We start from the raw sequence: 57307 nt of genomic DNA, 5'->3' as shown, positions 1-57307 counted from the left end.
ATACTTTACGAACTTCACTGGAGATTTCCCATTTAGTGGCATTTGGGCAGTTTATAAACAAACGCGCGGTAGTATAAAGGCAAGCCAGACGCATTGATATACCCGTTAAAGCGACGGGTGATAAGGAGATCATCAGCAATGGCTTTCAATATCTGGAAAATTGGTCTGCATATTCAGCAACATGAAGCGCTGGCTGTCGCTATCGTTCGCGAAGCATCAGGTTGGTATCTGCAACGCTGGTGGCGTATACCGCTGACGCCTCAGGCTATCGTCGATGGCCACATTCGCGAGCCTGAACAGCTGGTCTCCGCGCTGCTGCCGTGGAGCCGGGAGCTTCCTCGCCGACACCATATTCATCTCTCTTTTCCCGCCAACAGGACGTTACAAAAAAAGTTTCCTCGTCCGACAATGACGTTACGCGAGCCAGAGCAAACCGCATGGTTGTCTGGTTCGATGGCGCGTGAACTGGATATGGCGCCGGATGCGCTGCATTTTGATTATAGCGAAGACACGTTGAGCCCGGCGTTTAACGTCACTGCTGCGCAAAGCAAAGAGATTTCAGCGCTTCTGACGCTTATCCAAACCCTGAAGGTGCAGGTTACGGCGATTACACCGGATGCCAGCGCGTTACAGCGATTTATTCCCTTCTTGCCAGAACATCAGCAGTGTCTGGTATGGCGTGATGACGCCCAGTGGTTATGGGCGACCCGTTCGGTATGGGGACGTAAATCAACGGGCGATATTGGCAGTATCGATGAGCTTGCCACGACATTATCTCTTCCCCCGACAGCCATTGCGCAATGCTCCCCTGGCGGCTTCGATCCTTTGAGCGCCGTGTCTGTACGCCAGCCGCCCATTCCAACGCAAAGCCATCACTTCGCCATTGCGCTGGGACTCGCTATGGGAGGCTCGTACCGATGATAGCGACCATTAATCTTCTGCCCTGGCGTCAGACTCGGCGTTACGCTTGCCTGCGCTTCTGGGGCATCTTATTTAGCGCTTCGCTACTGCTTAGTATTGGCGTGTTGTTGCGCAATTACAGCGTGTTGAGTGTAGAAAATCGGGCTGAATTGTTGCTGGCAGATGCCGAAAAGACGCGTGTCGAGGCCTTAATGGCGCTAAAGCCGCGTATGCAGCAGCGCCAGCAACGATGGCAACAGGTGCAGGCACGGAACAAACAGCGTGAGCAGACCCGAAGCTGGCAGTCGGTTTTGCAAGAGCTGGCGGAATTACTGCCTGAGCAGGCGTGGTTAACAAAAATGACCTGGCAACAGGACACGCTGGAACTGACGGGAAACACGCTGAACTTTGCCGCGCTGAAGACTCTGGAAACGCAATTACGCCAGCGGCCATTATTTCAGTTGAGCAGCTCCGGTGAAACGCAGCAGGATGCGCAGGGACGCTGGCAATTCCACTATCGACTGACACGGAGCGGTGCGCATGATAACGCTCTGTGATGTCTGGTTAGCGCAGTCGCCGCGCTTTCGACTCATCTGCTGGTGCGGCTGGATGTTGGGGCTACTCATACTGGTGACATTATGTCTTTATCCCGTAGCGCGGGAGCGGACGATGCAACGCGAGACGCTGGTCCAGCAACGGGCAGCTATTCAGATGCAATGGCGAGATGTCTATCTGTTAGCGGCATCACCAGCAGAGCCGGAAGAGAAACTGACCCTGTTCTCTCCACTACTGTTTCAGACTTCACTTACTCGTCTTATCCACTGGCAACCCTCTGCGCAAGGCGGAGAGATGGCGCTGATATCGGCCTGGGATGCTATCCCGCAGACGTTTGTCCAGTTGGCGGATCAGGGGATGAACGTCAGCCGATTTTCGCTTAGCGCAGAAGACACGGAGCTGCTGCTAACGCTACAGCTGGAGCGCCTGAATGACGGTTGAACGCTGGCTGTTGGCATGTATGAGCGTACTGATGCTCACCGGTATGCGTAATCCCTTCCTGCCGCCGGAGGACCGTTGCCAAATTGCTGAGCTGTCGACATGGCGTTTTCAGGGCATGGTGAGCCAGGGCACGAGACCCATCGGCATCGTTCAGGATAGCCAGAAAAAATGGCGGCGGGTTAAGCCAAATGACGTCCTGAAAAACGGTTGGACGATTACGCAGATAACGGCCCAGAACATAACCCTCGACACAGAAAAAAACTGCGAACCGCCGCGGTGGCAGTGGCAACGACAAGGAGCGGTAAATGAAGCGATGGATAGCGTGGATAGTAATAGCGCTGGCGGTCGGGATAACGAGCGCGCTGGCGACGAAACCGCAAAACGTGACGCTGGTGGTCGATGATGTGCCGGTTACTCAGGTATTGCAGGCGCTGGCTGAACAGGAACAGAAAAACCTGGTGGTTTCGCCAGATGTCAGCGGTGTGCTGTCGCTGCATTTGACGGATGTCCCCTGGAAGCAGGCATTGCAGACGGTGGTAAAAAGTGCCGGACTGGTATTACGCCAGGAGGGAAACATCCTGCATGTACATTCTGTTCAATGGCAGAGTGAGAATGCGGCCCGCCAGGACAATGAACAGGCGCGGATTCAGGCCAGTATGCCGCTGGAGCAGCGCAGCATTATTTTGCACTATGCCGATGCTGCCGAGCTGGCAAAAGCAGGAGAAAAGCTGCTCAGTGCCAAGGGAAGCATGACGGTGGATAAACGGACCAACCGCTTACTGCTGCGTGATAATAGCGTTGCGCTTAACACCCTGGAAAAGTGGGTATCGCAAATGGATTTGCCGGTGGCCCAGGTCGAACTGGCGGCGCATATCGTCACCATAAATGAAAAAAGTTTGCGCGAGCTGGGGGTGAAGTGGTCGCTGGCTGACGCACAACAATCGGGGGCGGTTGGGAATGTCACGATGCTCGCCAGCGACCTTTCTGTAGCCACCGCCACATCCCGTGTGGGATTTAATATTGGCCGCATTAACGGTCGTTTACTGGAACTGGAGTTGTCTGCGCTGGAGCAAAAACAGCAGTTGGATATCATCGCCAGCCCACGATTACTGGCATCTCACCTGCAACCTGCCAGTATTAAGCAGGGCAGTGAGATCCCTTATCAGGTCTCCAGCGGTGAAAGCGGTGCGACATCCGTCGAGTTCAAGGAAGCGGTACTGGGGATGGAGGTAACACCAACGGTGTTGCAGAAAGGGAGAATCAGGCTGAAACTGCATATCAGCCAGAATGTTCCCGGACAGGTTCTACAGCAGGCAGATGGCGAAGTGCTGGCTATCGACAAGCAGGAGATTGAAACTCAGGTCGAGGTAAAAAGCGGCGAGACGATTGCGCTTGGCGGGATTTTTTCACATAAGAATAAATCCGCAGCCGACAGCGTGCCGCTATTAGGCGACATTCCCTGGCTTGGCTCTCTTTTTCGCCATGATGGTAAAGAAGACGAACGGCGCGAATTAGTGGTCTTTATTACGCCCAGACTGGTTTCAACGGAATAACTTATGCATGAAAAGCCGTTGTTTTTGCACTGAACACGTTTCAGGGATTTGACGTGAGGGTGTATTTAGCATACAAGGAGTACCGATTTGAGCGTCGGTACTTTTCTTTACTTATGCGGCAGTGAATACGCTTTGCCTTTCCGGTGGTGTGCCATAGGCTTATTGGGTGTCATTTGACTGCGCGATACGTCGCCAGGTCTGATGTTTGCAGGGTAGCATGCCTGCCACGACCAGAAATGCGTTAGGTTTGGTGATTTATTCAGTTGCCAAACCCGCTTGAGTATTGAGATAATTTTCAGTCTGACTCTCGCAATATCTTATGAGGTTTCAGTTCATGTCCTGCTGCGCTGGGTGTCTGCGAAGCGGGTTTACCATTAACGAATAGTCTTAGTAGTACCGAAAAAATGGCAGAGAAACGCAATATCTTTCTGGTTGGGCCTATGGGTGCCGGAAAAAGCACTATTGGGCGCCAGTTAGCTCAACAACTCAATATGGAATTTTACGATTCTGATCAAGAGATTGAGAAACGAACCGGAGCTGATGTGGGCTGGGTCTTCGATGTAGAAGGTGAAGACGGCTTCCGTGATCGCGAAGAAAAAGTCATCAACGAGTTGACGGAAAAACAGGGTATTGTGCTGGCAACTGGCGGTGGCTCTGTAAAATCACGTGAAACACGTAACCGTCTTTCCGCGCGTGGCGTCGTGGTCTATCTTGAAACGACAATTGAAAAACAACTTGCACGTACTCAACGTGACAAGAAACGCCCGCTGCTGCAGGTAGAATCACCGCCTCGTGAAGTTCTGGAAGCGTTGGCTGACGAACGCAATCCTCTGTACGAAGAGATTGCTGACGTGACCATTCGCACCGACGATCAGAGCGCAAAAGTCGTAGCAAACCAGATTATTCATATGTTGGAAAGCAACTAATTCTGGCTGAATACACACTCGTCTGCGGGTACAAGTAACTAAGGTGGATGTCGCGTAATGGAGAGGATCACAGTCACTCTCGGGGAACGTAGTTACCCTATCACCATCGCGGCTGGTTTGTTCAATGAGCCAGCTTCATTCTTACCGCTGAAATCGGGCGATCAGGTTATGTTGGTGACCAACGAAACCCTGGCTCCCCTTTATCTCGATAAGGTTCGCGGCGTACTTGAACAGGCGGGTGTTAACGTTGATAGCGTTATCCTTCCCGATGGCGAGCAGTATAAAAGCCTGACGGTTCTGGATACGGTTTTCACCGCGTTACTGCAAAAACCGCACGGTCGTGATACCACGTTAGTTGCCCTTGGCGGCGGCGTGATTGGCGATCTGACCGGTTTTGCGGCAGCCAGCTATCAACGTGGTGTTCGTTTTATTCAAGTCCCGACAACTCTGTTGTCGCAGGTCGACTCCTCCGTTGGCGGCAAAACCGCCGTAAACCATCCCCTCGGTAAAAACATGATTGGCGCGTTTTACCAACCGGCCTCCGTGGTGGTGGATCTCGATTGTCTGAAAACGCTTCCTGCGCGTGAGCTGGCATCGGGGCTGGCGGAAGTGATCAAATACGGCATCATTCTTGACGGCGAATTTTTCAGCTGGCTGGAAGACAATCTGGATGCGTTACTGCGTCTGGATGGTCCGGCAATGGCGTACTGTATCCGTCGTTGTTGTGAGCTGAAAGCAGAAGTTGTCGCAGCAGACGAGCGTGAAATGGGCTTACGTGCTTTACTGAATCTGGGACACACGTTTGGCCATGCGATCGAAGCTGAAATGGGTTATGGCAATTGGTTACATGGTGAAGCAGTCGCAGCAGGTATGGTAATGGCTGCCCGTACGTCAGAACGTTTGGGTCAGTTCACCTCCGCTGATACGCAGCGAATCATTACGCTGTTACAGCGAGCTGGCTTACCGGTGAATGGGCCGCGTGAAATGTCCACCGAGGCTTATCTGCCGCACATGCTGCGAGATAAAAAAGTGTTAGCGGGAGAGATTCGTTTGGTGCTTCCGCGAGCGATAGGGAAGAGTGAAGTGCGCGGCGGAGTGTCGCACGAGGTGGTTCTTAACGCTATTGCTGATTGCCAGCAGGCGTAACAACAAGAAAGGTCAGGCTTACGTTGCGAAACGTAGGTCTTTTAGCTTCAGGTTATGTGCAAAGTCGTAAGCATTAACCTTTGAGTGGGGTGTTAAATGGATGAATTCAAACCAGAAGACGAGCTGAAACCCGATCCCAGCGATCGTCGTACTGGTCGTTCTCGTCAATCGTCTGAACGCGATAATGAGCCGCAAATCAATTTTGATGATGTTGATCTGGATGCTGACGATCGCCGTCCTGCACGTGCACGCAAAGAGCGTGAAGAAGAGCAGGACATTGAAGAAGAGTATGAATCTGATGACGATGCCGTGGATGAAGAGCGTGTAGAACGTCGTCCGCGCAAGCGTAAGAAAGCCGCCAGCAAACCTGCCTCCCGCCAATATATGATGATGGGTGTGGGTGTTCTGGTACTGCTGCTGCTGATTATCGGCATTGGTTCTGCGCTGAAAGCCCCCTCATCTTCTTCCAATGAGCAGGCAGCATCTGGTGAGAAGAGCATCGATCTTTCTGGCAGCAATGCAACGGATCAGGCGAGCGCAACGGCTCCTGCAACGGGCACTGAGCAGACCGCTGGCAATACTCAGCAGGATGTTTCCCTGCCACCGATTTCCTCTACCCCGACTCAAGGTCAGGCACCTGCGGCAACCGAAGGCCAGCAGCGTGTTGAAGTGCAAGGCGATTTGAACAATGCTCTGACACAACCGCAGGGTCAGGAGCAGGTTAACAACGCCGTGGTTAACTCTACGCTGCCGACCGAACCTGCGACCGTTGCGCCGATGCGTAATGGTAATGCTGCGCGCCAGACGGCGAAAACGGAAACGACTGAGCGTCCTGCTGCTACGCGCCAGGAACGTAAACAGGCCGTTATTGAGCCGAAGAGCAAACCGCAAACTACGGTGAAAGCGACGCCGACAGAGCCGAAACCTGTTGCTCAGGCAAAACCAACCGTAACTGCTACCGCGCCGACCACCACAACTAAAGCACCTGTGGTAACCGCTACGCCGAAAGCGACCGCTGAGCCGAAAGCAACTGCGACGCCAACGCAGACCGCAACGCCTGCGCCAACGGCGACAGCAACAACGACAACGCCTGTTGCTGGCGGAGCGAAAAGTGCAGGTAATGTTGGAGCGTTAAAATCTGCGCCGTCCAGCCATTACACGCTGCAGCTCAGCAGTTCTTCTAACTACGACAACCTGAACGGTTGGGCGAAGAAAGAAAACCTGAAGAACTACGTGGTGTACCAGACGACGCGTAACGGTCAACCGTGGTATGTTCTGGTGACAGGCGTGTATGCGTCTAAAGAAGATGCGAAGCGTGCAGTGTCTACGTTACCCGCTGATATTCAGGCGAAAAACCCGTGGGCAAAACCGCTGCATCAGGTTCAGGCCGATTTGAAGTAAGATAGGATATGTTCTGCAATGGTTTGATGTTTCGCCCAATTGCGGGACAAAGACTAAAGCGCAGGATGCTGTCGGAGCTTTCTCCACAGCCGGAGAAGGTGTAATTAGTTAGTCAGCATGAAAAAAAATCGCGCTTTTTTGAAATGGGCAGGGGGGAAATACCCCCTGCTTGATGATATCAAACGGCATTTACCTCAGGGTGAGTGCCTGATTGAACCTTTCGTGGGTGCCGGGTCGGTGTTTCTCAACACCGACTTTTCTCGTTATATTCTTGCCGATATCAACAGCGACCTTATCAGTCTCTATAACATCGTGAAGACGCGTACCGATGAGTATGTGCAGGCTTCGCGTGAGCTGTTTATGCCTGAAACCAATCAGGCTGAGGTGTACTATCGGTTCAGAGAAGAATTTAATGCCAGCGAGGATCCGTTCCGCAGAGCAGTGCTGTTCTTGTATCTGAACCGCTTTGGTTACAACGGATTGTGCCGTTATAACCTGCGCGGCGAGTTTAACGTCCCGTTTGGGCGTTATAAAAAACCTTACTTCCCGGAAGCTGAGTTGTACCATTTTGCTGAGAAAGCGCAGAATGCGGAGTTCCATTGCCTCTCCTATGAAGAGTGCATGAACCGTGCGGATAGCAACTCTGTGGTCTATTGTGACCCGCCTTATGCACCGCTTTCGGCGACGGCAAATTTCACTGCGTATCACACCAACAGCTTTAGCCCGAAAGAGCAGGCGCATTTGGCCGAGATGGCAGAAAAGCTGGTCAGTAAGCAGATCCCGGTGTTAATTTCGAACCACGATACGCCCGATACCCGTGAATGGTACCGAGCGGCGAAACATTTTCAGGTCAAAGTGCGGCGCAGCATAAGCAGCAATGGCGGCACGCGTAAAAAGGTGAACGAACTGCTGGCACTGTATAAACCAGGAGTCGTAACGCCTGCGAAGAAATAAATCTCAAGGAGAAGCGGATGAAACAGTATTTGATCGCCCCCTCAATTCTGTCGGCTGATTTTGCCCGCCTGGGTGAGGACACCGCGAGAGCGCTGACTGCCGGTGCCGATGTCGTGCACTTCGACGTCATGGACAATCACTACGTACCGAACCTGACCATCGGACCGATGGTACTGAAATCGCTGCGTAAATATGGCATCACCGCCCCGATTGATGTTCACCTGATGGTGAAACCGGTCGATCGTATTGTCCCGGACTTCGCCGCCGCTGGCGCCAGCATCATTACTTTTCATCCGGAAGCCTCCGAGCATGTCGATCGCACTTTACAGCTGATCAAAGAGCATGGCTGTAAAGCGGGCCTGGTGTTCAACCCGGCAACACCGCTGAGCTATCTGGACTACGTCATGGATAAGCTCGATGTGATCCTGCTGATGTCCGTTAACCCAGGCTTTGGCGGACAGTCCTTCATCCCACAAACGCTGGATAAGCTGCGCGAAGTGCGTCGTCGTATTGATGAATCTGGCTACGATATCCGCCTCGAAGTGGACGGTGGCGTCAAAGTGAATAACATTGGTGAAATTGCCGCGGCAGGCGCAGATATGTTTGTTGCAGGCTCCGCCATTTTCGACCAACCAGACTACAAAAAAGTCATTGATGAAATGCGCAATGAACTGGCGAAGGTAAGTCATGGATAAGTTTCAGGATATTCGGGGCGCTGCATTTGACCTCGACGGCACGCTGGTCGACAGCGCGCCGGGATTAGCCGCAGCGGTGGACATGGCGCTGTATGCGCTGGAACTGCCGGTTGCCGGAGAAGAACGCGTTATCACCTGGATTGGTAACGGTGCAGATGTACTGATGGAGCGCGCGCTGGCGTGGTCCCGTCAGGAGCGCGCAACATTACGTAAAACGATGGGTAAACCGCCCGTTGATGATGATATTCCCGCCGAGGAGCAGGTACGCATTTTGCGTAAGCTGTTCGACAGATACTACGGCGATGTCGCAGAAGAGGGGACATTCCTGTTCCCTGATGTTGCCGACACGCTGGGCGCGCTGCATGCGAAAGGATTGCCGCTGGGTCTGGTGACCAACAAACCGACCCCGTTTGTCGCGCCATTGCTCGAAGCATTAGATATCGCCAAGTACTTTAGCGTGGTCATCGGTGGTGACGACGTGCAGAATAAAAAACCGCATCCGGATCCGCTGCTGCTTGTGGCAAGTAAGCTTGGCATCAAGCCTGAGCAAATGCTCTTCGTAGGGGATTCACGCAATGATATTCAGGCGGCAAAAGCTGCTGGCTGTCCGTCCGTTGGCCTGACCTATGGCTACAACTACGGCGAGTCGATCGCGCTGAGCCAGCCCGACGTTATTTACGACCGTATTAATGAACTACTGCCCGCTCTCGGGCTTCCGCATAGCGAAAATCAGGAATCAAAAAATGACTAAGCCCATCGTTTTTAGTGGCGCACAGCCCTCAGGTGAATTGACCATTGGCAACTATATGGGTGCGCTGCGTCAGTGGGTGAGCATGCAGGATGACTACCATTGCATCTACTGCATCGTTGACCAACATGCCATCACCGTTCGTCAGGATGCTCAGCAGCTGCGTAAAGCAACGCTCGATACGCTGGCGCTGTATCTGGCATGCGGTATCGATCCTGAAAAAAGCACCATTTTCGTGCAGTCTCACGTACCGGAGCATGCACAGTTAGGTTGGGCGCTGAACTGCTACACCTACTTCGGCGAACTGAGCCGTATGACCCAGTTCAAAGACAAATCCGCGCGCTATGCGGAGAACATCAACGCCGGTCTGTTTGATTATCCGGTACTGATGGCGGCAGACATCCTGCTGTATCAGACCAACCAGGTACCGGTTGGCGAAGATCAGAAACAGCATCTGGAACTGAGCCGCGATATCGCCCAACGCTTTAACGCTCTGTATGGCGACATCTTCAAAGTGCCTGAGCCGTTCATTCCTAAATCCGGCGCGCGCGTGATGTCGCTGCTGGAGCCGACGAAGAAAATGTCCAAGTCGGATGACAACCGCAACAACGTGATCGGCCTGCTGGAAGATCCGAAATCTGTGGTTAAAAAAATCAAACGTGCGATGACCGACTCCGAAGAGCCGCCGGTTGTACGCTACGACGTGCAGAACAAAGCGGGTGTTTCCAACCTGCTGGATATTCTCTCCGCCGTCACCGGTAAGAGCATTCCGGAGCTGGAACAGCACTTCGAAGGCAAAATGTATGGTCATTTGAAAGGTGAAGTCGCAGAGGCCGTTTCCGGTATGCTGACCGAGCTTCAGGAACGCTATCACCGTTTCCGTAACGATGAAACTTTCCTGCAGAAAGTGATGAAAGAAGGTGCGGAAAAAGCCAGCGCCCGCGCATCTGTTACGCTGAAAGCCGTTTACGAAGCGATTGGTTTTGTCGCCAAGCCGTAATGCTCCCTGCGATACTGAAGAAACCGGGTTACGCCCGGTTTTTTTTCGCCTGCTCGTTTGTGAACCTCAAAAAATGTGAAGCGCCTCGCCGTTTGCATATTTCCTCATTGCGTTATATCTTCACTTTAATGAAGATATAAATATTCAATTTACTGAAAATATAAAATGCGTCGGACATTTATCAAGAAAGAGGGGGTTGTGCTGACAACCCTGGCCCGTTACCTGCTCGGTGAGAAGTGCGGTAACAGACTAAAAACTATCGATGAACTGGCAACCGAGTGTCACTCATCGGTAGGGTTAACCCAGGCCGCGTTGAAAACGCTGGAATCTTCCGGGGCAATCCGTATTGAGCGTCGCGGGCGTAACGGTAGCTATCTGGTGGAGATGGATAACCGTACGCTGCTAAAGCATGTAGATATTAATAACGTAGTTTGTGCGATGCCGCTGCCCTACACCCGTTTATATGAAGGGCTGGCGAGTGGGCTGAAGGCGCAGTTCGACGGGATCCCATTTTATTACGCACACATGCGTGGGGCTGATATTCGCGTGGAATGCCTGCTAAACGGCGTCTACGACATGGCGGTGGTTTCTCGTCTGGCGGCGGAAAGTTACCTTGCCCAGGACAGATTGCGTATCACGTTGGCGCTGGGGCCGCATACCTACGTTGGCGAGCACCAGCTGATTTGTCGCAAGGGCGAATCTGCAACAGTAAAACGTGTCGGTCTGGATAACCGTTCGGCGGATCAGAAAATCATGACCGAGGCCTGTTTTGGCGACCGTGACGTTGAATTGATCGATATGCCTTATCACGAGAGTTTGCAGCGCATCGCGAAAGGGGACGTGGACGCGGTTATCTGGAACGTGGTTGCGGAGGCCGAGCTGGCAGTTTTGGGATTAGAAGCCACGCCGCTTACCAACGATCCGCGGTTTCTTCAGGCCACGGAGGCCGTGGTACTGACCCGGGCAGAGGATTATCCGATGCAACAGCTACTGCGAGCCGTTGTTAATAAAGAGGCGCTGCTTGCCCACCAGCAACGTGTGGCGAACGGTGAACAGGAACCCAGTTATTAAGTGAAGGCGAACGACATGGAAAACAGGCTTAACCTGCTGTGCGAAGCAGGCGTTATCGACAAGGATATTTGCAGCGGCATGCTGCAAGTAGTCAGGCGGTTGGATGAAGAGTGGTGTTTGCCGATTCACAATGAGCAAGGAACCATGGCGATGACCCATATGGCGAGCGCGTTAATGCGTAGCCGCAAGGGCGAAGTGATTGAAGCACTGGATGGTGAGCTGTTAGAGGAGCTGACGCAATCTCATCTCTGGCCAACTATTTTGCTGGTACATCAGGCGTTGCTGAAAGAGTTCACGGTGACGCTGCACGCGAATGAAGAAGGCTACATGTTGGCGAACTTGTATGGATTGTGGATGGCTGCGAACGAAGGCGTCTAAAACCCATGGAGAATTAGCCTATTGCACCCTAAATATTCAAAAAAATGAATATTTAGCTGAAGGATTAGAAACGAGGCAGAGAAATGTTTATAGAGGCATTGAAACGCCAGAACCCCGCGCTTATCTCAGCTGCTATCGCGTTGTGGCAGCAGGGAAAGATCGCACCTGACAGTTGGGTTATTGATGTTGACCAGGTTATTGAGAATGGTAAACGCCTGCTGGATGTCGCGAGGCAACATGGCATCTCGCTATATCTGATGACCAAACAGGTAGGACGTAACCCGTGGCTGGCGGACAAGCTGTTGCAGCTTGGCTATGAAGGCATCGTGGTTGTCGATTACAAGGAGAGTCGCGTCATGCGCCGTGCCGGGTTACCGGTTGCGCACCAGGGACATCTGGTGCAGATCCCGTCGCGACTGGTCAATGACGCAGTGGCGCAGGGCACTGAGGTCATCACGTTGTTCTCGCTGGAGAAAGCGCGTGAAGTTTCAGCTGCAGCGGTGAAGGCCAGCTGTGAACAGAACGTGATGCTGAAAGTGTACGACAAGGATGATTTTCTCTATCCGGGGCAGGAAAGCGGATTTCCGCTGATGTATCTGACGGATGTGGTCAATGAAATTCGCAGGCTGCCGGGCTTACGCCTGAGCGGGTTGACCCATTTCCCCTGCCTGTTATGGGATGAAAACTCAGCGCAGACGATGCCGACGCCTAATCTGCACACGCTGGTGAATGCACGACGTCAGTTGGCGGAAGCCGGGATTGCCATTGAGCAACTTAACGCGCCGTCAGCCAGTAGCTGTTCGTCACTCCCTCTGCTGGCGGAATATGGCGTCACCCACGCCGAGCCGGGTCATGCACTGACAGGCACTATTCCTTCCAATCAAAAAGGCGACCAGCCGGAACGAATCGCGATGCTCTGGCTGAGCGAGGTATCGCACAATTTTCGCGGGGACAGTTATTGCTACGGTGGGGGTTATTACCGTCGCGGCCATGCGCAAAATGCGCTGGTCTTTACGCCAGAAAGTGACTCGCCGATCGCAGCGAAGCTAAAACCCGTAGATGACAGCAGTATTGACTACTACCTGCCTGTTGCCGGGGAGTTTCCGGTGAGCAGCGCGGTGATCTTCTGTTTTCGCACCCAGATCTTCGTGACGCGTAGCGACGTGGTGCTGGTGTCGGGTATTCAGCACGGTGCAGCTGAAATCGTCGCGCGTTACGACAGTCTCGGCAATATTCTGGAGGACTAATGGCCCGATTCGTGGTGTTAGTAATCGACAGTTTTGGCGTTGGTGCAATGAAAGACGTCACGCGGGTCAGGCCGCAGGATGCCGGAGCGAATACCTGTGGTCATATCCTGGGCGAACTCCCGCAGTTACGGCTGCCAACGCTTGAGAAGTTGGGGCTGATTAACGCTCTGGGCTTTGCGCCGGGCGTGATGAAACCTTCAGCATCTGCAGTCTGGGGCGTTGCAGAGCTACAGCATGAAGGGGGAGATACCTTTATGGGCCATCAGGAGATTTTAGGCACGCGGCCTCAGGCTCCGCTGCGGATGCCATTTAGCGACGTCATCGATGGAGTTGAACAGGCGCTGAAAGCCGCGGGCTGGCATGTGGAACGCCGCGGCGACGACCTGGCGTTTCTTTGGGTCAACGATGCGGTTGCGGTGGGCGATAACCTCGAAGCGGATTTAGGTCAGGTCTACAACATTACCGCCAATCTTGCCGTTATCCCGTTTGATGAGGTGCTAAAGATAGGCCAGGTGGTGCGTGAGCAGGTTCAGGTTGGGCGCGTGATCGCGTTTGGCGGTCAGCTTGCAGACAGCCAGCGCATTCTGGATGCAGCCGAGACCAAAGAGGGACGCTTTATCGGTATTAACGCCCCACGCTCCGGCGCCTATGAAAATGGCTTCCAGGTCAGGCATATGGGGTTTGGTGTAGATGAGCAGGTACAGGTACCGCAAAAACTGCATGACGCCGGAATCCCTACCGTGCTGGTCGGTAAAGTGGCGGACATCGTTGGCAATCCGCACGGGCGCAGCTGGCAAAACCTGGTGGATAGCCAGCAGATCATGGATATCACGCTTAACGAATTTAACGCTGAGTCGACGGTATTTATCTGTACCAACATTCAGGAGACCGACCTCGCCGGACACGCGGAAGACGTGGCACGTTATGCGGAGCGGTTGCAGCTTGTCGATCTTAATCTTTCGCGCCTTCTGGCCGCTATGGATCCAAATGACTGCCTGGTGGTTATGGCCGATCACGGTAACGATCCGACCATTGGTCACAGCCATCATACCCGGGAAGTTGTGCCGGTATTGGTATATCAACAGGGGCTGGCGCCTGCGCAATTAGGCATCCGGGCGACGTTATCTGACGTTGGCGCTACGGTGTGTGAATTTTTCGGCGCGGCGGCACCACAAAATGGCTGTTCTTTTCTCTCGGCATTGCGCCTTACAGGAGACACTTTATGAACTTTGATCCGACGGGCTACACCTGGGTCCACGAACATCTGCATATCGATCTCTCCGGGTTCAAGAATAACCTCGACTGCCGGTTAGATCAGTACGATCTCATTTGTCAGGAAATGAAGGATCTCCGGGCGTTAGGCGTCAGCAACATTATTGAGATGACCAACCGCTATATGGGACGTAATCCGCAATTCATGCTCGACCTGATGCGCGAGACCGGAATCAACGTCGTGGCTTGCACAGGCTATTACCAGGATGCGTTCTTCCCTGAACATGTTGCGGCCCGCAGCGTGGAACAGCTCGCGCAGGAGATGGTCGATGAGATAGTTATCGGTATTGATGGTACTGAATTGAAGGCCGGAATTATCGCGGAAATTGGCTCCAGTGAAGGGGTGATTACGCCGCTTGAGGAGAAGGTGTTTATCGCCGCGGCGCGGGCACACATCGAAACCGGACGCCCCATCTCAACCCATACCTCTTTTAGCACGATGGGGGTGGAACAGCTGGTGTTGCTACAGGCGCACGGCGTTGACCTTTCCCGCGTAACCGTTGGTCACTGTGACCTGAAAGATAACCTCGACAATATCTTACGCATGATCGATCTCGGTGCGTATGTGCAATTCGATACCATCGGTAAAAACAACTATTACCCGGACGAGAAGCGCATTGGCATGCTGCATAAGCTACGTAATCGCGGGCTGTTGAATCGCGTGATGCTCTCCATGGATATTACCCGCCGCTCGCATTTAAAAGCCAATGGCGGCAATGGCTATGACTATCTGTTAACCACTTTTATCCCACAGTTGCGCCAGTCAGGATTCAGCCAGGCCGATGTGGACACGATGTTGCGTGATAACCCCTCACAATTTTTCCAATAAGGACAGAATCATGAAAAAGATTGGCGTTGCTGGCTTACAGCGTGAGCAGATTAAAAAGACCATCGAAACCGCAGCACCGGGCTGCTTTGAAGTCTCCATTCATAACGATATGGAAGCGGCGATGAAGGTGAAAGCCGGACAACTGGATTACTACATCGGCGCTTGTAACACCGGCGCGGGTGCAGCGCTGTCGATTGCCATCGCGGTGATTGGCTACAACAAAAGCTGCACTATCGCCAAGCCGGGTATTAAGGCGAAAGATGAACATATCGCAAAAATGGTTGCGGAAGGGAAAGTGGCTTTTGGTCTCTCCGTCGAACATGTTGAACATGCGATTCCGATGCTGGTTAACCACCTGAAATAAAAGGCATGACTATGGATCTGTATATTCAGATTGTGGTGGTGGCCTGCCTGACCGGCATGACGTCACTTCTGGCACACCGCTCGGCGGCCGTCTTTCATGACGGCATCCGCCCGATTCTGCCGCAGCTGATCGAGGGGTACATGAATCGCCGTGAGGCGGGAAGTATCGCGTTTGGTCTGAGTATCGGCTTTGTGGCGTCGGTGGGGATCTCCTTTACCCTGAAAACCGGCTTGCTCAACGCCTGGCTGCTGTTCCTGCCGACGGATATTCTCGGCGTGCTGGCGATGAACAGCCTGCTGGCGTTCGGTCTGGGCGCTATCTGGGGCGTATTGATTCTGACCTGCCTGCTGCCGGTGAACCATCTGCTCACAGCGCTGCCGGTTGATGTGCTGGGTAGCCTCGGTGAACTGAGTTCTCCAGTGGTGTCCGCATTCGCACTCTTCCCGCTGGTGGCGATTTTCTACCAGTTTGGCTGGAAGCACAGCATTATCGCGGCGGTGGTCGTACTGATGACCCGCGTGGTGGTGGTGCGTTACTTCCCGCATCTGAACCCAGAATCAATTGAGATTTTTGTGGGGATGATGATGCTACTGGCGATCGCCATTACGCATGATATTCGCCACCGCGGTGATGAGGAGATGGATGCCAGCGGGCTATCGGTCTTTGAAGAACGAACTTCGCGGATTATTAAAAACCTGCCGTATATTGCCATCGTCGGCGCGCTGATTGCCGCCGTTGCCAGTATGAAAATTTTTGCAGGTAGCGAGGTCTCAATTTTTACGCTGGAAAAAGCCTATTCGGCAGGGATTACGCCGGAGCAGTCGCAGACGCTGGTTAACCAGGCGGCGTTGGCGGAGTTTATGCGCGGGCTGGGCTTTGTACCGATGATTGCGACAACCGCGCTGGCGACGGGTGTTTACGCGGTAGCGGGTTTCACCTTCGTTTATTCCGTTGGCTACCTGGCACCGAATCCGTGGATTGCGGCAATCCTTGGCGCTATCGTGATTTCAGCGGAAGTGCTGCTGCTGCGCTCTATTGGCAAATGGCTGGGGCGTTATCCATCAGTACGTAACGCATCGGACAATATTCGTAATGCGATGAATATGCTGATGGAAATGGCACTGTTGATCGGTTCGATTTTTGCCGCCATCAAGATGGCAGGCTACACCGGTTTCTCAATTGCGGTAGCGATCTACTTCCTCAATGAATCGATTGGACGTCCGGTACAGAAGATGGCCGCGCCGGTAGTGGCGGTGATGATCACCGGTATCGTACTGAATATTCTCTACTGGTTTGGTCTGTTTGTTCCGGCCTGAGGAGGCGTAAAACATGAAGACGTTTCCTCTGCAAAGCCTGACGCTCACGCAAGCACAGCAAAAGCAGTTTGCGCTGGTAGATACGATTTGCTGTCACTTTCCTGGCGCTGATTTTCTGGCCGGAGGTGATTTGGGATTGGCTCCGGGGCTAAATCAGCCTCGGGTGACGCAACGTGTGGAAAAGGTGCTGGCCGAGGCATTTCATGCTGAGGCCGCAGCGCTGGTTCAGGGGGCGGGCACCGGGGCTATTCGCGCCGGGCTGGCTGCGCTGCTCAAACCCGGCCAGCGTCTGCTGGTTCATGATGCGCCGGTGTATCCCACAACGCAGGTACTCGTTGAGCAGATGGGTATTACCCTGGTCAGGGCGGATTTTAACTGCCTCCCGGCAATCACGCAGGCAATTACGCAGCATCGTCCCGACGCCGCACTGGTGCAGCATACGCGTCAGCAACCGCAGGATCGTTACGTGTTAGCCGAGGTGTTGGCGGAAATAACAAAGTGCGGCGTGCCGACGTTAACCGACGATAACTACGCGGTGATGAAGGTTGACGGTATCGGCTGTGAATGTGGGGCGACGCTGTCTACCTTTTCCTGCTTCAAGCTCTTTGGTCCGGAGGGAGTAGGGGCGGTGGTCGGCAAGGCGGAGGCTATCGCTAAAATCCGTGCGACGCTTTATTCCGGTGGTAGCCAGATTCAGGGAGCGCAGGCGCTGGAGGTGCTCCGCGGCCTGGTTTTCGCTCCGGTGATGCATGCGGTACAGGCTGGCGTTTCCGAACGATTGCTGACGATGCTCAATAGCGGAGTGCTGCCCGAGGTGAAAAAAGCCGTCATCGCCAATGCTCAGTCGAAGGTGCTGATCGTGGAGTTTCACCAGCCGATTGCCGCTCGTGTGCTGAAAGCGGCACAAGAGAGAGGCGCGCTGCCATACCCGGTGGGAGCTGAGTCGAAGTATGAGATCCCTCCGCTGTTCTATCGCCTTTCGGGGACGTTTCGCGAAGCGAGTCCGTCGTTGGGCGATTATGCGATTCGAATCAATCCAAACCGAAGTGGCGAAGAAACGGTGCTGCGTATTTTGCGCGAGAGCGTGAGTGCGATAACATGTGAATGAGCACCTAATCTATAAATGCAAAAACCGGGAAGTTCCCGGTTTTTTTGTATCTGCGCAATCGCTTCTATTACTGATTCGCAGCCGGGCCACAGCCACCAATAATTTTAGAAATCGAAATTGCTGGATGCAGGAAATAATCGTAGCTGCAGTTATTTTTTGTGTTTTCGATATGACCAGTGCACGCGGTCAGCGTAGCCAGAACACCAGCAACGATGGTGATTTTTGCAAATTTAAACATGTCAAAATCCTTGTTAGATATCTATTTCTAAATGGATGAAGTCCATTTTTCGCCGGATAAGATATCAACTAACATAAACTTTAAGTAGTCCAGAAAAGGACATGTCGCTTTATATATAAAACATACGATTAGTGAATTGAATTTAAATAAAAAGCCTGGTATTAATAAATAATACCAGGCTGCGGGTTTAATTAATTAGCGAAATGTTTTTCTGAAATTCAACATAAAGCCTTTATCGCTGATGTTGTCCTCTTTCCACTGGTAAGCGTCCAGATTCAGGCTGGCGTCTTTGGCGCTGTATTTCACACCGACCGTCGCCAGGCCGTTGATGCCTCCGCCTTTTTGGTCGTCGTCTACGCTAAAGGACTGGCCTGCGGCACCTTGCAGTGACGCAGTACGCTGGCTTTTGCTGTAGCTCAGGTTCGGACCGCCTTCCAGCGTGGCGCTGGCGCTCCAGCCATTTTCACCGGTATAGTCGAACTTCATTCCGACAATGGAATCCACAGCGGTTTCGCTGCCAGCGTTCATCGAAAGGTTAAAGTCCCCCGCACTACGCTCTTTATAGCTGCCTTCCAGCGTATGACGGAATTTCACCCCGGCGTACGGCGTGACTTTCAACGTATCGTTGAGCATGGTGAAGGTTTTCGCCCCTTCGCTGCGGAACTCAAGATACTGCTGACGTGCGTTGGAATCCGCCACCTTATTGGTGTCGCCATAAGAAACAGAACGGCTGCTGTCGAGGTTGTGTACGTCATAACGCAGGCTGTTCTTCCACGCCAGACCTTCATTAAACGCCATGCTGTGCTTCAGACCAAAGAACTGGCTGTAGCCGCCGGTCAGGCCGTTGTCGCCCGCGGTCTTCGAACCGTCACCGTCCAGGCGCGCGATACCGTACTCCAGCGTCAGATTCTGGCTGGCGGTGAGATCCAACGACTGACGTAATGCCAGCATGTCGTACTGGGTATCGTTGCCCAACTCAGCGCGCGGGTCGCCTTTCGCTACGACGTTGAACGCCAGGCCATCTTTAATTTGCGGCGCGGCATCGGCCAGCATGGTAAAGCGGTTGCTTAGCACGCGGGCTTCACGGAACGCGGTGATAGCCTGACTGCCGCTCACCTGCTTAAGCGCGTTGTTCAGTTCAGCGGTGGAGCCAACGTTGAGGCTGGTGTACAGCTCGTTGTTGGTGTAACCGGCGTCGAGCGCCTGCGCCACGTCACTGACAGAACCATCGGTCGCCACATCGGCATAGGCGTTTTTGGTCATGGTGACGTCAACGTTGCCGCTGGCATCGGTACTGCCCTGTGCGTTCCATACCACGGAGGTGGACTGAATGGCACCTGCGTCGGACAGGTTGCTGCCCTCGACCACGTTGTCAAAGCTGACGGTGGTGTCGGCAGTACCTGCGGTAAAACCGGTGTTAATCTCCACGCCGTTCATGCTGGCATTGCTGACCATCAACTTACCGGCGCTGCCATCAGCGCTGGTGCCGACCACGTAGCCCGACAGGTTGTTGGTGGCCGATGAATCTGCACTGTCGCTGGTGGTAACGGTTGTCGTGCCATCGGTAATAGCAGGTTCCGTGGGGGCCGTGAAGTCAACATAATGCACTTCCGTACCATCACCGTTTTCGCCGCTGCCTTCAATGGTTTTACCATCCTGCTTGATAAAGTCGGAGCCAGTCACGTTGTCATCAATGTAGACCGTGCCGTTGTTGACGATATGGCCGTTACTGCCCAACTGGCTGAAGGCGTAGGAGTTGCTGGCGTAAATATTGATGGTGCCGTTATTTTCGATCACCGCATCGGATTTGGCATCTGATTCCAGTTGCATCCCGACCATGCCGGTTTGCGTGGTGCCTACTGTACCTACATTGATAGTGCCATTATTGACCATCTTCGCGCTGCCGTGCGCGGACATCGCCACATTGTTAGTTTTATCAATGTTGATGGTGCCGTCGTTAATGGCTTTACTGCCGCCATTATTTTTCGAGGTAGTGACCTGCCCGTTAATGACGCCAGTGCTGCCGTTGTACAGCGTGTGCCCGCTCCCGCTGGTGGCGATATCGGCATCGCTGTTCACTGTCCCCCAGTTATTGAAGGCGCCGGACCACAGGGCGTTATCTGCCAGCGTCATCACGCCGCCTTCAAGATTATTGAGCGTACCGTTTTTATCGACGGTGCCGTTATTAATGACACCCGCGTTATTGACGGTTGCGGCAGCGGTAAATTTGAGTTTATCGACTTCGCCGCCAGCGTTGTTGTTCAGTACCGCACCACCCGATGCGCCGGTCCAGTCCGTCACGATGCCGGTATTGTTCATGGTGCTGGACCATTGCTCAACCGTGTTCATGGACCCGCTGTTGTTGATAATGGAACCGCCGACGGTGGTGCCGGTTTTCCCGGTCACGGTGCCTGTATTGTTGAAGACACCGCCGTCAACGGAGACCGCCGCTGTTGTACCTTCGTTGGTATAGGTGCCGCCTGTTGCAATACTGACGCTGCTGATGCTGCCGGTGTCGGCATTGGTTAAATCGCCGTAATTTTTAACGATGACCTTGCCGCCGCTGACGGTGCCCGCGTTGCTAATGTGTACGGTTTCCGTTGCGATCGGATTGGTAATGATGGTTTCGCCGGTAAGCGTTTCACCTGCGGCGGTAATGACATCGCCATCAGCAAAAGTAAGGGAAACGTTGCTGTCGGTTGGGTTGTAGTCGTCGCTGCCCTGGCAGTTGCTGTCATAACAGACTGTACCGTAGTTAACCACGGTACTTTTGCTATCAGTCAGGAAAGGCTTGCCGTAATTGGCATCAATATTGATGGTGCCTGTGGTGTCGTTAATCACGATGCCACCATTCAGCGCCGCCATGCCCACCAGTTGGTTATCATCGGTTTTGGTGACGCCTGCATCGGCGGTCAGGTTAATAGTGCCCTGGTTAATGGCTGTGCCGCCGTTAAGTGCCATCATACCGAAGCCCGCATTATTGACGGTAATGGTGCCTGTATTGGTGGCGGTTGCATCGCCATAACCACCGTCGGTGGTGCCTGCCACCATTGCCGAGCTGGTCAGATAGAGTTGTGATGGTGACCAGTAGCTTTTGCTGGCGACGGTATTATCGTCGTTCAGCGTCGGGACGAAGCCGTCCAGGTAAATATCTCCGGCATTGAGGGCCGTCCCTTTACTGGCGGATACGCCATAGACCCCCGCCCCCTGGAGATTTATTGTGGCGCCTGCCTCGTTGCTCACTTCGCCGTAGTTTTCCGCCAGCATGGCGTACAGCGTATTGCTGTACCAAATCAGCGGGAAGGTTCCTATTCCTCCATCGCTGCCTGGGGTTAGTGACGATACCAGCGTGATTGATCCTCCCGCTGCGTTGCTAACTATCGATCCTTGATCGGTAGCCGCAGTGATTGCATTACGGTTGTCATGACCGCTTGTGGCATAGGCGCTAATATCGCCACTGTTTTTTGCCTGTGCGCCGCTGCGGGCGAATAATAGGGCGACAGCGCCGTCATCAACGATGGCTCCCTGATTATCGATCGATGAACCCTGGCCTTTTGCGGTTAGTATTGCGTTGTAGGTGTAATGCTCACTGGGCAAAACTGTTTCTGTGATTTTAATTACAGAGTTTTGGTCTAACGTTAAGCTGCCGCCGTTTTGTACATTGGCCAGTGTCACTGAGCCGCCGGGGAGGGTGGTGATATTCAATGTGGACTCACCGCTTAATGTGACACTGCTAGCTCCGTCTATATTTATGCCTGTAACAGACGATACTTCGCCATCGCCATTTTCGGCGTAGTTGATATCAATACCGCCCATCAGATTGACGGTATTGCCATCACCTTTGACCGTGAGGCCGTATGTATCCAGCCACTGTCCACTTACCGTGCTCACATCGCTAACATTGATGTTAAGCGAGCCGGTTAGATCCACCTGATTGTTCGTGCCGCTGACGGTGATTCCCTGGAGGGTATCGCTGTTGCTGGCCATCTGGCTATCTGCGTCATAGTCACCGCTGATTGTGACGTTGCCGGTAATATTCAGCGTATTGTTATCACCCGCCATATCGAGGCCCTGTGCACCACGGTATAGGCCGTTGCTGTCCTCGACAGCGGTCACATTGATATCACCATCCAGCGTTGCCTGTGACGAATCGCCACTCATTTCTGCGCCAGTACCATTCAGGCTGACGTCGATATTTCCTTTATTATTAAAGACATTTCTTTCACCATCGATCACAAAACCCACGGAGTTTGCATCGCGCACGGTCGCGTTGCCGGTGTTTTTGATTTCGTTACCCGCCCCGTCAGTGACGATACCCGTCGCGCCGTTGGTGACTAGCATGTCACCTGCCTGAGTCAGGCTATTATCATTTCCATCAATGACTGCAGCGATAGAGCCCGCGCCATCCACGGTGATATCACCCGTATTCGCGATTCGGGAATTATCGCCCGCAATGACGGTACCCGTTGCGCCCTGCGCAATGGTTTGATCTCCTTCGCCAATAACCAGCGCCTTATTACCTGCAATGTACAGTCCGGTAGACCCCGCGCCGGATACCGTTGAGTCGCCGGTGTTATCAATCACCGCACCATCACCGGTCATTTTGGCTCCGGTCGCGCCGTCGGTAACGTTTAGTTCGCCATCGTTAGTAATGCGCGTTTTGTCGCCGGTGATGCTGATACCGATAGAGCCTGCGCCGCTGACATCGGTGGTGCCGATATTATCGAAGGTGGCGCTGTTGCCGTTAATCAGGATGCCCGTTGCGCCGCCGGAAATATCCTGCTTCCCTTCGCTGTTAATGGTTGCGTTGTCGCCGTCAATATATAGCCCGGTAGAACCTGCGCCGCTGGCGGTGGTATCGCCTTTATTGTCGATGAGGACATCATCACCGGTAATCTTTGCCCCGGTAGCGCCGTCGGCCACATAGAGTTCACCATCGTTGATAACGTGCGAGTTGTCGCCATTGACGATGGAGCCGGTTGAACCTTGACCGCTGATGTTAGAGGTGCCGGTATTCGCCACCGTGGTTTCGTTGCCATCGATCACCATGCCGGTGCCGCCACCTGTAACGTCAATGCCACCGGAAATGCGGGTGGTGGTGCCGTTACCTGAAATCAGCGCGCCGGTTGCGCCGTCGACGGTGCTTTGTCCTGAAATCGTATTGGTGGTGTTGTCACCGGTAATGACGATGCCGACCGCACCATCGCTGACGGAGGAATCACCGCTTAACGCGTTGTTTGTCCGATCGCCGGAGATGATGACGCCAGTTTTACCTTCACCACGGGTATCAACCCCGCGATCGGCAGTATTTGAAGCGTCATCGCCAGCGACGACGGTTGTCTGGTCATCGGCAACGATCAGGTATCCCTGGTTGTCATATTTCCAGTACAGGCCGCTTCCTTGTACCGTACCTTCAATGACGGCGGCATTATCGTCGGTCACTTTCCAGTCGGAAACCAGCAGCGTTTTACCGTCTTGTAATGCGATCTGCCACCGATCATCCTGTTCGACGTAATTCCATACGGCGCCGCCGAGGTCCGTGCCGCTATCCAGCTTGATGCCGTCAAATGTCAGTGTGTTCAGGCCTTTATCGATGGTGACGCCGTTACTGAAGGTAATAACAGAGGTATCATCAGGTGGTGTAGGTGTTACATCGCCGCCATCGTCATCGGGAGGCGTGGGGGTTACATCGCCGCCATCGTCATCGGGAGGCGTGGGGGTTACATCGCCGCCATCGTCGTCGGGAGGCGTGGGCGTTACATCGCCGCCATCGTCATCGGGAGGCGTGGGTGTTACATCGCCGCCATCGTCGTCGGGAGGTGTGGGCGTTACATCGCCGCTATCGTCGTCAGGAGGCGTGGGCGTTACATCGCCATTATCTGATGGGGTTGCCGGAGTATCATTATGGTGGGAATGGCCGCCGCCATTGTTATCGATACCTATCGCTACACCAGCTGTTAGCGCAGCGACACCACCCGCGACCCATCCCCAGTGATTGTCTTGTTCTGTATAATCTGCCAGGCAGCGTGCGGAGAGTTTGTCACGTTCGGCTTTTGATAATACGGATATATCAGTAGGGCAATCATTGTCATCGTCGCTACTATCTGCGGCTATCGCCGGGAGATAGTAAGTTTGCAACGCAAGAGCAATACCCACAGCAATGAGTTTTTTCCTTTGCATAATCGACATCCTTAAATAAATACGCACAAAATATGCCATTGAAGGCATAAATTTATTTCGAGGTAATTTATTATTTTGCCACTGAATGACCGTGCTTCGTCAAATTACTCAATGGTCATGTATTATTTAGGATATGAATTAAATTTATGGGTTGTACGGATATAAATAGGTTTTTTTACGCGTTTTTATAAATTAGAGCGCAGATTCATTTTGTTGGTGAATGAGTTTAGTCTTTCTTAATTCAGGTTTGAGAATAAATCATGAATAATAAACGAGAAAATAAATGCCCTGAGAGTCAGGGCATTTATTAGCATTCAATTAATGGTTTGAGAACCAGTTCAGCTTATCGCGAAGGCCTACCACACGACCAACAATAATTAACGCTGGGCTTTCAACCTGTTGCGCCAACTCTCCTAGCTGAGTCAGCTCGCCATTGACGACACGCTGTTTCACGGAGGTACCGTTTTCTACCAGGGCGACGGGCATATCGGGCTGCATGCCAAATTCGATCAATTTTTCCTGAATCGTGGCCGCCTGGTTCAGCCCCATGTAGAACACCAGCGTTTGTTTCTCTGCTGCCAGGTTTTCCCAGTCCAGCTCACCGCCGGTTTTCAGGTGTCCGGTAACCAGACGCACGCTCTGAGCGTAATCACGATGGGTCAGTGGAATGCCGGAATAGGCAGAACAACCGGAGGCTGCGGTAATACCCGGCACTACAGAGAATGGGATACCGGCATGGCACAGCGTTTCCAGCTCTTCGCCACCGCGGCCAAAGATGAACGGGTCGCCACCTTTCAGTCGTACCACGCGCTTGCCATGTTGTGCTTCACGCAGCAGGATCTGGTTGATCTCTTCCTGCGGTACGCAGTGATAGCCCGCACGTTTACCGACGAACACTCGGTCTGCATCGCGGCGTACAAGGTTCATGATATCGTCGGAAACCAGACGGTCATAGACCACGACATCCGCTTGCTGGATCTGCTGTAGCCCTTTCAGCGTCAGCAGGCCGGCATCGCCAGGACCGGCGCCAACCAGCACCACTTCACCACGGTGATCCAGCGGTTCGCTGAGCATTTGCTCAGTGGTTTCCTCGACGGCTTTCAGGTCATTGTTCGCCAACGACTGCGCCAGGCGGTCATTCACGAACAATTTTTCCCAGAAGCGGCGACGTTCACCCATGCTGGCAAACTGTTGCTTCACTCGGGAACGCAACTTGCCAGCATACTGCGCGACCTGGCCCAGATGCTGAGGCAGTACGGATTCAAGCCTTTCACGCAGCAGACGGGCAAGCACTGGCGATGTCCCGCCGGAGGAGACCGCCACCATCAGCGGTGAGCGGTCGATAATGGAGGGCATGATAAAACTGGCTGCTTTTGGCGCATCGACCACGTTGCAGAAGATACGACGTGATTCTGCGGCGGTGCTGACGCTTTGGTTGACGGCATCGTCATCGGTGGCGGCAATAGCCAACCAGCAGGTGTCGAGCAGGGACTCATCGAACGGCCCCTCAACCAGCGTCAGCATGTTTTCATCTGCCCATACTTTGAACTGCGGAATAAACGCCAGCGCATTAACCGTTAAACGGGCGCCCGCTTCCAGCAGTAACCGCGCTTTGCGTTCTGCGACATCACCACCGCCGACGATCAAGCAGTCGCGGTCACGTAGTTGACAAAATATAGGCAAATGATCCACGACATTACCCCTTAATTATTGGCAGCAGCCTCTGGCTGATTGATTTTTGCCGGAGCCGGACGCTCCGATTTTGGCGTAGCATACCAATAACCCAATCCCATGAATACGACACCGGACAAAGTATTACCGAGTGTCACCCACAGCAGGTTATGACCAATTCCTGACAGAGTATAGGCTTCGCTGTGGTGGCCGAACCAGGAGAGGGCAAACAGCGTCATGTTGGCAACGGAGTGCTCGTAGCCGGAAGCGATAAACGCCAGCAGACACCACCAGATAGCGAGGAATTTTGCCGCGCCTTCGGTACGGATTGCCATCCAGATTGCCAGACAAACCAACCAGTTACACAGTGCGCCTTTAAAGAACAAAACCATCGCAGGCGCGGTCGTTTTCGCCAGAGCAACCGAATGGACGATGCTGGTATCGACCGGCAGCAGGCTACCGCCACCCCAGCTGTAAAGCAGGGCGACAAACACGGAACCGACCAGGTTACCCAGCCAGGTTTTTGGCAGGATAGCCCACATCTGACCGTGGCTGATGGTGCCTGCTTTGACGCCGAGTGTCAGAAACATGGTGTGACCGGTAAACAGTTCCGAACCGGCAATAATGACCAGCGTTAAGGCGATACCAAAGGTTGCACCCATCACCAGAGGACGAACGGACGGGTCGAGTAGATTACCGAGGGTGAAAATAAGAATGATGCCGAGGCCCACATAGGCTCCCGCCATTGCCGAACTGATCCAGAATCCGAGCGGGTTATTAGCCGACAGGCGTGCGATGCGTGCAGCGTTAGCCGCACACTTATTAATAGTGTCTGTGAACATGTGTTGATTATCCTTGAAGTACAAACAATAAAAAGAAATCGTAACCGTAGGCCGGACAAGGCATTTATGCCGCCATCCGGCAATGTGCCTGTGCAATTGCCTGATGGCGCTACGCTTATCAGGCCTACCATTAAAAGACCTACAAATACGTCAAAAAAGGGGAGGCGTTGCGCCTCCCAAAATTAATTAACCGCGCAGTTGCACCGTGCCGTCTTTCACTCGCGCTTCGTAATGTTTCACGGAGAACTGTTCGTCTTCCATGCACAGACCGTCGCTTAAGCGAAAACGCTGTTTTTTCAGCGGGCTAGCAACCCACAATTCGCCCTGATGTTCAGCAATCAGCCCACGAGAAAGCACGCTGGACTCAAAGAACGGGTCGATGTTGCTGATCGCAAACACCTGGTCGCTGTGATACGGGCGGAAAATCGCAACCTGCTCGTTACCTAACAGGGCGCAGACGCCTGTTGCAGGCAGAATGTCATCGATTTTGCAGATGTTTTTCCACTGGCTCATGCGTTTTCCTCCACCAGAGTCACCGGGATACGCTCATAAGGCGTGGCCGGACGATGTTGTTCACGTTCAGGCACAACCTGGACATTCGGATCGCGTTTTTCGCTGTTGATAAAGTGTTTGAAGCGAACCTGCGCGGATGGGGTGTTAACGGTTTCTGTCCACTCACACACCACAGCTTCACGCAGACGGGCCATCTCTTCTTCAAGATGCTGGTTCAGACCCAACTTGTCGTCGATGATGACGGACTTCAGATACTCAATACCGCCTTCCAGATTGTCTAACCACGGTGCGGTACGGGTCAGTTTGTCGGCAGTACGGATGTAGAACATCATGAAACGGTCAAGGTACTTGAGCAGCGTTTCGCGATCGATATCCGCTGCCAGCAGGTCTGCATGACGAGGTTTCATCCCGCCGTTACCGCAAACGTACAGGTTCCAGCCTTTCTCAGTGGCGATGATACCCACGTCTTTACCCTGAGCTTCCGCACATTCACGGGTACAGCCGGAGACGCCGAATTTCATTTTGTGCGGGGTACGAATGCCTTTGTAGCGATTTTCCAGCTCCACGCCGAAGCCCACGCTATCGCCGACGCCGTAACGGCACCAGGTGCTGCCTACGCAGGTTTTCGCCATACGCAGCGCTTTGGCATACGCGTGACCGGTTTCAAAACCGGCTTCAATCAGCTGACGCCAGATTTCCGGCAGGTCATCTTTCTGCGCGCCGAACAAGCCGATACGCTGAGAACCGGTAATTTTGGTGTACAGGTTAAATTCACGCGCGATACGGCCCACAGCTACCAGGCCTTCAGGGGTAATTTCGCCACCCGCAGAGCGCGGGATCACGGAATAAGTACCGTCTTTCTGGATGTTCGCCAGGAAGTTGTCGTTGGTGTCCTGCAACGGCGTGTGCTGCGGTTTGAGGATGTACTCATTCCAGCAGGAAGCCAGCAGGGAACCTACGGTAGGTTTACACACTTCGCAGCCGTAACCTTTCCCGTGTTTTGCCAGCAGCTCTTCGAAGGTTTTGATGCCTTCTACGCGGATGAGATGGAACAGTTCCTGACGTGAGTACGGGAAGTGTTCACACAGGTTGTTGTTAACTTCGATACCCTGTTTCGCCAGTTCGGCGTTCAGGACCTGCGTTACCAGCGGGATACACCCGCCGCAGCCGGTCCCGGCTTTGGTTTCTGCTTTCAGCGCCGCAACGGTATGGCAGCCCTTGTTGATAGCGGCAACCAGCATGCCTTTGGTGACGTCAAAACAGGAGCAAATCTGCGCGCTGTCCGGCAGTTTATCGACACCGATAGACGGCTTACCGCTGCCCGCGTGTGCTGGCAGAATCAGTGAATCCGGGTTTTCCGGCAGTTCGATGGCGTTCAGCACCAGTTGCAGCAGATTGCCGTAATCGCTGGTGTCGCCCACCAGAACCGCGCCGAGCAGGGTTTTGTTATCTTCGCTAACGATCAGGCGTTTGTAGACTTCTTTGCTTTCGTCGAGATAGACGTAGCTACGTGCGCCCGGCGTGCGCGCATGCGCGTCGCCAATACCGCCGACGTCAACGCCGAGCAGCTTCAGCTTGGCGCTCAGGTCCGCGCCTTCAAAGGCGTTTTCAGTTTCGAGAATATGGTCAACGGCAACCTGCGCCATTTTATAGCCTGGAGCGACCAGACCATACACGCGGTTGTTCCAGCTGGCGCATTCGCCGATGGCATAGATGTCCGGATCAGATGTCTGGCAAGTGTCGTTAATGACGATCCCGCCGCGTGGCGCGACGTCCAGACCGCACTGGGTGGCCAGTTTGTCGCGTGGACGAATACCGGTAGAGAAGACGATGAAATCGACTTCCAGTTCGCTACCGTCGGCAAAACGCATGGTTTTGCGCGCTTCGGTGCCTTCCTGAACGATCTCTTTGGTGTTTTTGCTGGTGTGCACACGCACGCCCATGCTTTCAATTTTGCGACGTAACTGCTCGCCACCCATATGATCCAGCTGTTCAGCCATCAGCATTGGGGCGAATTCAATCACGTGGGTTTCAACGCCGAGGCTTTTCAGCGCACCGGCGGCTTCCAGGCCCAGTAGACCACCGCCGACAACAGCACCGCGTTTGCTGCGGCGCGCGCAAGACTCAATCGCGTTGAGGTCTTCGATGGTGCGGTAAACGAAGCAGTCCTGGGTTTCCGAACCTTTAATCGGTGGGATCCACGGGTAAGAGCCCGTCGCCATGATCAGCTTATCGTAGTAAACCGTACGACCTGCGCTGGAGTGGATTACCTTCTCCTGGCGGTTAATGGTAATTGCGCGCTCGCCCACTAACACCTTAACGCCGTGCTTCTCGTAGAATCCTTCACGCACCAGAGAAAGCTCTTCGGCGGTGTGGTGGGAGAAGTAGGAAGACAGGTGTACGCGGTCGTACGCTTTGCGGGGTTCTTCACAGAAGACGGTAATATCAAAATTGGCAGCGTCGGATTTATCAAGAAGATCCTCAATAAAGCGATGGCCGACCATACCATTACCGATAATAGCGAGTCTGACTTTGCTCATTTTTGCCTCGATTTCTTTTCTATTACTGCCTACCTTAACGATTCAGCAACCGCGCTTATTGATGCAAATCAAATTCGCCCTTATATACTCCTTAAGAGGTATATAACTGATTTGTCAGCATTTTTATAAGTGACGGAATTATTTGAGTTTTCGTGTTTGTATAAATAGCGTACAAATTAAGGGGTTTTTGTAAGAATTGGCCTACATGACCAGTGAAAGAAGAGGAGGGCGAGAATGTGCCGGATGATGTGGATACCATCCGGCAGTGAGATTAATGCGTTGCTGGGGCGTTATGCTGGCGATGGCGCGTGACAAACCCAAGAATAAAGCACATCACGAATACAACCGCATACAAGCCGTTAGCTGTTTGCAATGCCGCCTGCGGGCCGCTGTGTGCCACGATAGGGCCGGTGACGACGAAAGTGAGCATAGTGCCGATGGTGCCGCAGGTCAGAACGAAGTTAACCAGTTTGGGTGAGGCGACCTTCGTCTGCTGGGAGCCAAGGGTAATGATGGTGGTATAAATCGCACTGGAGAAGAAGCCCAGCGTCATAATAAACCACGGCATATGCTCTGGCGTACCGGTGATAAACAGATACATCAGGACGGTAGCCAGACCCGCCAGTACGGTCAGGATGCGCTGCAAATCGAAGAAACGCAGAATAAAGCTAAATGCCCACATGCCAACCATGTAAGACATCCAGAAGTCGCTGACCAGTTTACCCGCATCGTTCAGGCTCATGCCCAGGCTTTTGGCGTACTCCGGGACCCAGGAGATAAAACCCAGCTGACCAAGGATGTAGCACAGTGCAGCGATCGCCAGAAACAGCACGCCAATCCCCCATTTTTCTTTTACTACCGGCGCGTCTGACTGCTGAGCGTGTTTACCCAGTGCCGGGAATTCACAACCGAAGGTCAGCAGGAAAATGGCGACGTATACGAGGCCGATGCAGGCATAGACCCAATACCATTCGATGCTGCGCGCTAACAGGAACGCGGCAACCATCGGGAAAATCATGCCGGCCATGCTGAAGAAGGAGTCAGTAAACAGCAGGCGGGAACCGCGCTGGCGACCTTCGTACATTTGAGTTACCAGGAACGTACCAATCGACATGGTAATACCGCTCACCAGGCCCAAAACAAACATGGCGGCGGAGAACAAGGCCAGGCTATGGCTGAACATCAGTCCGGCAACGGCCAGTACCATCAGGATAAAGCCGAAGCGCAACTGGGTTTTCAGTGGCACGATTTCCATTAACCATGCATTCAGAAAGATAGAGATCAGAATGCCGGCATTCAGGAAGGTGAAGGTGTTACTCATGCTAGAAACGGGCAAATGGAAGTAATCTGCGATGTTTCCCATCACCATCCCGGTGACAATTACCAACGCACCTGTCAGGGCGTAGGAGAGAAAGCTAATCCATGTGAGCTTGATGCGATTGCTGTTAGTCATGACTGGCCTGTATAGAAGTGTAAGGCGCATTGACTGCGCCGTGAGCGGGCAGATTTTAGGCGCTTTAGTGACGCATTTAAATATTTATCGGTAATAACTTGGTGCGTTACATTTTTCAATGTGATCTTGATCACATTTATACTTGCAGCCATGAGGTTACATTTGTTTCAGGTACGTAAAATTAAGTAAAGGGATGGCCTTGTCCTTGAAGGCTCTTTAGAATCAATTCACTTGCTTCATTTCTGCTCTTGTTAAGGAATTCTCATGCTCAAATCGACTCTGGCGGCTGTTGCAGCTGTTCTCGCTCTTTCTGCTCTCTCCCCCGCAGCACTGGCAGCAAAAGGTGATCCACATGTTCTGCTGACAACCTCTGCTGGTAACATTGAGCTGGAGCTGAACAGTCAGAAAGCCCCGGTTTCAGTGCAAAACTTTGTCGATTATGTCAACAGTGGTTTCTATAACAACACCACGTTCCACCGTGTGATCCCAGGCTTCATGGTGCAGGGCGGCGGTTTTACCGAGCAGATGCAGCAGAAGAAACCTAACCCGCCAATCAAGAATGAAGCCGATAACGGACTGCGTAACACTCGCGGCACGATTGCTATGGCGCGTACAGCGGATAAAGACAGCGCGACCAGCCAGTTCTTTATCAACATTGCAGATAACGCTTTCCTCGATCACGGCCAGCGCGACTTTGGCTACGCTGTTTTCGGTAAAGTTGTGAAAGGTATGGATGTCGCGGATAAGATCTCTCAGGTACAGACCCATGATGTCGGTCCATACCAGAATGTCCCGTCAAAACCGATTGTTATCCTTTCTGCTAAAGTCCTGCCGTAATCGTATCTTGCGCGGGTAGTTCTTGCCCGCGTTCACCCCTCTCTCTGCGTAACCCGAAATTGCTGCTTATACTTGTGGCAAGTGTCGGCTCATTCAGGGAGGTCACGTGAAAAAACTCACCGATAAACAAAAGTCCAGGCTGTGGGAACAACGGCGAAACGCCAATTTCCAGGCCAGCCGACGGCTGGAAGGCGTAGATATTCCACGGGTTACTCTGAGTGCTGAAGACGCCCTGGCGCGTCTTGAAGAGCTGAGGAGGCACTATGAGCGATAAATTCGGTGATGGTCGCGACCCGTATTTATATCCGGGCCTGAATGTCATGCGTAACCGTCTGGGGATTCATCAGGCGCAGCGTTTAGCGCAGGCGGCTTATGAACTGACAGCGCTGCGTGCGGCGACTATCGAATTGGGGCCGCTTAAACGGGGCTTACCGCACCTGTGCGCCATTCATCGCCAGCTTTATCGGGATATTTTTGACTGGGCGGGACACCTGCGTGAAGTCGATATTTACCAGGGCGATACTCGCTTTTGCCACTTCGCCTATATCGAGAAAGAGGGCAATGCGCTGATGCAGGACCTGGAAGATGAGTCCTGGCTGGTGGGATTACCGGAAGACAAGTTTGTCGATCGTCTTGCGCACTATTATTGCGAAATCAATGTGCTGCATCCGTTTCGCATTGGCAGTGGCCTGGCGCAGCGTATTTTCTTCGAACAGTTAGCGATTCATGCCGGGTATATGCTGAGCTGGGATGGCATTCCGGTTGAGGAGTGGAATCAGGCTAATCAGAGCGGGGCGATGGGTGACCTGTCTGCACTGCGGGCGATATTTCGTAAAGTGGTAAGCGAAGCCCCGGAAACTGAGTAGAATAGCGCGGTTCTTATGTACCGGAGCCGCCATGATCCTGCTTATTGATAACTATGATTCTTTTACCTGGAACCTGTACCAATACTTCTGCGAACTGGGCGCTGATGTCCTTGTCCGGCGCAACGACGAGCTGACGCTGGCGCAAATCGACGCGCTGAACCCGCAAAAAATCGTGATTTCCCCTGGGCCATGCACGCCGGATGACGCCGGTATCTCACTGGATGTTATTCGTCATTTCGCCGGTAAGCTTCCCTTGTTGGGTGTTTGTCTTGGTCACCAGGCGATGGCGCAGGCCTTTGGCGCGAGCGTAGTTCGGGCGGCTAAAGTGATGCACGGTAAAACCTCGCCGATTACCCATAACGGGCAGGGTGTTTTTCAGGGACTTGCTAACCCATTAACGGTGACGCGCTACCACTCTCTGGTGGTTGCCCCTGAGACGCTTCCCGAGTGCTTTGAGGTGACGGCCTGGAGTGAAACACAGGAGATTATGGGCATTCGTCACCGCGAGTGGGATATGGAAGGGGTACAGTTTCACCCGGAGAGTATTCTCAGCGAACAGGGGCATCAGCTGCTGGCTAATTTTCTCAATCGCTGATTTGTAGTTGCTATTCAGTGATTTTTTATTCATATTTTGTGATTATAATTTCACTGGCGTTTCTGCTTAACAGGGTGGTAATGACATGGCAACTGAACAAACTGCAATTACGCGCGCGACATTCGATGAAGTGATTCTGCCGATTTATGCACCGGCTGAGTTTATCCCGGTAAAAGGAAAAGGGAGTCGAGTGTGGGATCAACAGGGCAAAGAGTATGTTGATTTCGCGGGCGGCATTGCAGTGACCGCGTTAGGGCATTGCCATCCGGCATTGGTTGAGGCGTTAAAAACCCAGGGTGAAACCCTGTGGCATACCAGCAACGTTTTTACCAACGAACCGGCGTTGCGCTTAGGCCGTAAAATCATTGATGCGACCTTTGCCGAGCGCGTGCTGTTCATGAACTCCGGTACTGAAGCCAACGAAACCGCCTTTAAGCTGGCGCGCCACTATGCCTGCGTGCGTCATAGCCCGTTCAAAACCAAAATCATTGCCTTCCATAATGCGTTTCACGGCCGTTCGCTGTTTACCGTATCCGTTGGTGGGCAGCCGAAATACTCCGACGGCTTTGGGCCAAAACCGGCGGATATCATCCATGTCCCGTTTAACGATCTGCATGCGGTCAAAGCGGTGATGGACGATCACACCTGCGCGGTGGTGGTTGAGCCTATTCAGGGAGAGGGCGGCGTCACTGCGGCAACGCCGGAATTCCTGCAAGGTTTGCGTGAACTTTGTGACCAGCACCAGGCGCTGTTGGTATTTGATGAAGTGCAGAGCGGGATGGGGCGTACCGGCGATTTGTTTGCCTATATGCACTACGGCGTGACGCCGGATATCCTCACCAGCGCGAAGGCGCTCGGTGGAGGCTTCCCGGTAAGTGCGGTGTTGACCACTCAGGAGATTGCCTCCGCGTTCCACGTGGGTTCGCACGGCTCCACCTACGGCGGTAACCCGCTGGCCTGCGCGGTAGCGGGGGCAGCGTTTGATATCATCAACACGCCGGACGTGCTGGGAGGCATTCAGGCCCGGCGTCAGGCGTTTGTCCAGCATTTGCACAAGATTGATCAACAGTTCGACATTTTCAGCGATATTCGCGGGATGGGGCTGCTGATTGGCGCCGAGCTGAAGCCGCAGTTTAAAGGCCGGGCGCGCGATTTCCTCTATGCCGCCGCACACGAAGGGGTGATGGTGCTGAACGCCGGGCCGGACGTGATGCGTTTCGCGCCGTCGCTGGTAGTAGAGCAGGCGGATATCGATGAAGGGATGCAGCGCTTCGCGCAGGCGGTAGCGAAGGTGGTGGGCTGATTGCCGGATAGCGGCGCAAACGCCTTATCCGGCCTACAGGGTAAGGTGTGATTCGTAGGCCGGATAAGCGTAGCGCATCCGGCAAATCTCTTAACCCTTCATGTCCCGTAGTCGGCGGCTCAGCCAGATCCCGTGGTGCGGTCGCTGACGCCATGCTACCGACGAAATGGTATGCATGGTGTTCAGATGCCCAAGAACCCGCTGCAGATGCTGCTCAAGGGTGCTTAACGGACCATGGGACAGCATCTCTGGCGCTTCGAGAATATTCACATCTCCCGAGCTTCCCGGCCCATCATATTCCAGCCGCTGTTGACAGCGCTGGAGTGCAATTTCACAGGACTCCAGATACCGCTGCGCCAAATCCGGCGTCAGCATCGTATGTTCCCTTGCCAGCGTCGTCATCGCGTTGATGTGTTCAACGATGAACTGGCTGTGTGTGACCCACAGTTTCATGTCTGCAAGGTAGTGCGAGTTAAATCCTGGCTCCTGCATTGCCTGGTTCAGCGAGTTGAACAGCGTGTTTTGTGTCTGGTTGACGCGCATGCGCTGATACGCCAGCGGCGTGGCCTGTGGATCGTTGCTGAGGATCAGACGAATGGCCTCCTGGTCGGCTTCTAACGCATCGTGGGCGTTTTTACGCAGCAGACCGCTCTGCCACTGTGGCCACAGCCAGAGCGTGCCGCCAAAGGCGATTAAGCAGCCAATGACCGTATCGACAAACCGCGGCACGATAAACTCTTCCCCGTTCAGCGTCAGCAGTTGCAGGGTGTATACCGCCGTTACCGTAAAACCGACGGTAGCCCAGCCGTAGTTTTTACGGATGATCAGATAGCTCACCAGGGTGATCAGCAGCATGGCCGCCAGCGTGAAACCTTCGGGAATATGAAAGTGCAACGTGACGCCAGCAATAACCAGTCCAACGAGCGTACCTACGGAACGGTGTAAGATGCGCACCCGGGTCGCCCCGTAGCCATTTTGCGTAACAAACAGGACTGTCATCAAAATCCAGTAAGGCTTTGGCAGGTGTAAGGCGCTGCCCATCAGGCTGGCGATACTCAACATAACGCTGATGCGTCCGGCATTGCGCAGCGCTGGGGATTTCAACGACAGGTAGTTTTTCAGGGCAGGGATCAGCGGCAACCGACGCTGCTTGTCAGCCATTAAGTCGCGGGCATACAGCGGGCGCTGGGTCCGTAGCACGCGGGCAATACGGCTGAAGTGCCAGTAGCAAAATTGCCCCACCGGATTGTCCGGATGCTGCCTGGCGATTTTCTCCAGCGTGCCAATCTGCTTTTCCATCGAGAAACGGGTCGGCAAGCGGTGATACAAAATATCATCGGCCAGTACCCGAAGGCGTTCGGCGACGGTTCGCGCGTTCCAGCGAATTACCTGCTCCGCGTGGCTACGCTCAACCAGTTTTTGCACTTCTTCTGGCTGGTGGAGGCTAACGGAAATATGCTCCTGTAAATCCAGCGCCTCCTGAAAGGCACGCAGCAGGCGTTTGTATTCGTTGTTGTGATGTGCCGACAGCATATGCATTTGCTGATAGCACTGAGTAATCAGATCCACCGCCTTTTGTTGGCGAACCAGCAGGGGAGGCAGCGCTTTTTCTGGGTCGGCATGCTGGGTCAGCATGCTGTACTTGGCTTCACAGTAATCGGCTAATTCACGGTACAGCAAGCTGAGCGATTCACGGAGCGGTTGCTCGCGCCACATCCAGAACCAGAACCAGTTGAACAGGCCGTACCATAACGTGCCCAGCGCGTAGATCAGCAGTGGCTCCCAGACGGGCATATTCCCGGCCAGGCTGAGCGTGAAAATCGCCGCGATAAGCGAGGCTGGCAGTAATCGAGCATGCAAAGGGCTTAGCTCGGCGGTTACGCCAAGAATCAGCGTCAGGCCGGTGAGGATCAATGGTAGCGGTATAGTTTGCGCAAGCAGTAGCTGCATGATCAAACTGCACCCGGCAAACAGCGATGCGCCAATGACTAAGCGTTTGAAAAAGCGCTTGTGCGGGGTATCAAGACCGGCAATGTTGCAGCAGGCAGGGACGAGAGAAAAGAGAAGCCCCAAATGAAGCTGACCGATGATCAGACCAACAGCCACAGGTAAACATAGCACCAGCGTTTGTCGTAGTGCGTAGTTGATCTCTGGGTGGTATATCAGTCTTCGCCACATCGGAGTAAACAAAAGTGGCGCATTACTGGGTAACGCGCCACTTCGATGGGGTTAACGCGTGCCGTAGACGACGATGGTCTTACCGTGTGCGGAGATCAGGTTCTGATCTTCCAGCATCTTCAGAATACGACCGACGGTCTCACGGGAGCAGCCAACGATCTGGCCGATTTCCTGACGGGTGATTTTAATCTGCATGCCGTCCGGGTGGGTCATCGCATCAGGCTGTTTCGCCAGATTCAGCAGAGTCTGCGCAATACGACCGGTTACGTCGAGGAAGGCAAGGTTGCCCACTTTTTCAGACGTGACCTGCAGACGACGAGCCATCTGAGAAGACAGGCGCATCAGAATATCCGGGTTGACCTGGATTAATTGGCGAAATTTTTTGTAGGAAATTTCAGCGACTTCACATGCGGTTTTGGCACGTACCCAGGCGCTACGTTCCTGACCTTCTTCGAAGAGGCCTAATTCACCAATAAAATCGCCCTGATTCAGATAAGAAAGGATCATTTCTTTCCCTTCTTCATCTTTGATCAGCACTGCCACGGAGCCTTTAACGATGTAATACAACGTTTCCGCTTTTTCACCCTGGTGAATCAGCGTGCTCTTCGATGGGTACTTATGAATATGGCAATGAGACAAGAACCATTCGAGAGTCGGGTCTGTTTGCGGTTTGCCAAGCACCATGCGCGGTTATCCTCTGTTATAAGCTGTCTCCAGAGCCAGAAAACGACGCTGCCTCTGGGTTTGCAAAAATATGCTTCCCGCTACCTGGGAAAGGGGCTGTCAAAAATATACTGCAGCCTGTAATGTGATGTCCTCTGCATACATGCAGTACGTCAATGTATTACTGTAGCATCCCGTCTGTTTTAGCATAGCTTTCGCCGTGTGTCTCCTGGTGTCTCGCTTCAGCATGACGCAGGTCGCCTTCCGTTGCGAGAATTGTTATGTGCGCGTAATCTGTCAGGAAAATTGAAACATTGGAGTTACGAAATATGCAAGCGCGTGTAAAGTGGGTTGAGGGGTTAACCTTCCTCGGTGAGTCCGCCTCTGGCCACCAAATTTTGATGGACGGTAACTCCGGTGATAAAGCGCCGAGCCCGATGGAAATGGTATTAATGGCTGCTGGCGGTTGTAGCGCAATTGATGTGGTATCGATCCTGCAAAAGGGTCGTCAGGATGTGACCAACTGCGAAGTGAAGCTGACTTCAGAGCGTCGTGATGAAGCGCCGCGCCTGTTTACCCACATCAACCTGCATTTCATCGTAACGGGTAACGATCTCAAAGATGCGTCTGTCTCCCGCGCCGTCGATCTTTCAGCGGAAAAATACTGCTCCGTGGCGTTGATGCTGGAAAAGGCAGTGAATATTACCCATTCCTATGAAGTGGTTGCTGCTGCGTGATGTCATGCCTGATGGCGTTTCACTTATCAGGCCTACAGGATATAAACGCGTAGGCCGGATAAGGCATCAGCCGCCATCCGGCAAAAGACCACATCACTCGATCTTCTTACCTTCCATCAGTCGCTGTACCAGCGGCAGCATAATCAATTCCATCGCCAGACCCATCTTGCCCCCAGGTACGACTAACGTATTGATATGGGAAATGAATGATCCCTGCAACATGGCCAGTAACCACGGGAAGTCGATCCCTTCCAGGTTACGAAAATGAATCACGACAAAGCTTTCATCCAGTGATGGAATGCTCTTAGCGGCAAAGGGGTTGGAGGTATCGACGGTCGGTACGCGCTGGAAGTTAATATGCGTCCGGGAAAACTGCGGCGTGATGTAATTGATGTAATCGTCCATTGAACGCACCACCGAGTCCATCACCGCTTCACGCGAATGTCCACGCTCGCTGGTATCGCGGGTCAGCTTCTGGATCCATTCCAGGTTTACGATAGGTACCACGCCAACCAGCAGATCGACATGCCGGGCCACGTTTTGCTGCGGGGTGACAACACCGCCGTGCAGCCCTTCGTAGAACAGTACATCCGTCGGTTCAGGCAGCGGCTGCCAGGGCGTGAATGTCCCCGGAACCTGGTTCCATGGTACGGCCTCATCGTAAGTGTGCAGATATTTTCGCGACTGGCCTTTGCCCGTCTGACCGTATTCGATGAAGGTTTGTTCCAGCAAGCCGAAGTCATTAGCTTCGGGGCCAAAATAGCTGATATGCCGCCCGGCATCGCGCGCTTTGCGAATCGCCATGTCCATTTCTGGACGGGTATAGCGATGAAAACTGTCACCTTCCACCTCGGCGGCGCGCAGATTTAACTGCGCGAAAATTTTACGAAACGCGAGGCTGGTGGTGGTGGTCCCCGCGCCGCTGGATCCTGTTACCGCAATCACCGGATGTTTGGCAGACATAACAACTCCATGAAATGGTTGTAATTATAGTAAAGTCGGCCGGCGGCTACGGATTACTCGTGAATCTGCTTCCTCGGCATAATGTTGACCGTTTCATGCAGTTCAGACCACACCAGCACGGCTTCACCTGATTGTAGTTGGCGTTTGACGTCGGCGACTTTTTGTTCGAGCGAGCGTTCATGTTCACCATAATCGGTGCCTTCGCGCAAGACAAAGCTTTCAATCAAATTGTCCAGCGCGTCCGGGGAGATATCTTGCCAGGGGATAATCATGATGATGCCTCCAGATACGTTGTCAGCCAGTCCGGGATTCTTGATTCCAGCCACATCTCAGGACGGCGCACCGTGCCACCTATAAATCCGACGTGGCCGCCGTGTTCAGTAAGCTGGTACTCCACCTGTGAGGGCAGATTTTCCGGTTTCGGGATCACATGATGATCCATAAACGGATCGTCTTTCGCATGGATAATCAGCGTTGGTTTGGCGATCCGATTGAGCAACGGCATGGCGCTGCACTGGCGGTAATAGTCTATAGCATCGGCGAAACCGTGGATTTTGGCGGTGATTAGATCGTCAAAATCGCGAATGCGGCGCAAAGATTTCAACTGGGCCAGACTCACCGGCAACGAACCTGGATAAGCTTCAAGCTTCCGTGAGGCATTGGCTTTCAACAGATTGAGCAGGTAGCGCTGGTAGACCCGGGAGAAGCCCTTGTCCATATGGTAGCTACAGGCTTCCAGCACGAAAGGTGCAGAAACGATAACCGCCGCATCTATCGGAATATCGTTGCCTTCTTTTGCCAGCAGGCAAGCCAGCATGTTTCCACCGAGTGAATAACCTACCGCCGCGGTCGGTACGCGACCGAACTCACGCTCCAGCCAGTGTAAAAACCAGGTGCCATCTTCTGTTTCACCGGAGTGATAAATGCGGTTCAGACGATTGGGTTCGCCGCTGCAACCGCGAAAATGCATTACCACGCCCAGCCAGCCGCGCTTTTGCGCTGCTTCAATCAGGCCATGTGCGTAGGGGCTGTTCAGACTGCCTTCCAGACCGTGAAAAACCACCAAGCGCGGTTTGTGTTTCGCCTGTTGCGGATCTTCACTCCACGCCAGATCGACGAAATCACCGTCGGGCAATTCCAGACGCTGCCAGTGGGCGTCGAACTTCACCTTGCGGCGAATTAAACGCGGCAGCATCGTCTGCAGATGGCGGTTACTGATACCGCGCATCGGGCGGAATTCTCGCGAATCGTCGGTAGGTGGGGTCATTTCTGTGGACGTGATTTCAACCATAACACCGGAGCAATTAATAATCGGAAAGAATAACTATACCGCGCACAGCGCGTGCGGGTTAGCCAATATGTGATTTTGTCGCTAGTCAGTCAGCAGGTTACGCGAGAAAAGATGAAAATCGACGTTGGGTTTACGTCGCCACAGGCGGGCTTTACGCGTCCCTGTCGCCACGCTTTCTCCGGTATCTTCAAACATTCCTGACGCTTCAAAGCGACGAATCAGACTTTTACGCTGGATCGACTGACCGAGGATCACCTCGGTGGCTTCGAGCAGTTGCCCATGGGTAAATGTTTCCGGCAAGCAGTATACGGGCAGGAGCGAGTACATCGTTTTTTGCCGTAAGCGGTGTAGCGCCGCGGTAATGATTTTCTCGTGATCAAACGCGAGTGAATAGTTTTTCAGTTCATCAACCGGCACCCAACGGGCATTGCTGACGCTGGCGATATGGGGCGCGCAGTCTACCCAGGCGATTAGTGCAAACCAGGTGACCGTCAGGCTCCAGCCGCGCGGGTCACGATCAGGGCCAGAAAAGGTATCCAGTTGTTCCAGCCACGAAGGCGAAACGCCTGTTTTTTCGGTGAGTTTGCGCAGCGCGGTGGCGCGGGTTGAATCATCGTTTTCGATATCAATAAAGCCGCCGGGTAATCCCCAACGCCCTTTTTGCGGCTGGTTTGCCCGCTCGACCAGTAATACGCACAGCGCCTGCTGATGCAGGGTAAATAACACGCTATCTACCGTCACCAGAGGTGAAGGGAAGCGGCTGGCGTCGTACTGATTCAGGTAGTCGGCTTCGGTGGTCATAAGGTACTCACGATGATTTGTAACGCTGACAAGTGTACCAGCCCGACACCGGGGGGCAAGGTTCGTTTTTTCTCATTGCTTATCAGTGGATTAGCTCACGGCTTAAAAATAATTCATTTTATGCTTGCTTAATATGTGTCACAGGGACATTATTAATTGTGTCGAAGGGACACAATTAAGAGGTGAGCGCGATGAACATAAAATTGACACTAACTTTGGACGACCAGACCTATGCCGTTGCCAGCGGTGTTTTTCCTGATGGTGCTGTCTGGTTAAAAGTCACCGATGCGTTGCCAACCTTTGCTCGCCTGATGCGCATCCGTGCCACGGCTATGCGCGATATGAACGATTTTATGCTGCTGGCGCAACTGGTTGAGGCGGTACGTCATCAGACCGATGTACTGGTCAGCCATCTCGACCTTCCCTGGCTGCCGTGGGCGCGTCAGGACAGACATATGGTATCGGGTGACAGCTTTGCGCTGAAAGTCTTCGCCAGTCAGCTCAATACGTTGAAATTTGACAAGGTCAACGTGCTCGACCCGCACAGCGATGCGGCGGCGGCTGCAATCGACAACTTTGTGGCGATCCCCCAGGAGGTCTGCCTGATGCAAAGCGCGTCATTATCGCGGCTGTTTCAGCAAAACGCGCTGATGCTGGTTGCTCCCGATGCGGGATCGCTGAAGAAGATTGATGCCGTAGCCAGAGTGGCCGGTGTGGAGCAGTACGCCATCCTGAGCAAAAAACGTGATGTGGCAAGCGGCAGCCTGACGGGATTTGCATTATTGGCCGGAGACGTCAGGGGTAGGGATCTGCTGATTGTTGACGATCTGTGTGACGCAGGCGGTACGTTTATAGGCTCTGCACAGGTGTTACGTGATGCTGGCGCCCGCAGTGTCAGCCTGTATGTCACCCACGGTATCTTTTCTAAGGGCGTTGATCACCTGTTTGCAAACGGTATTGACGCTATCTACACCACCACCTCTTTAGCTGCCCCAGCGTTGGTACATCCGCAGCTTGAGCTTATCGATATTGACGCGATTTACCGCGCCTGAGGGAGAGACTGATTATGAAAATGAACCCGATTCTGGCTATCGACGGCTACAAAGTTTCTCATCGCGTACAGTATCCGCAGGGTACCCATCGCGTGTATTCCAACTTTACCCCGCGCAGCGATCGCTTTTTCTCCTCGCCGTTGGCGGATGGCAAACTGGTATTCTTCGGCCTGCAGGGTTTTATGCAGTGGTTTTTAGTCGACCTGTTTAATGAGGCGTTCTTTGCCCGCCCGGAAGACGAGGTGGTCAGCGAATACAAACAGGTCATGGACAGCTATCTGGGCAAAGATGCGGTGGCGGTGGACCATATTCGTGCACTGCATCAGTTGGGCTATCTGCCGCTGCACATCAAGGCGCTGGATGAAGGCAGCAAAGTCCCGATGGCGGTACCGGTTTTAACTATCATCAACACCCAACCCGAGTTTTTCTGGCTGGTGAATTACCTGGAGACCGTGCTGTCGGCGGAGCTGTGGAAGGCGTCAACAAATGCCACGATAGCTCACCACTACCGCAAAATCTGCGCTCGCTGGGCAGAGCAAACCTGTAGCGACCTGACGCACCTTGACTTCCAGTGCCATGACTTTTCATTTCGCGGTATGTCCGGATTACAGGACACCATGCAGGCGGGCAGTGGGCATTTGTTGAGCTTTAAAGGGACCGACAGTATTCCATCTCTTCTGTACGCCCGCGATTACTACACCGACGGCGAGCCCTATTTTATCGGCGCCAGCATTCCGGCAACCGAACACAGCGTGATGTGTATGGGTGAGCGCGAGCATGAGATTGAAACCTTCCGCCGCCTGATTGCCGATCTCTACCCGCAAGGATTTGTATCGATAGTCTCTGATACCTGGGACTACTGGCAGGTGCTGACGGAATATACCCGCGAACTGAAAAGCATCATTCTGGCGCGTGAAGGTCGGGTGGTATTCCGTCCGGATAGCGGCAACCCGGTGGAGATCCTGTGTGGTACTGGCGAAGATAACGATACAAGCAGCGATCGTACCGCTCAGGAGAAAGGGTCCGTGGAAGTGCTGTGGGAGATTTTTGGCGGCACGATTAACGCCAAAGGTTACAAGGTGCTCGACCCGCATGTCGGACTGATTTATGGCGACTCCATCACCCTTGAGCGAGCGAATGAGATCCTGCGTCGTCTGGAAGCGAAAGGATTTGCCAGTTCAAACGTCGTGTTTGGCGTTGGTTCTTTTACTTATCAATACAACACACGTGACACCTTTGGTTTTGCGATGAAAGCGACGTGGGGAGAAGTCGACGGCAAAGGCCGGACGATTTTTAAAGAACCGAAAACTGATAATGGTCTGAAACGTTCAGCCCGTGGTCTGCTTCGCGTCACACGTGATGAGCAAGGGGAACTGCGTCTGCATGACGAACAGACCTGGGAGCAAGAGCAGGAAGGGGAGCTGAAAACTCGTTTTCTCAACGGCAAGCTGTTTAACCGCGAGCATTTCGAAGAAATCCGCCAGCGTCTGGCGACACAGGGATAATTCAACAAAAATGCCGGATGAGACGTGTTGGCGTCGGATCCGGCAATGATGACTACTCGGCCAACATCTGCTCAAGCTGTTCCTGAGCCTCCAGCCAGGCCATTTCACACTCTTCCAGCCCGGATTTCGCACTGGCCTGCTGCTGCAAACAGGCGGTAAGTTCGGCTTTGCGACTTTGGTCGTACAGTTCGCTGTCGCCGAGTTTTTCTTCCGCCTGCGCCAGCTGTGCGTGCAGTTTCTCCATCTCTTTTTCCAGACGGGTAATCTCTTTACGCAGCGGCTGCGTCAGGGAGCGCAGTTCCGCTTCGCGGCGCTTCTGGTCTTTACGCGCCTGGGCGCTGTTAACGCTCTCTTTCGCCGGTTCGTCGCCCTGGTTTTCCTGTTTCTGGACATCGCTCAGCCACTGCTGATAATCCTCCAGATCGCCATCAAACGGCTCGACTTTCTTGTCGTGTACCAGATAGAGGTCGTCGGTGGTGGAGCGGATCAGGTGACGGTCGTGCGAGACGACAACCAGCGCGCCTTCAAAATCGATCAGCGCCTCGGTCAGCGCCTGACGCATATCCAGGTCCAGGTGGTTGGTTGGTTCATCGAGCAGCAGCAGGTTAGGGCGCTGCCAGACGATCAACGCCAGTACCAGACGCGCTTTTTCGCCACCGGAGAAGCGGCGTGTCTCTTCGCTGACTTTATCGCCCTGGAAGCCGAATCCACCCAGGTAGTCACGCAGTTTCTGCTCCAGTTCCTGCGGCGCCATGCGTGCCAGATGCTGAATGGGTGATTCATCGGCGCGTAAAAACTCCAGCTGGTGCTGCGCGAAGTAGCCCAGTTTGATGCCTTTCGCCAGGCCAATCTCACCGCTGATTGGGGCCAGTTCGCCGGCCAGCAGCTTAATCAGCGTCGATTTACCCGCGCCGTTGCGACCGAGCAGGCCGATGCGGGAACCCGGCACCAGATTCAGTTTGATCGAATCGAGAATGACGCGATCGCCGTAGCCAGCGCTAACCTTTTCCATCTTCAACAGCGGGTTTGGCAGGCTTTCCGGCTCACGGAAGCTGAAGTGGAACGGGTTGTCCACGTGCGCTGGGGCAATCAGCTCCATACGTTCCAGCATTTTGATACGGCTCTGTGCCTGCTTCGCTTTCGTTGCTTTAGCGCGGAAACGATCGATATAGCTTTGCAGATGCGCCACGCGCTCCTGCTGGCTTTCGTACATTGCCTGTTGCTGTGCGAGGCGGGTCGCACGCTGGATTTCAAACGCGCTGTAGTTGCCGGTGTACTCGAACATGGTTTGCTGTTCGATATGAATAATTTTATCTACTACCGGATCGAGGAAGTCGCGATCGTGGGAGATCAAAATCAGCGTGCCCTGATAACTTTTCAACCATCTTTCCAGCCAGATCACCGCGTCGAGATCGAGGTGGTTGGTCGGTTCATCGAGCAGCAGTAGGTCTGAACGGCAAATCAGCGCCTGGGCCAGGTTGAGACGCATACGCCAGCCACCGGAGAAGTCGCTGACCGGGCGCTCAAGCTGTTCGTTGGAGAAGCCGAGGCCATGCAGCAGGCTGGCGGCGCGTGAGCGCACGGTCCAGGCGTCGATGGCATCCAGCTTGCCATGGACGGTGGCAATGGCATGTCCATCGTTACGTTCGTTGGCGTCGTTCAACTGCGCTTCCAGTTGACGATACTCGCGGTCGCCGTCAATGACGTATTCCAGCGCGGGCTGTGGCAACGCAGGCGTTTCCTGATTCACCCACGCGAGCTGCCAGTTTCCCGGATAGGTAAATCCTCCAGCGTCGGCGCTGAGTTCATTTTTCAGCAATGCCAGCAGGGTAGATTTACCGCAGCCATTTTTACCCACCAGGCCAACCTTCTGCCCAGGATTAATGGTGGCCGTGGCATTGTCCAGCAAGACGCGCACGCCGCGACGAATTTGTAACGATGAGAAAACAATCATAAGGCGCCGTATGTTCAGACTATGTTAATTTATCATTATGATAATGTAATGTGCGGGCCGTTTGCCGCACCGAGGCGCAATGGTAGCCCAAAACGTCGAAAATAGACAAAAGACAAAACCGGGAGGGGGATGATGTTCCAGCCAGCGAAAGTCTTGCTGCTGTATGCCCATCCGGAATCTCAGGACTCGGTCGCGAACCGTGTTCTGCTTAAACCGGCCATGCAGCTCAGCAATGTTACCGTGCACGACCTTTACGCGCACTATCCTGATTTTTTTATCGATATTCCGCATGAACAGGCGCTGCTGCGTGAGCATGATGTGATTGTTTTTCAGCACCCACTCTATACCTATAGTTGTCCGGCGCTGTTAAAGGAATGGCTTGACCGCGTACTGAGCCGCGGATTTGCCAGCGGTCCCGGAGGGAATCAACTGGCGGGAAAGTATTGGCGTAGCGTTATCACTACCGGAGAACCGGAAAGTGCCTATCGCTATGACGCGCTAAACCGTTATCCAATGAGCGATGTGCTGCGCCCTTTCGAGCTAACGGCCGGTATGTGCCGCATGCACTGGATGAGCCCAATTATCGTTTACTGGGCCAGACGGCAAACGAAGCAGGAGCTGGACAGCCATGCGAAAGCGTATGGTGACTGGCTGGCGAATCCGATCCCTGTGGGAGGCCGCTGATGGAAGGTTCTGATTTATTGACAGCGGGAGTGTTGTTCCTCTTCGCGGCGGTGGCTGCAGTTCCCTTGGCCTCAAAGCTGGGTATCGGTCCGGTGCTGGGTTACTTGCTGGCGGGTATTGCTATCGGCCCGTGGGGATTAGGATTTATCAGCGATGTGGATGAAATCCTGCATTTTTCCGAGCTGGGCGTAGTCTTTCTGATGTTCATCATTGGGCTGGAACTTAATCCCGCCAAACTGTGGCAACTGCGGCGTTCAATTTTTGGCGTCGGTGCCGCGCAGGTGATGCTGAGCGCGGTGGTGCTGGCCGGATTATTGATGCTCACTGCGTTCTCCTGGCAGGCGGCAGTGGTTGGCGGCATTGGTCTGGCGATGTCATCGACCGCTATGGCGCTACAGTTGATGCGCGAAAAAGGCATGAACCGCAGTGAATCCGGACAACTGGGTTTTTCGGTACTGCTGTTTCAGGATCTGGCGGTGATCCCCGCGCTGGCACTGGTTCCGCTGCTGGCGGGTTCTGCTGACGAACATTTTGACTGGATCAAAGTGGGAATGAAGGTGCTGGCCTTTGCCGGCATGCTGATTGGCGGTCGCTATTTGCTGCGTCCGGTTTTCCGCTTTATTGCGGATTCTGGCGTGCGGGAAGTGTTCACCGCTGCCACGCTGCTGTTGGTGCTGGGTTCTGCTTTATTTATGGATGCGCTGGGGCTGTCAATGGCGCTGGGAACGTTTATCGCGGGCGTGCTGCTGGCGGAAAGCGAATACCGACATGAGCTGGAAACGGCAATCGATCCGTTTAAAGGCCTGTTGCTCGGGCTGTTTTTTATCTCCGTTGGCATGTCGCTCAACCTCGGTGTGCTCTACACCCATATTCTGTGGGTGGCAGCGAGCGTGATAGTGCTGGTGGTCGTAAAAATGCTGGTGTTGTATGTGCTGGCGCGTCTTAACGGCATGAGAAGCTCTGAACGGATGCAATTTGCCGGGGTTTTAAGTCAGGGGGGTGAATTCGCTTTCGTGCTGTTTTCAACGGCATCCTCGCAACGGCTGTTTCAGGGCGACCAAATGGCGTTGTTGCTGGTGACCGTCACGCTGTCGATGATGACCACGCCGCTGGTGATGAAGCTGATCGACAAATGGCTCTCCCGCCAGTTTAACGGCACGGATGAGGAAGATGAAAAACCCTGGGTGGAAGATGATAAACCGCAGGTGATTGTGGTGGGGTTTGGGCGTTTTGGTCAGGTTATTGGTCGCCTGTTGATGGCCAATAAAATGCGCATTACCGTTTTGGAGCGGGATATCAGCGCGGTGAATCTGATGCGTAAATATGGCTATAAGGTTTATTACGGTGATGCCACGCAGGTGGAACTGTTGCGCTCCGCAGGGGCAGAGGCGGCTCAGTCTATTGTTATTACCTGTAATGAGCCTGAAGACACCATGAAACTGGTGGAACTGTGCCAACAGTATTTTCCGCATTTGCATATTCTTGCGCGAGCGCGCGGACGTGTAGAGGCGCATGAGTTATTACAGGCTGGTGTGACGCAGTTTTCCCGCGAAACGTTCTCCAGTGCGCTGGAGTTGGGGCGTAAGACGCTGGTTACACTGGGAATGCATCCACACCAGGCTCAGCGCGCTCAGCTGCATTTTCGGCGGCTGGATATGCGCATGCTGCGGGAACTGATCCCCATGCATACAGATACGGTACAAATCTCTCGAGCCAGGGAAGCCCGGCGCGAGCTGGAGGAAATTTTCCAACGAGAGATGCAGCAAGAGCGACGTCAGCTGGATGGCTGGGATGAATTTGAGTAGAGGATAACCATGGCAATTCGTAAACGTTTTATCGCAGGTGCAAAATGTCCGTCCTGCCAGTCGCAGGATACGCTGGCGATGTGGCGCGAAAATAATATCGATATTGTTGAGTGTGTTAAGTGCGGTCATCAGATGCGGGAAGCCGATAAAGAGGCGCGCGAGCACGTTCGCAAAGAAGAGCAAGTGATCGGGATTTTTCATCCGGACTAGCGATATGGCGCAGCTTTTTTTAAGCTAGAGGGTACACGGGTGCAGAATTCCGCTACAATCTGCGCCACTATTCTTTCCATGCTCAGGAGATATCATGAAAGTAGCAAAGGACCTGGTGGTCAGCCTGGCCTATCAGGTACGTACAGAAGACGGTGTGTTGGTTGATGAGTCTCCGGTGAGTGCACCGCTGGACTACCTGCATGGTCACGGTTCCCTGATTTCTGGCCTGGAAACAGCGCTGGACGGTCATGAAGTTGGCGACAAATTCGATGTTGCTGTTGGCTCAAACGACGCATACGGTCAGTACGACGAAAACCTGGTGCAGCGCGTTCCTAAAGACGTCTTCATGGGCGTTGACGAACTGCAGGTTGGCATGCGTTTCCTGGCTGAAACTGACCAGGGTCCAGTACCGGTAGAAATTACCGAAGTGGAAGACGACCACGTTGTGGTTGACGGTAACCACATGCTGGCTGGCCAGAATCTGAAATTCAACGTAGAAGTTGTTGCTATCCGCGAAGCGACCGAAGAAGAACTGGCTCACGGCCACGTTCACGGTGCGCACGGTCACGACCACGATCATGACCACGGTCATGACGGTTGCTGCGGTGGTCACGGCCACGGTCACGACCATGGTCACGAGCACGGCGGCGAAGGCTGCTGCGGCGGTGGCGGTAAAGGTAACGGCGGCGGCTGCGGTTGCCACTGATCGGTATGATTGCCTGATGGCGCTACGCTTATCAGGCCTACCGTAGGCCGGATAAGACGTTTACGTCGTCATCCGGCACAAAAAAGCGGGGATATCCCCGCTTTTTTTACGTCTCAATAATGTGGCGGCGGGGTCTCTTCAGACTGTGACGCAATGTGGGACGGCTGCGTTGCTTTGAGCTTTTCCGTCAGCAGACGCAGATGGTCGCGCAGTTTGGCCATTTCCAGTTCATGCGCGGTCACCGTCACGTTGAGCTCTTCAATGGTGATCTCCTGAAATGCCAGGCGACTTTCCAGTTCAGCCAGGCGAGTTTCCATTGTTGTATCCTGCATGATTCACCTCTTTCTTTTTTCTCCGGCAGATCGCGGACTGCGGCGAATTCTACTTAACTTTGCTTGTTTGCACAGCACTCAATCTTCGGTAACGAAACTAATTTAAACAAAAAGAGTCTGAAAAGTGGTGATAATAGGGCGTGCCTGTATGTTGATTTGTTCTGCAACGCTTTATAGTACATTTTTATGTTAGCTAACCCTGGGGTGAGATGCCCCGGCCCTGGAGATATGGATGAAATCACTGTTTAAAGTAACGCTGCTGGCGACCACAATGGCTGTTGCTCTGCATGCCCCGATCACCTTCGCTGCTGATGCTGCGAAACCAGCCGCTACTGCTGACAGCAAAGCAGCATTCAAGAATGACGACCAAAAAGCCGCTTACGCGCTGGGCGCGTCCCTGGGTCGTTATATGGAAAACTCTCTGAAAGAGCAGGAAAAACTGGGTATCAAACTGGATAAAGATCAGCTGATCGCTGGTGTTCAGGATGCGTTTGCAGACAAGAGCAAACTGTCTGACCAGGAAATCGAACAAACTCTGCAGGCGTTTGAAGCGCGCGTGAAGAGCTCCGCTCAGGCGAAAATGGAAAAAGACGCGGCTGACAACGAAGCCAAAGGTAAAGTTTACCGCGAGAAATTTGCTAAAGAGAAAGGCGTTAAAACCTCTTCTACTGGCCTGGTCTACAAAGTAGAGAAAGAAGGTACTGGCGCTGCACCGAAAGACAGCGATACCGTGGTAGTTAACTACAAAGGTACGCTGATCGATGGTAAAGAGTTTGATAACTCCTACACCCGTGGTGAGCCGCTGTCTTTCCGTCTTGACGGTGTCATCCCTGGCTGGACTGAAGGCCTGAAAAACATCAAGAAAGGCGGCAAAATCCAGCTGGTTATCCCACCGGATCTGGCTTACGGCAAAACGGGCGTCCCGGGTATTCCGGCCAACTCTACGCTGGTCTTTGATGTTGAACTGTTAGACATCAAACCGGCACCGAAAGCTGACGCGCAGCCAGATGCTGCACCGGCAGATAAAGCTGCAGACAGCAGCAAAAAATAAGCTAACAGAAACCGCCGCCCACAGGGCGGCGGTTTTTTATTATCGACAGGATATAATTAATACTGGAAAGCGCCTTGTGCGCTGTATTACTTTAGATGCCCCTATAATAGTGATGAGCCTGCCCTGACAACATAACGACAGGCTCCTGAAAAGGAGTGCTTTTTTTCATGTCCAGGTCGCTTTTAACCAACGAAACCAGTGAGCTAGATTTGCTGGATCAACGTCCTTTCGATCAAACCGACTTCGATATCCTCAAATCCTACGAAGCGGTAGTGGACGGGTTGGCGATGCTCATTGGTTCCCATTGTGAAATCGTATTGCACTCTTTGCAGGATTTGAAATGCTCGGCCATCCGCATTGCTAACGGTGAACACACGGGCCGTAAAATTGGCTCACCGATTACTGACCTTGCGTTGCGTATGCTGCATGATATGACGGGTGCGGATAGCAGCGTGTCGAAGTGTTACTTCACACGTGCGAAAAGCGGTGTCTTGATGAAGTCGGTGACGATTGCCATTCGCAACCGTGAGCATCGCGTGATTGGTCTGCTGTGCATCAACATGAATCTTGATGTTCCTTTCTCGCAGATAATGAATACCTTTATCCCACCGGAAACCCCGGAAGTGGGCTCTGCCGTCAACTTCGCTTCTTCGGTGGAAGATCTGGTTACCCAGACGCTGGAATTCACGATCGAAGAAGTGAATGCCGATCGCAATGTTTCCAACAACGCGAAGAACCGCCAGATCGTCCTGAATTTATATGAGAAAGGCATCTTCGATATTAAAGATGCCATCAATCAGGTCGCCGATCGGCTGAACATCTCCAAACATACGGTCTACCTCTATATTCGTCAGTTCAAAAGCGGCGATTTCCAGGGGCAAGACAAGTAATGCGTTTTGCCATCATGGTGACAGGGCCTGCTTATGGCACGCAGCAGGCGAGCAGCGCGTTGCAATTTGCACACGCGCTACTCGAAGAAGGGCATGAGTTATGCAGCGTCTTTTTCTATCGAGAAGGTGTATATAACGCCAACTTACTGACTTCACCCGCCAGTGATGAATATGATCTGGTGCGGGCCTGGCAACAGCTGAACCAACAACATGGTGTAACGCTGAATATCTGCGTGGCGGCGGCGTTGCGTCGCGGCATTGTTGATGAAACTGAGGCAAAGCGGCTGGGGCTGTCAGGGGCTAATTTACAATCAGGTTTTAACCTCAGCGGACTTGGATCGCTGGCTGAGGCATCCCTGACCTGCGATCGCGTGGTGCAGTTCTGATGAAACGTGTTGCTTTTGTCTTTTCTACCGTACCGCACGGCAGTGCATCTGGCCGTGAAGGGTTAGATGCATTGCTGGCGACATCTGCATTAACGGAAGACCTCGGCGTGTTTTTTATCGGCGATGGCGTCTTTCAAATCCTCCAGGGACAACAACCGGATGCCGTGCTGGCGCGAGACTATATCGCAACCTTCAAGCTGTTAGGGTTGTACGATATCGATCAATGTTGGCTGTGCGCCGCTTCATTACGCGAGCGGGGCCTTCAGCAGGGGGTTAATTTTGTGGTCGATGCGACAGCGCTTGAACCGGAAGATTTACGCCGTGAGATAGGCAACTTTGACGTCATTTTAAGGTTTTGAGACTCTCATGCTGCACACACTACATCGCTCCGCGTGGCTTACCGATTTCTCCTCTCTTCTTCGCCTGGTAGATAAAGACGATGAGCTTTTATTGCTCCAGGATGGTGTGACGGCGGCAATCGAAGGCAGCCGTTTCCTTGAAAGTCTGCAAAATGCCTCCATTAAGGTCTATGTACTGGAAGAAGACATTAAGGCTCGCGGTTTGAGTGGTCAAATTTCAGACAGTGTCGTCAGGGTTAGCTATACTGACTTCGTCAGACTTACGGTGAAGCATCCCAGCCAGATGTCCTGGTAATTGTGGGATCGTTGTATATTTCTTGACACCTTTTCGACACCGACCTAAAATTCTGCGTCCTCATATTGTATGAGGTCGTTTTATTACGTGTTTACGAAGCAAAAGCTAAAACCAGGAGCTATTTAATGGCAACAGTTAACCAGCTGGTACGCAAACCACGTGCACGCAAAGTTGCAAAAAGCAACGTGCCTGCGCTGGAAGCATGCCCGCAGAAACGTGGCGTATGTACTCGTGTATATACTACCACTCCTAAAAAACCGAACTCCGCACTGCGTAAAGTTTGCCGTGTTCGTCTGACTAACGGTTTTGAAGTGACTTCCTACATCGGTGGTGAAGGTCACAACCTGCAGGAGCACTCCGTGATCCTGATCCGTGGCGGTCGTGTAAAAGACCTCCCGGGTGTTCGTTACCACACCGTTCGTGGTGCGCTTGACTGCTCCGGCGTTAAAGACCGTAAGCAATCACGCTCCAAGTATGGCGTGAAACGTCCTAAGGCTTAATGGTTCTCCGTTAAGTAAGGCCAAACGTTTTATATTAATGTCAAACTAAACTCTTAGAGTTTTGGACAATCCTGAATTAACAACGGAGTATTTCCATGCCACGTCGTCGCGTCATTGGTCAGCGTAAAATTCTGCCGGATCCGAAGTTCGGATCAGAACTGCTGGCTAAATTTGTAAATATCCTGATGGTAGATGGTAAAAAATCTACTGCCGAAACTATCGTATACAGCGCGCTGGAGACCCTGGCTCAGCGTTCTGGTAAAAACGAACTGGAAGCTTTCGAAGTAGCTCTCGAAAACGTGCGCCCGACTGTCGAAGTTAAGTCTCGCCGCGTTGGTGGTTCTACTTATCAGGTACCAGTTGAAGTCCGTCCGGTCCGTCGTAATGCTCTGGCAATGCGTTGGATCGTTGAAGCTGCTCGTAAACGCGGTGATAAATCCATGGCTCTGCGCCTGGCGAACGAACTTTCTGATGCTGCAGAAAACAAAGGTACTGCAGTTAAGAAACGTGAAGACGTTCACCGTATGGCAGAAGCCAACAAGGCGTTCGCACACTACCGTTGGTAATCCCTTCGGAGTTTTAGTCACCAGGCGGGCGCTTCTAGTAAGCAGCCCGCTTTGGGCTACTTAAATTGAACGCCTAAAAGATAAACGAGGAATCAAATGGCTCGTACAACACCCATCGCGCGCTACCGTAACATCGGTATCAGTGCGCACATCGACGCCGGTAAAACCACTACTACCGAACGTATTCTGTTCTACACCGGTGTAAACCATAAAATCGGTGAAGTTCATGACGGCGCAGCCACCATGGACTGGATGGAGCAGGAGCAGGAACGTGGTATTACTATCACCTCCGCAGCGACTACTGCATTCTGGTCTGGTATGGCTAAGCAGTATGAACCGCATCGCGTAAACATCATCGACACCCCGGGGCACGTTGACTTCACTATCGAAGTAGAACGTTCCATGCGTGTGCTTGATGGTGCAGTAATGGTTTACTGCGCAGTTGGTGGTGTTCAGCCTCAGTCTGAAACCGTATGGCGTCAGGCAAACAAATATAAAGTTCCGCGCATTGCGTTCGTTAACAAAATGGACCGTATGGGTGCGAACTTCCTGAAAGTTGTTGGTCAGATCAAAACCCGTCTGGGCGCGAACCCTGTTCCGCTGCAGCTGGCAATTGGCGCTGAAGAAGCGTTCACCGGTGTTGTTGACCTGGTGAAAATGAAAGCCATCAACTGGAACGAAGAAGATGCAGGTGTAACCTTCACTTATGAAGATATCCCGGCTGACATGCAGGAACTGGCTGAAGAATGGCACCAGAACCTGATCGAGTCCGCTGCAGAAGCTTCAGAAGAGCTGATGGAGAAATACCTGGGTGGTGAAGAACTGACTGAAGAAGAGATCAAAAAAGCTCTGCGTCAGCGCGTTCTGAACAACGAAATCATCCTGGTAACCTGTGGTTCTGCGTTCAAGAACAAAGGTGTTCAGGCGATGCTGGATGCGGTAATTGATTACCTGCCATCCCCAGTAGACGTACCTGCGATCAACGGTATTCTGGACGACGGTAAAGATACTCCTGCTGAGCGTCATGCTAGCGATGACGAGCCGTTTGCTGCTCTGGCATTCAAAATCGCTACTGACCCGTTCGTGGGTAACCTGACCTTCTTCCGCGTGTACTCTGGTGTGGTTAACTCCGGTGACACCATCCTGAACTCCGTGAAAACTGCACGTGAACGTTTCGGCCGTATCGTACAGATGCACGCTAACAAACGTGAAGAGATCAAAGAAGTTCGCGCGGGCGATATCGCTGCTGCAATCGGTCTGAAAGACGTGACCACTGGTGACACTCTGTGTGACCCGGATCACCCGATCATTCTGGAACGTATGGAATTCCCTGAGCCGGTAATTTCCATCGCGGTAGAACCGAAAACCAAAGCTGACCAGGAAAAAATGGGTCTGGCTCTGGGCCGTCTGGCTAAAGAAGACCCGTCATTCCGCGTATGGACTGACGAAGAATCTAACCAGACCATTATCGCTGGTATGGGTGAGCTGCACCTCGACATCATCGTTGACCGTATGAAGCGTGAATTCAACGTTGAAGCGAACGTCGGTAAACCTCAGGTTGCTTACCGCGAAGCGATTCGCGCGAAAGTTACCGATATCGAAGGTAAACACGCTAAGCAGTCTGGTGGTCGCGGTCAGTACGGTCATGTTGTTATCGACATGTACCCGCTGGAGCCGGGTTCAAACCCGAAAGGCTACGAGTTCATCAACGACATCAAAGGTGGTGTAATTCCTGGCGAATACATCCCGGCCGTTGATAAAGGCATCCAGGAACAGCTGAAATCTGGCCCGCTGGCTGGTTACCCGGTTGTTGATCTGGGCGTGCGTCTGCACTTCGGTTCTTACCATGACGTTGACTCCTCTGAGCTGGCGTTTAAACTGGCCGCTTCTATCGCCTTCAAAGATGGCTTTAAGAAAGCGAAACCAGTTCTGCTTGAGCCTATCATGAAGGTTGAAGTAGAGACTCCGGAAGAGAACACCGGTGACGTAATCGGTGACTTGAGCCGCCGTCGTGGTATGCTTCGTGGTCAGGAATCCAACGTCACTGGCGTTGTTATCCATGCTGAAGTTCCGCTGTCTGAAATGTTCGGATATGCAACCCAGCTGCGTTCTCTGACCAAAGGCCGTGCTTCTTACTCCATGGAGTTCCTGAAGTACGACGATGCGCCGAACAACGTTGCTCAGGCCGTTATTGAAGCCCGTGGTAAATAATCCACAGGATTAAAACCTAAGTCCCGTGCTCTCTCCATAGGGGAGAGCACTATAGTAAGGAATATAGCCGTGTCTAAAGAAAAATTTGAACGTACAAAACCGCACGTTAACGTCGGCACCATCGGCCACGTTGACCACGGTAAAACTACCCTGACCGCTGCAATCACTACCGTACTGGCTAAAACCTACGGCGGTGCTGCTCGTGCATTCGACCAGATCGATAACGCGCCGGAAGAAAAAGCTCGTGGTATCACCATCAACACTTCTCACGTTGAATACGACACCCCGACTCGCCACTACGCACACGTAGACTGCCCGGGCCACGCCGACTATGTTAAAAACATGATCACCGGTGCTGCGCAGATGGACGGCGCGATCCTGGTTGTTGCTGCGACTGACGGCCCGATGCCGCAGACTCGTGAGCACATCCTGCTGGGTCGTCAGGTAGGCGTTCCGTACATCATCGTGTTCCTGAACAAATGCGACATGGTTGATGACGAAGAGCTGCTGGAACTGGTAGAAATGGAAGTTCGTGAACTTCTGTCTCAGTACGATTTCCCGGGCGACGACACTCCGATCGTTCGTGGTTCTGCTCTGAAAGCGCTGGAAGGCGAAGCAGAGTGGGAAGCGAAAATTATCGAACTGGCTGGCTTCCTGGATTCTTACATCCCAGAACCAGAGCGTGCGATTGACAAGCCGTTCCTGCTGCCTATCGAAGACGTATTCTCCATCTCCGGTCGTGGTACCGTTGTTACCGGTCGTGTAGAGCGCGGTATCATCAAAGTTGGTGAAGAAGTTGAAATCGTTGGTATCAAAGAGACTGCTAAGTCTACCTGTACTGGCGTTGAAATGTTCCGCAAACTGCTGGACGAAGGCCGTGCTGGTGAGAACGTTGGTGTTCTGCTGCGTGGTATCAAACGTGAAGAAATCGAACGTGGTCAGGTACTGGCTAAGCCGGGCTCTATCAAGCCGCACACCAAGTTCGAATCTGAAGTGTACATTCTGTCCAAAGACGAAGGCGGCCGTCATACTCCGTTCTTCAAAGGCTACCGTCCGCAGTTCTACTTCCGTACTACTGACGTGACTGGTACCATCGAACTGCCAGAAGGCGTAGAGATGGTAATGCCGGGCGACAACATCAAAATGGTTGTTACCCTGATCCACCCAATCGCGATGGACGACGGTCTGCGTTTCGCAATCCGTGAAGGCGGCCGTACTGTTGGTGC

56 protein-coding genes and 1 pseudogene (1 of these 57 cut by a window edge) are annotated in these 57307 nt (G+C 53.2%); 41 read left to right on the top strand and 16 right to left on the bottom strand.

What is annotated here, in order from left to right; genetic code table 11:
- Positions 1-18, bottom strand: the start of a protein-coding gene (mrcA, locus tag OGY10_RS21645) for a peptidoglycan glycosyltransferase/peptidoglycan DD-transpeptidase MrcA (protein ID WP_162623412.1). The gene continues 2535 nt to the left of window position 1, outside the view; 18 of the gene's 2553 nt are visible here — the first part of the coding sequence; its start codon is at positions 16-18; its stop codon lies off the left edge, out of view.
- A 120-nt stretch (positions 19-138) separates the two neighbouring features.
- Between mrcA and OGY10_RS21640 the strand changes: the two genes are divergently transcribed.
- The 20 genes from OGY10_RS21640 to OGY10_RS21545 all read left to right on the top strand — a co-directional run bounded on the left by OGY10_RS21640 (position 139) and on the right by OGY10_RS21545 (position 17904).
- The gene (locus OGY10_RS21640; RefSeq protein ID WP_100271832.1) at positions 139-921 is read left to right on the top strand and encodes a type IV pilus biogenesis protein PilM; all 783 of its coding nucleotides are present in this window, start codon (positions 139-141) and stop codon (positions 919-921) included.
- Positions 918-1457 (top strand): PilN domain-containing protein, encoded by a 540-nt coding sequence (locus OGY10_RS21635; protein ID WP_048236940.1) that lies wholly within the window; start codon positions 918-920, stop codon positions 1455-1457. Before OGY10_RS21640 ends, OGY10_RS21635 begins: the two co-directional genes overlap by 4 nt.
- Positions 1441-1896, top strand: coding sequence for a HofO family protein (locus tag OGY10_RS21630; RefSeq protein WP_032945211.1), 456 nt, complete (start codon positions 1441-1443; stop codon positions 1894-1896). The genes OGY10_RS21635 and OGY10_RS21630 overlap by 17 nt, the downstream gene beginning before the upstream one ends.
- The gene (locus tag OGY10_RS21625) at positions 1886-2299 is read left to right on the top strand and encodes a HofP DNA utilization family protein (protein WP_137377649.1); all 414 of its coding nucleotides are present in this window, start codon (positions 1886-1888) and stop codon (positions 2297-2299) included. The genes OGY10_RS21630 and OGY10_RS21625 overlap by 11 nt, the downstream gene beginning before the upstream one ends.
- A complete protein-coding gene (gene hofQ / locus OGY10_RS21620; protein ID WP_191226711.1) occupies positions 2202-3449 on the top strand; it encodes a DNA uptake porin HofQ in 1248 nt (415 codons plus the stop codon). The genes OGY10_RS21625 and hofQ overlap by 98 nt, the downstream gene beginning before the upstream one ends.
- A 404-nt stretch (positions 3450-3853) precedes the next feature.
- Positions 3854-4375, top strand: a complete 522-nt coding sequence (gene aroK / locus OGY10_RS21615; protein WP_003023552.1) for a shikimate kinase AroK — start codon at positions 3854-3856, stop codon at positions 4373-4375.
- Between the two features lie 57 nt (positions 4376-4432).
- Positions 4433-5521 carry a 3-dehydroquinate synthase gene (gene aroB / locus OGY10_RS21610; RefSeq protein WP_003827681.1) on the top strand — a complete coding sequence of 363 codons (1089 nt, stop codon included), beginning with the start codon at positions 4433-4435 and terminating at the stop codon, positions 5519-5521.
- A gap of 96 nt (positions 5522-5617) precedes the next feature.
- A complete protein-coding gene (damX, locus tag OGY10_RS21605; RefSeq protein ID WP_071446675.1) occupies positions 5618-6922 on the top strand; it encodes a cell division protein DamX in 1305 nt (434 codons plus the stop codon).
- Between the two features lie 117 nt (positions 6923-7039).
- Complete coding sequence (gene dam / locus OGY10_RS21600; protein ID WP_003827684.1) at positions 7040-7876, top strand: adenine-specific DNA-methyltransferase; 837 nt, start codon at positions 7040-7042, stop codon at positions 7874-7876.
- Between the two features lie 17 nt (positions 7877-7893).
- Positions 7894-8571: a ribulose-phosphate 3-epimerase gene (gene rpe / locus OGY10_RS21595; protein ID WP_003023561.1), complete on the top strand. Its 678-nt coding sequence runs from the start codon at positions 7894-7896 to the stop codon at positions 8569-8571.
- The gene (gene gph / locus OGY10_RS21590; RefSeq protein WP_003837920.1) at positions 8564-9322 is read left to right on the top strand and encodes a phosphoglycolate phosphatase; all 759 of its coding nucleotides are present in this window, start codon (positions 8564-8566) and stop codon (positions 9320-9322) included. The genes rpe and gph overlap by 8 nt, the downstream gene beginning before the upstream one ends.
- Complete coding sequence (trpS, locus tag OGY10_RS21585) at positions 9315-10319, top strand: tryptophan--tRNA ligase (protein WP_191226712.1); 1005 nt, start codon at positions 9315-9317, stop codon at positions 10317-10319. Before gph ends, trpS begins: the two co-directional genes overlap by 8 nt.
- A 165-nt stretch (positions 10320-10484) precedes the next feature.
- On the top strand, positions 10485-11390 hold the full coding sequence (gene yhfZ, locus OGY10_RS21580) for a GntR family transcriptional regulator YhfZ (RefSeq protein ID WP_111464652.1): 906 nt from the start codon (positions 10485-10487) through the stop codon (positions 11388-11390).
- Between the two features lie 15 nt (positions 11391-11405).
- Positions 11406-11768 carry a hypothetical protein gene (locus OGY10_RS21575; protein ID WP_020996077.1) on the top strand — a complete coding sequence of 121 codons (363 nt, stop codon included), beginning with the start codon at positions 11406-11408 and terminating at the stop codon, positions 11766-11768.
- An 83-nt stretch (positions 11769-11851) separates the two neighbouring features.
- On the top strand, positions 11852-13015 hold the full coding sequence (locus OGY10_RS21570) for a YhfX family PLP-dependent enzyme (RefSeq protein ID WP_191226713.1): 1164 nt from the start codon (positions 11852-11854) through the stop codon (positions 13013-13015).
- Positions 13015-14241: a phosphopentomutase gene (locus OGY10_RS21565; RefSeq protein ID WP_191226714.1), complete on the top strand. Its 1227-nt coding sequence runs from the start codon at positions 13015-13017 to the stop codon at positions 14239-14241. Before OGY10_RS21570 ends, OGY10_RS21565 begins: the two co-directional genes overlap by 1 nt.
- Complete coding sequence (locus tag OGY10_RS21560; RefSeq protein ID WP_286577390.1) at positions 14238-15116, top strand: phosphotriesterase-related protein; 879 nt, start codon at positions 14238-14240, stop codon at positions 15114-15116. Before OGY10_RS21565 ends, OGY10_RS21560 begins: the two co-directional genes overlap by 4 nt.
- A gap of 10 nt (positions 15117-15126) precedes the next feature.
- The gene (locus OGY10_RS21555; protein WP_191226716.1) at positions 15127-15480 is read left to right on the top strand and encodes a DUF2620 domain-containing protein; all 354 of its coding nucleotides are present in this window, start codon (positions 15127-15129) and stop codon (positions 15478-15480) included.
- 11 nt (positions 15481-15491) lie between these two features.
- Positions 15492-16796 (top strand): YhfT family protein, encoded by a 1305-nt coding sequence (locus OGY10_RS21550; RefSeq protein ID WP_008786313.1) that lies wholly within the window; start codon positions 15492-15494, stop codon positions 16794-16796.
- A 13-nt stretch (positions 16797-16809) separates the two neighbouring features.
- The gene (locus OGY10_RS21545; protein WP_191226717.1) at positions 16810-17904 is read left to right on the top strand and encodes an aminotransferase class I/II-fold pyridoxal phosphate-dependent enzyme; all 1095 of its coding nucleotides are present in this window, start codon (positions 16810-16812) and stop codon (positions 17902-17904) included.
- A gap of 67 nt (positions 17905-17971) precedes the next feature.
- Here the strand turns inward: OGY10_RS21545 and OGY10_RS21540 are convergent, their stop codons facing one another.
- From OGY10_RS21540 to tsgA, 7 genes are all read right to left on the bottom strand, one after another.
- Positions 17972-18142, bottom strand: a complete 171-nt coding sequence (locus tag OGY10_RS21540; protein ID WP_048236937.1) for a YhfL family protein — start codon at positions 18140-18142, stop codon at positions 17972-17974.
- Between the two features lie 195 nt (positions 18143-18337).
- Positions 18338-24322: a pectate lyase-fold domain-containing protein gene (locus tag OGY10_RS21535; RefSeq protein ID WP_191226718.1), complete on the bottom strand. Its 5985-nt coding sequence runs from the start codon at positions 24320-24322 to the stop codon at positions 18338-18340.
- A gap of 318 nt (positions 24323-24640) precedes the next feature.
- On the bottom strand, positions 24641-26014 hold the full coding sequence (cysG, locus tag OGY10_RS21530; RefSeq protein WP_100271838.1) for a siroheme synthase CysG: 1374 nt from the start codon (positions 26012-26014) through the stop codon (positions 24641-24643).
- An 11-nt stretch (positions 26015-26025) separates the two neighbouring features.
- The gene (nirC, locus tag OGY10_RS21525) at positions 26026-26835 is read right to left on the bottom strand and encodes a nitrite transporter NirC (protein WP_008786308.1); all 810 of its coding nucleotides are present in this window, start codon (positions 26833-26835) and stop codon (positions 26026-26028) included.
- A 186-nt stretch (positions 26836-27021) separates the two neighbouring features.
- A complete protein-coding gene (gene nirD, locus OGY10_RS21520; RefSeq protein WP_003023590.1) occupies positions 27022-27348 on the bottom strand; it encodes a nitrite reductase small subunit NirD in 327 nt (108 codons plus the stop codon).
- Positions 27345-29888 carry an NADPH-nitrite reductase large subunit gene (gene nirB, locus OGY10_RS21515; protein ID WP_008786307.1) on the bottom strand — a complete coding sequence of 848 codons (2544 nt, stop codon included), beginning with the start codon at positions 29886-29888 and terminating at the stop codon, positions 27345-27347. The genes nirD and nirB overlap by 4 nt, the downstream gene beginning before the upstream one ends.
- A 271-nt stretch (positions 29889-30159) precedes the next feature.
- A complete protein-coding gene (tsgA, locus tag OGY10_RS21510; protein WP_032945197.1) occupies positions 30160-31341 on the bottom strand; it encodes an MFS transporter TsgA in 1182 nt (393 codons plus the stop codon).
- Between the two features lie 264 nt (positions 31342-31605).
- On the opposite strand from tsgA, the gene ppiA reads away from it, so the two are divergent.
- The 5 genes from ppiA to argD all read left to right on the top strand — a co-directional run bounded on the left by ppiA (position 31606) and on the right by argD (position 34942).
- A complete protein-coding gene (gene ppiA / locus OGY10_RS21505; protein ID WP_003023595.1) occupies positions 31606-32178 on the top strand; it encodes a peptidylprolyl isomerase A in 573 nt (190 codons plus the stop codon).
- A 106-nt stretch (positions 32179-32284) separates the two neighbouring features.
- Positions 32285-32452 (top strand): FicA/YhfG family antitoxin, encoded by a 168-nt coding sequence (gene ficA / locus OGY10_RS21500; protein ID WP_003827708.1) that lies wholly within the window; start codon positions 32285-32287, stop codon positions 32450-32452.
- Positions 32442-33044 carry a putative adenosine monophosphate-protein transferase Fic gene (locus tag OGY10_RS21495; RefSeq protein ID WP_005121664.1) on the top strand — a complete coding sequence of 201 codons (603 nt, stop codon included), beginning with the start codon at positions 32442-32444 and terminating at the stop codon, positions 33042-33044. The genes ficA and OGY10_RS21495 overlap by 11 nt, the downstream gene beginning before the upstream one ends.
- A 31-nt stretch (positions 33045-33075) precedes the next feature.
- Entirely contained in the window at positions 33076-33639 is a 564-nt protein-coding gene (gene pabA / locus OGY10_RS21490; RefSeq protein ID WP_048227393.1) for an aminodeoxychorismate synthase component 2, read from the top strand.
- 85 nt (positions 33640-33724) lie between these two features.
- Positions 33725-34942 carry a bifunctional acetylornithine/succinyldiaminopimelate transaminase gene (gene argD / locus OGY10_RS21485; RefSeq protein ID WP_008786303.1) on the top strand — a complete coding sequence of 406 codons (1218 nt, stop codon included), beginning with the start codon at positions 33725-33727 and terminating at the stop codon, positions 34940-34942.
- Between the two features lie 90 nt (positions 34943-35032).
- Here argD and OGY10_RS21480 read toward each other — a convergent pair whose 3' ends face one another.
- A complete protein-coding gene (locus tag OGY10_RS21480; RefSeq protein ID WP_008786302.1) occupies positions 35033-37120 on the bottom strand; it encodes a YccS/YhfK family putative transporter in 2088 nt (695 codons plus the stop codon).
- 51 nt (positions 37121-37171) lie between these two features.
- Positions 37172-37804: a cAMP-activated global transcriptional regulator CRP gene (gene crp, locus OGY10_RS21475; RefSeq protein WP_000242758.1), complete on the bottom strand. Its 633-nt coding sequence runs from the start codon at positions 37802-37804 to the stop codon at positions 37172-37174.
- A 308-nt stretch (positions 37805-38112) separates the two neighbouring features.
- On the opposite strand from crp, the gene OGY10_RS21470 reads away from it, so the two are divergent.
- Positions 38113-38520 (top strand): OsmC family protein, encoded by a 408-nt coding sequence (locus OGY10_RS21470; RefSeq protein ID WP_003827750.1) that lies wholly within the window; start codon positions 38113-38115, stop codon positions 38518-38520.
- A 93-nt stretch (positions 38521-38613) separates the two neighbouring features.
- Here OGY10_RS21470 and OGY10_RS21465 read toward each other — a convergent pair whose 3' ends face one another.
- From OGY10_RS21465 to OGY10_RS21450, 4 genes and pseudogenes are all read right to left on the bottom strand, one after another.
- Positions 38614-39483, bottom strand: a complete 870-nt coding sequence (locus OGY10_RS21465; RefSeq protein WP_003827751.1) for a phosphoribulokinase — start codon at positions 39481-39483, stop codon at positions 38614-38616.
- A 53-nt stretch (positions 39484-39536) separates the two neighbouring features.
- Positions 39537-39755 (bottom strand): YheU family protein, encoded by a 219-nt coding sequence (locus tag OGY10_RS21460; protein WP_003023615.1) that lies wholly within the window; start codon positions 39753-39755, stop codon positions 39537-39539.
- Positions 39752-40820 (bottom strand): annotated as a pseudogene (locus OGY10_RS21455) (hydrolase). The gene OGY10_RS21460 and the pseudogene OGY10_RS21455 overlap by 4 nt, the downstream one beginning before the upstream one ends.
- 35 nt (positions 40821-40855) lie before the next feature.
- Positions 40856-41575 carry an NUDIX domain-containing protein gene (locus OGY10_RS21450; RefSeq protein ID WP_008786298.1) on the bottom strand — a complete coding sequence of 240 codons (720 nt, stop codon included), beginning with the start codon at positions 41573-41575 and terminating at the stop codon, positions 40856-40858.
- A gap of 191 nt (positions 41576-41766) precedes the next feature.
- On the opposite strand from OGY10_RS21450, the gene prs reads away from it, so the two are divergent.
- Together prs and OGY10_RS21440 are read left to right on the top strand one after the other, a co-directional pair.
- Positions 41767-42627 carry a ribose-phosphate diphosphokinase gene (prs, locus tag OGY10_RS21445; protein ID WP_008786297.1) on the top strand — a complete coding sequence of 287 codons (861 nt, stop codon included), beginning with the start codon at positions 41767-41769 and terminating at the stop codon, positions 42625-42627.
- Positions 42628-42641: 14 nt separating this feature from the next.
- Entirely contained in the window at positions 42642-44132 is a 1491-nt protein-coding gene (locus OGY10_RS21440; RefSeq protein ID WP_191226719.1) for a nicotinate phosphoribosyltransferase, read from the top strand.
- 52 nt (positions 44133-44184) lie between these two features.
- Here OGY10_RS21440 and OGY10_RS21435 read toward each other — a convergent pair whose 3' ends face one another.
- Positions 44185-46086, bottom strand: coding sequence for an ABC transporter ATP-binding protein (locus OGY10_RS21435; RefSeq protein WP_003827754.1), 1902 nt, complete (start codon positions 46084-46086; stop codon positions 44185-44187).
- A gap of 132 nt (positions 46087-46218) precedes the next feature.
- Between OGY10_RS21435 and kefG the strand changes: the two genes are divergently transcribed.
- The 4 genes from kefG to slyD all read left to right on the top strand — a co-directional run bounded on the left by kefG (position 46219) and on the right by slyD (position 49491).
- On the top strand, positions 46219-46770 hold the full coding sequence (gene kefG, locus OGY10_RS21430) for a glutathione-regulated potassium-efflux system ancillary protein KefG (RefSeq protein ID WP_003023629.1): 552 nt from the start codon (positions 46219-46221) through the stop codon (positions 46768-46770).
- The gene (gene kefB / locus OGY10_RS21425; protein ID WP_003827759.1) at positions 46770-48575 is read left to right on the top strand and encodes a glutathione-regulated potassium-efflux system protein KefB; all 1806 of its coding nucleotides are present in this window, start codon (positions 46770-46772) and stop codon (positions 48573-48575) included. Before kefG ends, kefB begins: the two co-directional genes overlap by 1 nt.
- Before the next feature lie 9 nt (positions 48576-48584).
- Entirely contained in the window at positions 48585-48785 is a 201-nt protein-coding gene (locus OGY10_RS21420; RefSeq protein WP_003023632.1) for a YheV family putative zinc ribbon protein, read from the top strand.
- A 94-nt stretch (positions 48786-48879) separates the two neighbouring features.
- On the top strand, positions 48880-49491 hold the full coding sequence (gene slyD, locus OGY10_RS21415) for a peptidylprolyl isomerase (protein ID WP_191226720.1): 612 nt from the start codon (positions 48880-48882) through the stop codon (positions 49489-49491).
- A 113-nt stretch (positions 49492-49604) separates the two neighbouring features.
- On the opposite strand, the gene OGY10_RS21410 is transcribed toward slyD, so the two are convergent.
- Positions 49605-49823 carry a protein SlyX gene (locus OGY10_RS21410; RefSeq protein ID WP_003023639.1) on the bottom strand — a complete coding sequence of 73 codons (219 nt, stop codon included), beginning with the start codon at positions 49821-49823 and terminating at the stop codon, positions 49605-49607.
- 232 nt (positions 49824-50055) lie between these two features.
- Between OGY10_RS21410 and fkpA the strand changes: the two genes are divergently transcribed.
- The 9 genes from fkpA to tuf all read left to right on the top strand — a co-directional run.
- Positions 50056-50874 carry an FKBP-type peptidyl-prolyl cis-trans isomerase gene (fkpA, locus tag OGY10_RS21405; RefSeq protein ID WP_003827768.1) on the top strand — a complete coding sequence of 273 codons (819 nt, stop codon included), beginning with the start codon at positions 50056-50058 and terminating at the stop codon, positions 50872-50874.
- A gap of 167 nt (positions 50875-51041) precedes the next feature.
- Positions 51042-51764, top strand: coding sequence for a helix-turn-helix transcriptional regulator (locus OGY10_RS21400; RefSeq protein WP_003023643.1), 723 nt, complete (start codon positions 51042-51044; stop codon positions 51762-51764).
- Positions 51764-52150 (top strand): sulfurtransferase complex subunit TusD, encoded by a 387-nt coding sequence (gene tusD / locus OGY10_RS21395; protein ID WP_128611218.1) that lies wholly within the window; start codon positions 51764-51766, stop codon positions 52148-52150. The genes OGY10_RS21400 and tusD overlap by 1 nt, the downstream gene beginning before the upstream one ends.
- Positions 52150-52509 carry a sulfurtransferase complex subunit TusC gene (gene tusC / locus OGY10_RS21390; protein WP_191226721.1) on the top strand — a complete coding sequence of 120 codons (360 nt, stop codon included), beginning with the start codon at positions 52150-52152 and terminating at the stop codon, positions 52507-52509. Before tusD ends, tusC begins: the two co-directional genes overlap by 1 nt.
- Before the next feature lie 7 nt (positions 52510-52516).
- The gene (tusB, locus tag OGY10_RS21385) at positions 52517-52804 is read left to right on the top strand and encodes a sulfurtransferase complex subunit TusB (RefSeq protein ID WP_008786292.1); all 288 of its coding nucleotides are present in this window, start codon (positions 52517-52519) and stop codon (positions 52802-52804) included.
- Between the two features lie 125 nt (positions 52805-52929).
- A complete protein-coding gene (gene rpsL / locus OGY10_RS21380) occupies positions 52930-53304 on the top strand; it encodes a 30S ribosomal protein S12 (protein ID WP_003023654.1) in 375 nt (124 codons plus the stop codon).
- Positions 53305-53399: 95 nt separating this feature from the next.
- A complete protein-coding gene (gene rpsG / locus OGY10_RS21375) occupies positions 53400-53870 on the top strand; it encodes a 30S ribosomal protein S7 (RefSeq protein WP_003023657.1) in 471 nt (156 codons plus the stop codon).
- 96 nt (positions 53871-53966) lie between these two features.
- Positions 53967-56081, top strand: coding sequence for an elongation factor G (fusA, locus tag OGY10_RS21370; protein ID WP_003023659.1), 2115 nt, complete (start codon positions 53967-53969; stop codon positions 56079-56081).
- A gap of 69 nt (positions 56082-56150) precedes the next feature.
- The coding region (gene tuf, locus OGY10_RS21365) for an elongation factor Tu (protein ID WP_049283081.1) at positions 56151-57307 on the top strand (1157 nt) is incomplete at its 3' end.

The organism is Citrobacter sp. Cpo148 (assembly GCF_030332375.1).
In the GTDB taxonomy this organism is placed as follows: Bacteria; Pseudomonadota; Gammaproteobacteria; order Enterobacterales; family Enterobacteriaceae; genus Citrobacter; species Citrobacter portucalensis.
Note: the sequence above shows the minus strand (reverse complement) of the source record. Positions and strands in the feature narration are given on the sequence as shown.

What these genes read in the sequence shown, in the direction of transcription:
- OGY10_RS21640 (WP_100271832.1), top strand. Translation starts at nt 139, where the DNA reads ATGGCTTTCAATATCTGGAAAATTGGTCTGCATATTCAGCAACATGAA.
- OGY10_RS21635 (WP_048236940.1), top strand. Translation starts at nt 918, where the DNA reads ATGATAGCGACCATTAATCTTCTGCCCTGGCGTCAGACTCGGCGTTAC.
- OGY10_RS21630 (WP_032945211.1), top strand. Translation starts at nt 1,441, where the DNA reads ATGATAACGCTCTGTGATGTCTGGTTAGCGCAGTCGCCGCGCTTTCGA.
- OGY10_RS21625 (WP_137377649.1), top strand. Translation starts at nt 1,886, where the DNA reads ATGACGGTTGAACGCTGGCTGTTGGCATGTATGAGCGTACTGATGCTC.
- hofQ (WP_191226711.1), top strand. Translation starts at nt 2,202, where the DNA reads ATGAAGCGATGGATAGCGTGGATAGTAATAGCGCTGGCGGTCGGGATA.
- aroK (WP_003023552.1), top strand. Translation starts at nt 3,854, where the DNA reads ATGGCAGAGAAACGCAATATCTTTCTGGTTGGGCCTATGGGTGCCGGA.
- aroB (WP_003827681.1), top strand. Translation starts at nt 4,433, where the DNA reads ATGGAGAGGATCACAGTCACTCTCGGGGAACGTAGTTACCCTATCACC.
- damX (WP_071446675.1), top strand. Translation starts at nt 5,618, where the DNA reads ATGGATGAATTCAAACCAGAAGACGAGCTGAAACCCGATCCCAGCGAT.
- dam (WP_003827684.1), top strand. Translation starts at nt 7,040, where the DNA reads ATGAAAAAAAATCGCGCTTTTTTGAAATGGGCAGGGGGGAAATACCCC.
- rpe (WP_003023561.1), top strand. Translation starts at nt 7,894, where the DNA reads ATGAAACAGTATTTGATCGCCCCCTCAATTCTGTCGGCTGATTTTGCC.
- gph (WP_003837920.1), top strand. Translation starts at nt 8,564, where the DNA reads ATGGATAAGTTTCAGGATATTCGGGGCGCTGCATTTGACCTCGACGGC.
- trpS (WP_191226712.1), top strand. Translation starts at nt 9,315, where the DNA reads ATGACTAAGCCCATCGTTTTTAGTGGCGCACAGCCCTCAGGTGAATTG.
- yhfZ (WP_111464652.1), top strand. Translation starts at nt 10,485, where the DNA reads ATGCGTCGGACATTTATCAAGAAAGAGGGGGTTGTGCTGACAACCCTG.
- OGY10_RS21575 (WP_020996077.1), top strand. Translation starts at nt 11,406, where the DNA reads ATGGAAAACAGGCTTAACCTGCTGTGCGAAGCAGGCGTTATCGACAAG.
- OGY10_RS21570 (WP_191226713.1), top strand. Translation starts at nt 11,852, where the DNA reads ATGTTTATAGAGGCATTGAAACGCCAGAACCCCGCGCTTATCTCAGCT.
- OGY10_RS21565 (WP_191226714.1), top strand. Translation starts at nt 13,015, where the DNA reads ATGGCCCGATTCGTGGTGTTAGTAATCGACAGTTTTGGCGTTGGTGCA.
- OGY10_RS21560 (WP_286577390.1), top strand. Translation starts at nt 14,238, where the DNA reads ATGAACTTTGATCCGACGGGCTACACCTGGGTCCACGAACATCTGCAT.
- OGY10_RS21555 (WP_191226716.1), top strand. Translation starts at nt 15,127, where the DNA reads ATGAAAAAGATTGGCGTTGCTGGCTTACAGCGTGAGCAGATTAAAAAG.
- OGY10_RS21550 (WP_008786313.1), top strand. Translation starts at nt 15,492, where the DNA reads ATGGATCTGTATATTCAGATTGTGGTGGTGGCCTGCCTGACCGGCATG.
- OGY10_RS21545 (WP_191226717.1), top strand. Translation starts at nt 16,810, where the DNA reads ATGAAGACGTTTCCTCTGCAAAGCCTGACGCTCACGCAAGCACAGCAA.
- OGY10_RS21540 (WP_048236937.1), bottom strand. Translation starts at nt 18,142, where the DNA reads ATGTTTAAATTTGCAAAAATCACCATCGTTGCTGGTGTTCTGGCTACG.
- OGY10_RS21535 (WP_191226718.1), bottom strand. Translation starts at nt 24,322, where the DNA reads ATGCAAAGGAAAAAACTCATTGCTGTGGGTATTGCTCTTGCGTTGCAA.
- nirC (WP_008786308.1), bottom strand. Translation starts at nt 26,835, where the DNA reads ATGTTCACAGACACTATTAATAAGTGTGCGGCTAACGCTGCACGCATC.
- nirD (WP_003023590.1), bottom strand. Translation starts at nt 27,348, where the DNA reads ATGAGCCAGTGGAAAAACATCTGCAAAATCGATGACATTCTGCCTGCA.
- nirB (WP_008786307.1), bottom strand. Translation starts at nt 29,888, where the DNA reads ATGAGCAAAGTCAGACTCGCTATTATCGGTAATGGTATGGTCGGCCAT.
- tsgA (WP_032945197.1), bottom strand. Translation starts at nt 31,341, where the DNA reads ATGACTAACAGCAATCGCATCAAGCTCACATGGATTAGCTTTCTCTCC.
- ppiA (WP_003023595.1), top strand. Translation starts at nt 31,606, where the DNA reads ATGCTCAAATCGACTCTGGCGGCTGTTGCAGCTGTTCTCGCTCTTTCT.
- OGY10_RS21495 (WP_005121664.1), top strand. Translation starts at nt 32,442, where the DNA reads ATGAGCGATAAATTCGGTGATGGTCGCGACCCGTATTTATATCCGGGC.
- pabA (WP_048227393.1), top strand. Translation starts at nt 33,076, where the DNA reads ATGATCCTGCTTATTGATAACTATGATTCTTTTACCTGGAACCTGTAC.
- argD (WP_008786303.1), top strand. Translation starts at nt 33,725, where the DNA reads ATGGCAACTGAACAAACTGCAATTACGCGCGCGACATTCGATGAAGTG.
- OGY10_RS21480 (WP_008786302.1), bottom strand. Translation starts at nt 37,120, where the DNA reads ATGTGGCGAAGACTGATATACCACCCAGAGATCAACTACGCACTACGA.
- crp (WP_000242758.1), bottom strand. Translation starts at nt 37,804, where the DNA reads ATGGTGCTTGGCAAACCGCAAACAGACCCGACTCTCGAATGGTTCTTG.
- OGY10_RS21470 (WP_003827750.1), top strand. Translation starts at nt 38,113, where the DNA reads ATGCAAGCGCGTGTAAAGTGGGTTGAGGGGTTAACCTTCCTCGGTGAG.
- OGY10_RS21465 (WP_003827751.1), bottom strand. Translation starts at nt 39,483, where the DNA reads ATGTCTGCCAAACATCCGGTGATTGCGGTAACAGGATCCAGCGGCGCG.
- OGY10_RS21460 (WP_003023615.1), bottom strand. Translation starts at nt 39,755, where the DNA reads ATGATTATCCCCTGGCAAGATATCTCCCCGGACGCGCTGGACAATTTG.
- OGY10_RS21450 (WP_008786298.1), bottom strand. Translation starts at nt 41,575, where the DNA reads ATGACCACCGAAGCCGACTACCTGAATCAGTACGACGCCAGCCGCTTC.
- prs (WP_008786297.1), top strand. Translation starts at nt 41,767, where the DNA reads ATGAACATAAAATTGACACTAACTTTGGACGACCAGACCTATGCCGTT.
- OGY10_RS21440 (WP_191226719.1), top strand. Translation starts at nt 42,642, where the DNA reads ATGAAAATGAACCCGATTCTGGCTATCGACGGCTACAAAGTTTCTCAT.
- OGY10_RS21435 (WP_003827754.1), bottom strand. Translation starts at nt 46,086, where the DNA reads ATGATTGTTTTCTCATCGTTACAAATTCGTCGCGGCGTGCGCGTCTTG.
- kefG (WP_003023629.1), top strand. Translation starts at nt 46,219, where the DNA reads ATGTTCCAGCCAGCGAAAGTCTTGCTGCTGTATGCCCATCCGGAATCT.
- kefB (WP_003827759.1), top strand. Translation starts at nt 46,770, where the DNA reads ATGGAAGGTTCTGATTTATTGACAGCGGGAGTGTTGTTCCTCTTCGCG.
- OGY10_RS21420 (WP_003023632.1), top strand. Translation starts at nt 48,585, where the DNA reads ATGGCAATTCGTAAACGTTTTATCGCAGGTGCAAAATGTCCGTCCTGC.
- slyD (WP_191226720.1), top strand. Translation starts at nt 48,880, where the DNA reads ATGAAAGTAGCAAAGGACCTGGTGGTCAGCCTGGCCTATCAGGTACGT.
- OGY10_RS21410 (WP_003023639.1), bottom strand. Translation starts at nt 49,823, where the DNA reads ATGCAGGATACAACAATGGAAACTCGCCTGGCTGAACTGGAAAGTCGC.
- fkpA (WP_003827768.1), top strand. Translation starts at nt 50,056, where the DNA reads ATGAAATCACTGTTTAAAGTAACGCTGCTGGCGACCACAATGGCTGTT.
- OGY10_RS21400 (WP_003023643.1), top strand. Translation starts at nt 51,042, where the DNA reads ATGTCCAGGTCGCTTTTAACCAACGAAACCAGTGAGCTAGATTTGCTG.
- tusD (WP_128611218.1), top strand. Translation starts at nt 51,764, where the DNA reads ATGCGTTTTGCCATCATGGTGACAGGGCCTGCTTATGGCACGCAGCAG.
- tusC (WP_191226721.1), top strand. Translation starts at nt 52,150, where the DNA reads ATGAAACGTGTTGCTTTTGTCTTTTCTACCGTACCGCACGGCAGTGCA.
- tusB (WP_008786292.1), top strand. Translation starts at nt 52,517, where the DNA reads ATGCTGCACACACTACATCGCTCCGCGTGGCTTACCGATTTCTCCTCT.
- rpsL (WP_003023654.1), top strand. Translation starts at nt 52,930, where the DNA reads ATGGCAACAGTTAACCAGCTGGTACGCAAACCACGTGCACGCAAAGTT.
- rpsG (WP_003023657.1), top strand. Translation starts at nt 53,400, where the DNA reads ATGCCACGTCGTCGCGTCATTGGTCAGCGTAAAATTCTGCCGGATCCG.
- fusA (WP_003023659.1), top strand. Translation starts at nt 53,967, where the DNA reads ATGGCTCGTACAACACCCATCGCGCGCTACCGTAACATCGGTATCAGT.